This window comes from Pseudomonas sp. ES4 (assembly GCF_050586665.1).
In the GTDB taxonomy this organism is placed as follows: domain Bacteria; phylum Pseudomonadota; class Gammaproteobacteria; order Pseudomonadales; family Pseudomonadaceae; genus Aquipseudomonas; species Aquipseudomonas frederiksbergensis.
This window is the reverse complement of record NZ_JBOBDO010000021.1, coordinates 1-55,174: the sequence shown is the minus strand read 5'-3', so window position 1 is coordinate 55,174 and position 55,174 is coordinate 1. Positions and strand designations below refer to the sequence as shown.

58 protein-coding genes and 1 pseudogene are annotated in these 55,174 nt (G+C 59.9%); 43 read left to right on the top strand and 16 right to left on the bottom strand.

Annotated features, from left to right (window positions below; translation table 11 throughout):
• The first annotated feature begins 142 nt into the window (after nt 1-142).
• The 26 genes from ACQ4OB_RS21315 (at nt 143) to ACQ4OB_RS21190 (ending at nt 24,200) form a co-directional block, all read left to right on the top strand.
• On the top strand, nt 143-442 hold the full coding sequence (locus tag ACQ4OB_RS21315) for an STAS domain-containing protein (RefSeq protein WP_074874554.1): 300 nt from the start codon (nt 143-145) through the stop codon (nt 440-442).
• A gap of 5 nt (nt 443-447) precedes the next feature.
• On the top strand, nt 448-2,154 hold the full coding sequence (locus ACQ4OB_RS21310; protein ID WP_430956389.1) for an ATP-binding SpoIIE family protein phosphatase: 1,707 nt from the start codon (nt 448-450) through the stop codon (nt 2,152-2,154).
• 30 nt (nt 2,155-2,184) lie between these two features.
• The gene (locus ACQ4OB_RS21305) at nt 2,185-2,553 is read left to right on the top strand and encodes an Hpt domain-containing protein (protein WP_074874558.1); all 369 of its coding nucleotides are present in this window, start codon (nt 2,185-2,187) and stop codon (nt 2,551-2,553) included.
• Nucleotides 2,554-2,636: 83 nt separating this feature from the next.
• Nucleotides 2,637-3,992 carry a flagellar hook-length control protein FliK gene (locus ACQ4OB_RS21300; protein WP_430956388.1) on the top strand — a complete coding sequence of 452 codons (1,356 nt, stop codon included), beginning with the start codon at nt 2,637-2,639 and terminating at the stop codon, nt 3,990-3,992.
• 229 nt (nt 3,993-4,221) lie between these two features.
• Nucleotides 4,222-4,722 carry a flagellar basal body-associated protein FliL gene (gene fliL / locus ACQ4OB_RS21295; RefSeq protein ID WP_074874562.1) on the top strand — a complete coding sequence of 167 codons (501 nt, stop codon included), beginning with the start codon at nt 4,222-4,224 and terminating at the stop codon, nt 4,720-4,722.
• 9 nt (nt 4,723-4,731) lie between these two features.
• Nucleotides 4,732-5,700, top strand: coding sequence for a flagellar motor switch protein FliM (gene fliM / locus ACQ4OB_RS21290; RefSeq protein ID WP_008151077.1), 969 nt, complete (start codon nt 4,732-4,734; stop codon nt 5,698-5,700).
• 72 nt (nt 5,701-5,772) lie between these two features.
• Nucleotides 5,773-6,231: a flagellar motor switch protein FliN gene (gene fliN, locus ACQ4OB_RS21285; protein ID WP_074880538.1), complete on the top strand. Its 459-nt coding sequence runs from the start codon at nt 5,773-5,775 to the stop codon at nt 6,229-6,231.
• The gene (gene fliO, locus ACQ4OB_RS21280) at nt 6,232-6,690 is read left to right on the top strand and encodes a flagellar biosynthetic protein FliO (protein WP_074874564.1); all 459 of its coding nucleotides are present in this window, start codon (nt 6,232-6,234) and stop codon (nt 6,688-6,690) included.
• Nucleotides 6,690-7,448 carry a flagellar type III secretion system pore protein FliP gene (gene fliP / locus ACQ4OB_RS21275; RefSeq protein WP_074874566.1) on the top strand — a complete coding sequence of 253 codons (759 nt, stop codon included), beginning with the start codon at nt 6,690-6,692 and terminating at the stop codon, nt 7,446-7,448. The genes fliO and fliP overlap by 1 nt, the downstream gene beginning before the upstream one ends.
• Nucleotides 7,445-7,714, top strand: a complete 270-nt coding sequence (gene fliQ / locus ACQ4OB_RS21270) for a flagellar biosynthesis protein FliQ (protein WP_007948918.1) — start codon at nt 7,445-7,447, stop codon at nt 7,712-7,714. Before fliP ends, fliQ begins: the two co-directional genes overlap by 4 nt.
• A 3-nt stretch (nt 7,715-7,717) precedes the next feature.
• Entirely contained in the window at nt 7,718-8,500 is a 783-nt protein-coding gene (gene fliR, locus ACQ4OB_RS21265) for a flagellar biosynthetic protein FliR (RefSeq protein ID WP_074874568.1), read from the top strand.
• A gap of 3 nt (nt 8,501-8,503) precedes the next feature.
• A complete protein-coding gene (gene flhB / locus ACQ4OB_RS21260) occupies nt 8,504-9,643 on the top strand; it encodes a flagellar biosynthesis protein FlhB (RefSeq protein WP_102615893.1) in 1,140 nt (379 codons plus the stop codon).
• A 266-nt stretch (nt 9,644-9,909) separates the two neighbouring features.
• Nucleotides 9,910-12,039, top strand: a complete 2,130-nt coding sequence (gene flhA / locus ACQ4OB_RS21255) for a flagellar biosynthesis protein FlhA (protein ID WP_074874572.1) — start codon at nt 9,910-9,912, stop codon at nt 12,037-12,039.
• An 11-nt stretch (nt 12,040-12,050) separates the two neighbouring features.
• Nucleotides 12,051-13,379 (top strand): flagellar biosynthesis protein FlhF, encoded by a 1,329-nt coding sequence (flhF, locus tag ACQ4OB_RS21250; RefSeq protein WP_074874574.1) that lies wholly within the window; start codon nt 12,051-12,053, stop codon nt 13,377-13,379.
• 114 nt (nt 13,380-13,493) lie between these two features.
• Nucleotides 13,494-14,324: a flagellar synthesis regulator FleN gene (gene fleN, locus ACQ4OB_RS21245; protein ID WP_008001746.1), complete on the top strand. Its 831-nt coding sequence runs from the start codon at nt 13,494-13,496 to the stop codon at nt 14,322-14,324.
• Nucleotides 14,321-15,061, top strand: coding sequence for an RNA polymerase sigma factor FliA (gene fliA / locus ACQ4OB_RS21240; protein ID WP_074874576.1), 741 nt, complete (start codon nt 14,321-14,323; stop codon nt 15,059-15,061). Before fleN ends, fliA begins: the two co-directional genes overlap by 4 nt.
• A 167-nt stretch (nt 15,062-15,228) precedes the next feature.
• Nucleotides 15,229-15,600: a chemotaxis response regulator CheY gene (locus ACQ4OB_RS21235; protein WP_008072643.1), complete on the top strand. Its 372-nt coding sequence runs from the start codon at nt 15,229-15,231 to the stop codon at nt 15,598-15,600.
• Between the two features lie 22 nt (nt 15,601-15,622).
• Entirely contained in the window at nt 15,623-16,411 is a 789-nt protein-coding gene (locus tag ACQ4OB_RS21230) for a protein phosphatase CheZ (protein ID WP_074874578.1), read from the top strand.
• 14 nt (nt 16,412-16,425) lie between these two features.
• Entirely contained in the window at nt 16,426-18,663 is a 2,238-nt protein-coding gene (locus ACQ4OB_RS21225) for a chemotaxis protein CheA (protein WP_430956387.1), read from the top strand.
• 49 nt (nt 18,664-18,712) lie between these two features.
• A complete protein-coding gene (locus ACQ4OB_RS21220) occupies nt 18,713-19,843 on the top strand; it encodes a protein-glutamate methylesterase/protein-glutamine glutaminase (RefSeq protein ID WP_074874582.1) in 1,131 nt (376 codons plus the stop codon).
• On the top strand, nt 19,843-20,583 hold the full coding sequence (locus tag ACQ4OB_RS21215; protein WP_074874584.1) for a flagellar motor protein: 741 nt from the start codon (nt 19,843-19,845) through the stop codon (nt 20,581-20,583). The genes ACQ4OB_RS21220 and ACQ4OB_RS21215 overlap by 1 nt, the downstream gene beginning before the upstream one ends.
• Nucleotides 20,584-20,598: 15 nt before the next feature.
• Nucleotides 20,599-21,489 (top strand): flagellar motor protein MotD, encoded by an 891-nt coding sequence (gene motD, locus ACQ4OB_RS21210; protein ID WP_074874586.1) that lies wholly within the window; start codon nt 20,599-20,601, stop codon nt 21,487-21,489.
• 42 nt (nt 21,490-21,531) lie between these two features.
• Nucleotides 21,532-22,320, top strand: coding sequence for a ParA family protein (locus tag ACQ4OB_RS21205; protein WP_074874587.1), 789 nt, complete (start codon nt 21,532-21,534; stop codon nt 22,318-22,320).
• A 28-nt stretch (nt 22,321-22,348) separates the two neighbouring features.
• Nucleotides 22,349-23,233 (top strand): CheW domain-containing protein, encoded by an 885-nt coding sequence (locus tag ACQ4OB_RS21200; RefSeq protein WP_430956386.1) that lies wholly within the window; start codon nt 22,349-22,351, stop codon nt 23,231-23,233.
• An 88-nt stretch (nt 23,234-23,321) separates the two neighbouring features.
• Nucleotides 23,322-23,807 carry a chemotaxis protein CheW gene (locus ACQ4OB_RS21195; RefSeq protein WP_008155806.1) on the top strand — a complete coding sequence of 162 codons (486 nt, stop codon included), beginning with the start codon at nt 23,322-23,324 and terminating at the stop codon, nt 23,805-23,807.
• Nucleotides 23,808-24,200: a DUF2802 domain-containing protein gene (locus ACQ4OB_RS21190; RefSeq protein WP_056742068.1), complete on the top strand. Its 393-nt coding sequence runs from the start codon at nt 23,808-23,810 to the stop codon at nt 24,198-24,200.
• 121 nt (nt 24,201-24,321) lie between these two features.
• Here the strand turns inward: ACQ4OB_RS21190 and ACQ4OB_RS21185 are convergent, their stop codons facing one another.
• Nucleotides 24,322-24,651 (bottom strand): EscU/YscU/HrcU family type III secretion system export apparatus switch protein, encoded by a 330-nt coding sequence (locus ACQ4OB_RS21185; protein ID WP_102615889.1) that lies wholly within the window; start codon nt 24,649-24,651, stop codon nt 24,322-24,324.
• Complete coding sequence (locus tag ACQ4OB_RS21180) at nt 24,648-26,222, bottom strand: flagellar hook-length control protein FliK (protein ID WP_430956385.1); 1,575 nt, start codon at nt 26,220-26,222, stop codon at nt 24,648-24,650. The genes ACQ4OB_RS21185 and ACQ4OB_RS21180 overlap by 4 nt, the downstream gene beginning before the upstream one ends.
• A gap of 197 nt (nt 26,223-26,419) precedes the next feature.
• On the opposite strand from ACQ4OB_RS21180, the gene ccmA reads away from it, so the two are divergent.
• The 10 genes from ccmA to ACQ4OB_RS21130 all read left to right on the top strand — a co-directional run bounded on the left by ccmA (nt 26,420) and on the right by ACQ4OB_RS21130 (nt 33,792).
• Nucleotides 26,420-27,055, top strand: coding sequence for a cytochrome c biogenesis heme-transporting ATPase CcmA (gene ccmA / locus ACQ4OB_RS21175; protein ID WP_074874598.1), 636 nt, complete (start codon nt 26,420-26,422; stop codon nt 27,053-27,055).
• Nucleotides 27,052-27,720, top strand: a complete 669-nt coding sequence (gene ccmB / locus ACQ4OB_RS21170) for a heme exporter protein CcmB (RefSeq protein ID WP_008155797.1) — start codon at nt 27,052-27,054, stop codon at nt 27,718-27,720. The genes ccmA and ccmB overlap by 4 nt, the downstream gene beginning before the upstream one ends.
• 82 nt (nt 27,721-27,802) lie before the next feature.
• Nucleotides 27,803-28,558 carry a heme ABC transporter permease gene (locus ACQ4OB_RS21165; protein ID WP_074874599.1) on the top strand — a complete coding sequence of 252 codons (756 nt, stop codon included), beginning with the start codon at nt 27,803-27,805 and terminating at the stop codon, nt 28,556-28,558.
• A complete protein-coding gene (gene ccmD, locus ACQ4OB_RS21160; protein ID WP_007894243.1) occupies nt 28,555-28,731 on the top strand; it encodes a heme exporter protein CcmD in 177 nt (58 codons plus the stop codon). Before ACQ4OB_RS21165 ends, ccmD begins: the two co-directional genes overlap by 4 nt.
• Entirely contained in the window at nt 28,728-29,183 is a 456-nt protein-coding gene (ccmE, locus tag ACQ4OB_RS21155) for a cytochrome c maturation protein CcmE (RefSeq protein ID WP_074874600.1), read from the top strand. The genes ccmD and ccmE overlap by 4 nt, the downstream gene beginning before the upstream one ends.
• A 3-nt stretch (nt 29,184-29,186) precedes the next feature.
• Entirely contained in the window at nt 29,187-31,175 is a 1,989-nt protein-coding gene (locus tag ACQ4OB_RS21150; RefSeq protein ID WP_076030184.1) for a heme lyase CcmF/NrfE family subunit, read from the top strand.
• Nucleotides 31,172-31,708 carry a DsbE family thiol:disulfide interchange protein gene (locus ACQ4OB_RS21145; RefSeq protein WP_074874602.1) on the top strand — a complete coding sequence of 179 codons (537 nt, stop codon included), beginning with the start codon at nt 31,172-31,174 and terminating at the stop codon, nt 31,706-31,708. The genes ACQ4OB_RS21150 and ACQ4OB_RS21145 overlap by 4 nt, the downstream gene beginning before the upstream one ends.
• Nucleotides 31,705-32,178 carry a cytochrome c-type biogenesis protein gene (locus ACQ4OB_RS21140; RefSeq protein WP_076030185.1) on the top strand — a complete coding sequence of 158 codons (474 nt, stop codon included), beginning with the start codon at nt 31,705-31,707 and terminating at the stop codon, nt 32,176-32,178. The genes ACQ4OB_RS21145 and ACQ4OB_RS21140 overlap by 4 nt, the downstream gene beginning before the upstream one ends.
• Nucleotides 32,171-33,373, top strand: a complete 1,203-nt coding sequence (gene ccmI, locus ACQ4OB_RS21135) for a c-type cytochrome biogenesis protein CcmI (RefSeq protein WP_430956384.1) — start codon at nt 32,171-32,173, stop codon at nt 33,371-33,373. The genes ACQ4OB_RS21140 and ccmI overlap by 8 nt, the downstream gene beginning before the upstream one ends.
• 14 nt (nt 33,374-33,387) lie before the next feature.
• Nucleotides 33,388-33,792: a hypothetical protein gene (locus ACQ4OB_RS21130; RefSeq protein ID WP_074874609.1), complete on the top strand. Its 405-nt coding sequence runs from the start codon at nt 33,388-33,390 to the stop codon at nt 33,790-33,792.
• Between the two features lie 47 nt (nt 33,793-33,839).
• On the opposite strand, the pseudogene ACQ4OB_RS21125 reads toward ACQ4OB_RS21130, so the two are convergent.
• Nucleotides 33,840-34,100 (bottom strand): annotated as a pseudogene (locus ACQ4OB_RS21125) (LysR substrate-binding domain-containing protein); the annotation flags it as partial.
• 151 nt (nt 34,101-34,251) lie between these two features.
• Between ACQ4OB_RS21125 and ACQ4OB_RS21120 the strand changes: the two are divergent.
• Nucleotides 34,252-34,464, top strand: a complete 213-nt coding sequence (locus tag ACQ4OB_RS21120; RefSeq protein ID WP_430956383.1) for a type II toxin-antitoxin system HicA family toxin — start codon at nt 34,252-34,254, stop codon at nt 34,462-34,464.
• Nucleotides 34,464-34,868 (top strand): type II toxin-antitoxin system HicB family antitoxin, encoded by a 405-nt coding sequence (locus ACQ4OB_RS21115; RefSeq protein ID WP_056742059.1) that lies wholly within the window; start codon nt 34,464-34,466, stop codon nt 34,866-34,868. Before ACQ4OB_RS21120 ends, ACQ4OB_RS21115 begins: the two co-directional genes overlap by 1 nt.
• A 93-nt stretch (nt 34,869-34,961) precedes the next feature.
• Here ACQ4OB_RS21115 and ACQ4OB_RS21110 read toward each other — a convergent pair whose 3' ends face one another.
• From ACQ4OB_RS21110 to gcl, 9 genes are all read right to left on the bottom strand, one after another.
• Entirely contained in the window at nt 34,962-36,167 is a 1,206-nt protein-coding gene (locus tag ACQ4OB_RS21110; protein ID WP_430956382.1) for an MFS transporter, read from the bottom strand.
• Between the two features lie 328 nt (nt 36,168-36,495).
• Entirely contained in the window at nt 36,496-37,494 is a 999-nt protein-coding gene (locus ACQ4OB_RS21105) for a sulfate ABC transporter substrate-binding protein (RefSeq protein ID WP_430956381.1), read from the bottom strand.
• Between the two features lie 113 nt (nt 37,495-37,607).
• A complete protein-coding gene (locus ACQ4OB_RS21100) occupies nt 37,608-38,432 on the bottom strand; it encodes an ion transporter (protein WP_102614675.1) in 825 nt (274 codons plus the stop codon).
• A 21-nt stretch (nt 38,433-38,453) separates the two neighbouring features.
• Nucleotides 38,454-39,368 carry an urea transporter gene (locus tag ACQ4OB_RS21095; protein ID WP_430956380.1) on the bottom strand — a complete coding sequence of 305 codons (915 nt, stop codon included), beginning with the start codon at nt 39,366-39,368 and terminating at the stop codon, nt 38,454-38,456.
• 147 nt (nt 39,369-39,515) lie between these two features.
• Nucleotides 39,516-40,931 (bottom strand): pyruvate kinase, encoded by a 1,416-nt coding sequence (gene pyk, locus ACQ4OB_RS21090; protein ID WP_074874623.1) that lies wholly within the window; start codon nt 40,929-40,931, stop codon nt 39,516-39,518.
• Nucleotides 40,921-42,201: a glycerate kinase type-2 family protein gene (locus tag ACQ4OB_RS21085; RefSeq protein WP_074874625.1), complete on the bottom strand. Its 1,281-nt coding sequence runs from the start codon at nt 42,199-42,201 to the stop codon at nt 40,921-40,923. The genes pyk and ACQ4OB_RS21085 overlap by 11 nt, the downstream gene beginning before the upstream one ends.
• A 202-nt stretch (nt 42,202-42,403) precedes the next feature.
• Entirely contained in the window at nt 42,404-43,294 is an 891-nt protein-coding gene (locus ACQ4OB_RS21080) for a 2-hydroxy-3-oxopropionate reductase (RefSeq protein ID WP_074874627.1), read from the bottom strand.
• 209 nt (nt 43,295-43,503) lie between these two features.
• On the bottom strand, nt 43,504-44,286 hold the full coding sequence (gene hyi / locus ACQ4OB_RS21075) for a hydroxypyruvate isomerase (RefSeq protein ID WP_430956379.1): 783 nt from the start codon (nt 44,284-44,286) through the stop codon (nt 43,504-43,506).
• 141 nt (nt 44,287-44,427) lie between these two features.
• Nucleotides 44,428-46,203 carry a glyoxylate carboligase gene (gene gcl, locus ACQ4OB_RS21070; RefSeq protein ID WP_074874631.1) on the bottom strand — a complete coding sequence of 592 codons (1,776 nt, stop codon included), beginning with the start codon at nt 46,201-46,203 and terminating at the stop codon, nt 44,428-44,430.
• 267 nt (nt 46,204-46,470) lie between these two features.
• On the opposite strand from gcl, the gene ACQ4OB_RS21065 reads away from it, so the two are divergent.
• Both ACQ4OB_RS21065 and ACQ4OB_RS21060 read left to right on the top strand, forming a co-directional pair.
• Nucleotides 46,471-46,911, top strand: coding sequence for a GlcG/HbpS family heme-binding protein (locus ACQ4OB_RS21065; protein WP_076030200.1), 441 nt, complete (start codon nt 46,471-46,473; stop codon nt 46,909-46,911).
• Nucleotides 46,912-47,121: 210 nt separating this feature from the next.
• Nucleotides 47,122-47,580, top strand: coding sequence for an REP-associated tyrosine transposase (locus tag ACQ4OB_RS21060; protein ID WP_430956378.1), 459 nt, complete (start codon nt 47,122-47,124; stop codon nt 47,578-47,580).
• Nucleotides 47,581-47,718: 138 nt separating this feature from the next.
• Here the strand turns inward: ACQ4OB_RS21060 and ACQ4OB_RS21055 are convergent, their stop codons facing one another.
• Nucleotides 47,719-48,327, bottom strand: a complete 609-nt coding sequence (locus ACQ4OB_RS21055) for a TetR/AcrR family transcriptional regulator (protein WP_074874639.1) — start codon at nt 48,325-48,327, stop codon at nt 47,719-47,721.
• Between the two features lie 135 nt (nt 48,328-48,462).
• Between ACQ4OB_RS21055 and ACQ4OB_RS21050 the strand changes: the two genes are divergently transcribed.
• Nucleotides 48,463-49,377: a DUF808 domain-containing protein gene (locus ACQ4OB_RS21050; RefSeq protein WP_430956377.1), complete on the top strand. Its 915-nt coding sequence runs from the start codon at nt 48,463-48,465 to the stop codon at nt 49,375-49,377.
• Nucleotides 49,378-49,548: 171 nt separating this feature from the next.
• Here the strand turns inward: ACQ4OB_RS21050 and ACQ4OB_RS21045 are convergent, their stop codons facing one another.
• Nucleotides 49,549-50,337: an MlaA family lipoprotein gene (locus tag ACQ4OB_RS21045; protein WP_074874646.1), complete on the bottom strand. Its 789-nt coding sequence runs from the start codon at nt 50,335-50,337 to the stop codon at nt 49,549-49,551.
• On the bottom strand, nt 50,330-51,628 hold the full coding sequence (locus ACQ4OB_RS21040; protein ID WP_074874647.1) for a serine/threonine protein kinase: 1,299 nt from the start codon (nt 51,626-51,628) through the stop codon (nt 50,330-50,332). Before ACQ4OB_RS21040 ends, ACQ4OB_RS21045 begins: the two co-directional genes overlap by 8 nt.
• 224 nt (nt 51,629-51,852) lie before the next feature.
• Here ACQ4OB_RS21040 and ACQ4OB_RS21035 point away from each other — a divergent pair, with 224 nt between their 5' ends.
• On the top strand, nt 51,853-52,221 hold the full coding sequence (locus ACQ4OB_RS21035; protein ID WP_074874648.1) for a hypothetical protein: 369 nt from the start codon (nt 51,853-51,855) through the stop codon (nt 52,219-52,221).
• A gap of 123 nt (nt 52,222-52,344) precedes the next feature.
• On the opposite strand, the gene ACQ4OB_RS21030 is transcribed toward ACQ4OB_RS21035, so the two are convergent.
• The gene (locus ACQ4OB_RS21030) at nt 52,345-53,940 is read right to left on the bottom strand and encodes a beta (1-6) glucans synthase (RefSeq protein WP_430956403.1); all 1,596 of its coding nucleotides are present in this window, start codon (nt 53,938-53,940) and stop codon (nt 52,345-52,347) included.
• Nucleotides 53,941-54,240: 300 nt separating this feature from the next.
• Here ACQ4OB_RS21030 and ACQ4OB_RS21025 point away from each other — a divergent pair, with 300 nt between their 5' ends.
• On the top strand, nt 54,241-55,092 hold the full coding sequence (locus tag ACQ4OB_RS21025; protein WP_074874649.1) for a glycine betaine ABC transporter substrate-binding protein: 852 nt from the start codon (nt 54,241-54,243) through the stop codon (nt 55,090-55,092).
• Nucleotides 55,093-55,174: the final 82 nt, after the last annotated feature.

Here is a 55,174-nt window from a genome sequence, read left to right as displayed (position 1 = left end):
TTTTGCAGCGTGAACAACACCGATCCTGCGCTCGCCCGCGAAGACGTCCTCCAGGATTGCGCCACTTACCAGCCTTGCCCCCATCCCTGCCAAGTGCTAAACCTTGTACACGTACGTTCACCAATGACAAGGAAGCCGTTAAATGTCAGTCGTTACAGAAGTCTCAAAAGATGGGCAAAAGCTGACGATATCGGTCAAGGGACGATTCGATTTCGCCAAGCATCAGGAATTTCGTGAGTCCTATGAGGACAAGAAACTCTCCGCAGTTGTCGTCGACTTGAAAGAAGCGACCTACCTCGACAGTTCGGCGCTGGGCATGTTGCTCTTGCTGCGTGATCACGCTGGTGGCGACAATTCCGATATTCGCGTCGTTAACAGTAGTACCGATGTGAAGAAGATCCTCGCCATCTCCAACTTCGACAAACTGTTCGACATCAGTTGAACGGCATGCAGTCGCCGTTCGAACCGCTGACGATCCTGATCGCCGAAGACAGCGCGGCCGATCGCATGCTGCTGTCGACCATCGTTCGTCGCCAGGGGCATGAGGTGCTGACGGCCGCCAACGGTGCCGAAGCCGTTGAAGCGTTTCGCCAGCAACGACCGCAACTGGTGCTCATGGACGCGATGATGCCGGTGATGGACGGTTTTGAGGCGGCCCGGCAGATCAAGGAGTTGGCCGGGGAAACCCTGGTGCCAATCATCTTCCTCACCTCGCTGACCGAAAGCGAAGCGCTGGCCCGCTGTCTGGAGGCCGGGGGTGACGACTTTCTGGCAAAGCCCTACAACCAGGTGATCCTCGGCGCCAAGATCAAGGCGATGGACCGCTTGCGACGATTGCAGGCCACGGTGTTGCAACAGCGTGACCAGATCGCCAGGCACCACGAGTACCTGCTCAACGAACAGCGCGTGGCCAAGGCCGTGTTCGACAAGGTGGCTCACTCCGGCTGCCTGAGTGCGCCGAATATTCGCTACCTGCAATCGCCTTATGCGTTGTTCAACGGCGATCTGCTGTTGGCCGCGTTCACCCCGGCCGGCGACATGCATGTGCTGCTCGGCGATTTTACCGGTCACGGTTTGCCGGCCGCAGTCGGTGCCATGCCCTTGGCCGAAGTTTTCTATGGCATGACCGCCAAGGGTTACGGCCTGTCCGAAACCCTGCGCGAGATGAATGCCAAGCTCAAACGCATCCTGCCGGTGGACATGTTCTGTTGTGCAACGATGCTGTGCCTGAGTTTTCAGCGCCGCTCGGTGGAGGTCTGGAACGGCGGAATGCCGGACGGTTACCTGCACAGCATCGCCAGCGGCGAGCGAACGCCGCTGGCGGCTCGGCATTTGCCGCTCGGCGTGCTGAGCCCGCATTCCTTCGATGACCGCACCGAGGTGTTTCCGATGGCGGTCGGGGATCGGGTCTTCCTGTTGTCCGACGGAGTGATCGATACCTGCGATGACAACGAACAGCTGTTTGGAGTGGAGCGGTTGCAGCAGGTGTTTGCGGCCAATCGTCAGCCTGATGAGCTGTTCGAAGAGATCGAGCAGGCGTTGCGGGACTTTCGCGGCGAGGCCCGTGATGACGTGAGCATGGTCGAGGTCAGTCTGCTGGAGGCGGCACAACTGAGCCCGCCGGCGCTGGTGTATTCCGACAGTGGTCAGTCCTGCCCGCTGGACTGGTCAGTGAGTTTCGAATTTCGCGCCGCCACGCTCAAACGCTTCAATCCGCTGCCGTTTCTTCTGCAATTGCTGCTCGAGGTCCACGGTCTGCGGGCTCAGAGCGGGGCGCTCTACAGTGTTTTGGCCGAACTGTATTCCAATGCCCTGGAGCATGGGGTGCTGGGGCTGGATTCAAGTCTCAAGCGCGATGCCTCGGGTTTCACCCGCTATTATCAACAACGCAATACACGCCTGGACGCGTTGCAGGACGGCTATGTGCGGGTGCATTTGCAGGTAACACCCAAGGGCGAGGGCGGGTGCCTGATTGTTCGGGTTGAAGACAGTGGCAAGGGTTTCGATGTCGCACGAGTAATGGAACGCCCCGTCGACGGTGTCCGTCTGTCGGGACGTGGCGTCAGTCTTATCCGTCAACTGGGCCACAACGCGAGTTGGTCCGATGATGGCCGAAGTGCCCGCGTGGAGTTTTTCTGGGAGGCTCTGGCATAATCCACGCATTCTTGATCAAGGAGTGAGCAAGTGGCTGACACACATCTGGACCGCGACATACTGAACGCGCTGCAAGAGGTGATGGAGGATGAGTATCCGATGTTGCTGGATACCTTTCTCGCCGACTCCGAAGAGCGTTTACGCATCTTGCGCAAGGCTGAAGATGCCGCGCAACTCATGAATGCCGCCCACAGCTTCAAGGGCAGCAGCAGCAACATGGGCGCTATTCACCTGGCTGAGTTGTGCCATGAGCTGGAGCAGCGCGCCAAGCAAAAAAGCCTCGCCGGCATTGAAAAGCTGGTAGACGAAATTGATGACGAATTTGCGTTTGTCCGGCCGCTCTATGAAGCAGAGCGTCAGCGCTCGATCTCTGGCAATGAGACCGTTCGGCGCTTTTAGCGCCAGTCACTCAAACCTGGCGCGACCTTTGCAATAATCTCCGTCAACTGTACCTACGATCCCAGTGCAGCGGAGACCGTTCCATGCCCGTTACCCCCAATATGCTCCTTCAGGCCGCCGCGCAGGCCAAGACTCAAGCCGCCTCCGCCAAAACACCGGCGCTGGCCGCTGAGCCTGGGGACAAGGCATCCAGCTTCGCTCAGGTCTACGCCAATCAAGCCCGGAACAAACCCTCTGCGGTGGGTGATGGATCGGCCAGGCCGATACACGATAAAGCGCCGGACAGCCCCGATAAAAAGGACGTCAGCAACGACAAGTCTGCCGCCCCGGAACCGGCGGTTGCCGATAGCGGCAAATCCTTGCCCGCCGATAAACCGGCGCAGGCTGACGACAAGGCCGCCAGCGATGACGGGGCGGAGGCTGTGCAAACGCCGGTCGCTGATGCCGCGCCCGTTGACCCGACGCTGGATCCTGCGTTGATGCAGGCCGTACAGCCTGCGGCGCCAACGCCGCTACCGGTCGCTCCGCCCGTTATGGTCACCCCGCCACCGCAGGTCGAGGTGGCTGTGACGGCGGCAACGACTCCGGTCGTTGCAAGCACTGACACCGATTTCGATCCCGAAGCCGATCCCCTCGACGCACTGCCCGCCGTGCGCATGGCCATGGAGCAGGGCGGCCATATTTCGGCGGCGAGTCAGGCCCAGCCAACAGCGGCACCGACCTCGGCCCAGGCTCAGGCCGACGGCGAGTCGACCTCGGCGCAGAACTTCGCCGCCGGCATGGCGAGCATGCTCGATGTGCAAGCCGACAAGGACAGCACCGGCCAGGGCGGCGACAAAGCCTTCAGTGGTCTTATCGATGACGGTCTCAAGGATCTGAAATCCGCCAGTAGCGATACCCGGGTCGACGATTTCGCCAACCGTCTGGCGGCACTGACCCAGGCGGCCACGCCGAAAACCGCCAACGCATTGCCGGTGAACCAGCCGATCGCCATGCATCAGAGCGGCTGGACCGAAGAAGTCGTGAACCGGGTCATGTACCTGTCCAGTGCCAATCTCAAGGCCGCCGACATTCAGTTGCAACCAGCGGAGCTGGGGCGGCTGGACATTCGGGTGAACATGGTTCCGGATCAGCAGACCCAAGTGACATTCATGAGTGCCCATCCAAGCGTCCGTGAAGCGCTGGACGGGCAGATGCATCGCTTGCGCGACATGTTTGCGCAACAGGGCATGGGCCAGGTCGACGTCAACGTGTCCGACCAGTCCCGTGGCTGGCAGGGCCAGGAACAGGCTCAGCAGGGGCAAAGCCAGGGTGGGCGCACCAACGCCAGCGGTGGTCGTCTCGATTCCATGGATGAAGAACCTCCGGCCAGCGTTGCTGAAGTAGCGGCCAGCACCACCAGCGTCATCGGCTCTAGCGCCGTCGACTACTACGCCTGATCAAATCAGGCATCAAACCCTGTGGGAGCGAGCCTGCTCGCGATGAGGCCATAACATTCAACATCGTCGTTGACTGTTACATCGCCATCGCGAGCAGGCTCGCTCCCACAGTGGTTTGTGGTGTGCTTCAGATTGCCGTCACCCATCTCCCTACAGACGCTTCTGGCATAACACTTGCTCTTGCCTTGCCGTGCGACTGTGAAAACCCGAATAGTGACGGATTATTGGCATGGCGAAGAGCGAAGCAGCAGTAAAAGACCCCGCAACCAAAGGCAAACTCAAGCTGATCATTGTGATCGTGGTGGCCCTGCTGCTGGCGATCGGTTTGTCCGTGGGAGCAACCTGGTTCTTCATGCACAGCGCCCAGAGCAAACCTGCCGACGCGGCTGAAACCGCCCCGGTCGGCAAGCAGCCAGCGATTTTCGAGCCCATGGCTCCGGCCTTCGTGGCCAATTACAACCAGAACGGTCGTCAGCGTTACATGCAGGTGAGCATCACCATGCAGGGGCGCAATCAGGCCGATCTGGACGCGCTCAAAGTCCACATGCCCGTCATCCGCAATAACCTGGTCATGCTGTTCTCGGGACAGGATTTCGCCACGCTGGCATCGCCGGTCGGCCAGGAAATGTTGCGTCAGAAAGCCACGGCCAGCGTCCAGGAAGTGGCGCAGAAAGAACTCGGCAAAGTGGTCATCGAACAGTTGCTTTTCACTAATTTCGTACTGCAGTAGGAACACGACATGGCCGTGCAGGACCTGCTGTCCCAGGATGAGATCGATGCGCTGTTGCATGGCGTCGACGATGGTCTGGTACAGACCGATACCGCTGCTGAACCCGGCAGCGTCAAAAGCTACGACCTGACCAGTCAGGATCGCATCGTCCGTGGGCGCATGCCGACCCTGGAAATGATCAACGAACGTTTCGCCCGTTACACCCGCATCAGCATGTTCAACATGCTGCGCCGCTCGGCGGACGTTGCCGTCGGTGGCGTGCAGGTGATGAAGTTCGGCGAATACGTGCACTCGCTGTACGTGCCGACCAGCCTCAACCTGGTCAAGATCAAACCGTTGCGCGGCACTGCGTTGTTCATCCTCGACGCCAAACTGGTGTTCAAACTGGTGGACAACTTCTTCGGCGGCGACGGCCGACACGCGAAGATCGAAGGGCGTGAATTCACCCCCACCGAATTGCGTGTAGTGCGCATGGTGCTGGAACAGGCCTTCGTCGATTTGAAAGAAGCCTGGCAGGCGATCATGGAAGTGAACTTCGAGTACATCAACTCGGAAGTGAACCCGGCCATGGCCAACATCGTCGGCCCGAGCGAAGCGATTGTGGTGTCGACGTTCCACATCGAACTCGATGGCGGTGGCGGCGACCTGCACGTGACCATGCCCTACTCGATGATCGAACCCGTGCGCGAAATGCTCGACGCCGGCTTCCAGTCGGACCTCGACGATCAGGACGAACGCTGGGTCAACGCCTTGCGTCAGGACGTGCTGGACGTTGACGTACCGATCGGTGCCACGGTTGCCCGTCGCCAGTTGCGCCTGCGGGACATTCTGCACATGCAGCCGGGCGACATTATCCCGGTCGAGATGCCGGACGAGATGATCATGCGCGCCAACGGCGTGCCTGCGTTCAAGGTCAAGATGGGGTCGCACAAAGGCAACCTCGCGTTGCAAGTGATCGAGCCGATCGAGCGCCGCTGACCGGCGCTCCCAACCCCCTGTGCTTTTAACTGACGGCTCCTGATTGAAGGGATGCCCGCCGAGGACAAATTGATGGCTAACGATATAAACACCCAGGACGACCAGGCGCTGGCTGATGAATGGGCTGCGGCCCTGGAAGAAACCGGCGACGCCGGGCAGGACGACATCGACGCCTTGCTGGCCGCCGACGCCGCCAGTTCGCCGTCCAACCGTCTGCCGATGGAAGAGTTCGGCAGCGTGCCGAAAAACCACGAACCGGTTACCCTCGACGGTCCGAACCTGGACGTGATTCTCGATATCCCGGTGTCGATTTCCATGGAAGTCGGCAGCACCGATATCAACATCCGCAACCTGCTGCAACTCAACCAGGGGTCGGTGATCGAGCTCGATCGCCTGGCCGGTGAGCCGCTGGACGTGCTGGTCAACGGCACGCTCATCGCCCACGGCGAAGTAGTGGTGGTCAACGAGAAGTTCGGCATCCGCCTGACCGACGTGATCAGCCCAAGCGAACGCATCAAGAAGTTGCGCTGAGTGAAAAAGGTTCTGGGGGGGTTGCCAGGGTTGGCGCTGGCCTTGCCGTTCAGCGTTATGGCTGCCGAGCCGGTGGCGACGGCTGCCAGCGCCGCCGCACCGGCGGTCAGCAGCGGTGTGGCCGGGCAATTGACGCAGTTGGTGTTCGGTTTGCTGCTGGTGCTGGGGTTGATCTTCTTCCTCGCCTGGTTGCTGCGCCGGGTCCAGCAGGCCGGACCGGCCGGCAAAGGGCAGGTGATCGAGCTGATCGGTTCCCGCGCACTCGGCCCGCGTGACCGTCTGATGCTGGTGCAGGTCGGCAACGAGCAGATTCTGCTTGGCTTGAGCCCCGGCACCATCACCGCGTTGCACGTGCTCAAGGAGCCGGTGCAAGTGCCCGGCATTACTGAGAAAGCGACCCCCGAGTTTGCCCAGCGCCTGATGGAGCTGATGGGCAAGGATCATAAGGATAAGAAGTAATGGGTGCGCTACGCATCATCTTGACGCTGGCGCTGATGCTGGCCGCGCCACTGGCGTTCGCCGCCGATCCGTTGTCGATCCCGGCGATTACCCTGGGTACCAATGCCGAGGGTGCTCAGGAGTATTCGGTCAGCCTGCAAATCCTGCTGATCATGACCGCGCTGAGTTTTATCCCGGCATTCGTCATGCTGATGACCAGTTTCACCCGGATCATCATCGTCTTCTCGATCCTGCGTCAGGCCCTGGGCCTGCAACAGACGCCGTCGAACCAGATCCTCACGGGCATGGCGCTGTTCCTGACCCTGTTCATCATGGCGCCGGTATTCGACCGGGTTAATCAGGATGCCTTGCAGCCGTATCTGGCGGAGAAACTCACCGCTCAAGACGCCGTGGCCAAGGCGCAGGTGCCGATCAAGGACTTCATGCTCGCCCAGACTCGCAGCAGCGATCTGGAGTTGTTCATGCGCTTGTCCAAACGCACTGATATCGCGTCGCCGGATCAGGCGCCGCTGACGATTCTGGTTCCGGCGTTTGTCACGTCCGAACTGAAAACCGCGTTCCAGATCGGTTTCATGATCTTCATTCCGTTCCTGATCATCGACCTGGTCGTGGCCAGTGTGCTGATGGCGATGGGTATGATGATGCTCTCGCCGCTGATCATTTCCCTGCCATTCAAGATCATGCTGTTCGTGCTGGTGGATGGCTGGGCATTGATCATCGGCACCCTGGCGAGCAGCTTCGGCGGTGTATCGCCATGACGCCAGAAGTTGCGGTAGACATCTTCCGGGAAGCGCTGTGGCTGACCACCATGATGGTTGCCGTGCTGGTGATTCCGAGTTTGCTTGTGGGCCTGTTGGTGGCGATGTTCCAGGCCGCGACCCAGATCAACGAACAGACCCTGAGCTTCCTGCCGCGTCTGCTGGTGATGCTGGTGACGTTGATCGTCGCCGGTCCGTGGCTGGTGCAGACCTTCATGGAATACATCCTGCAGTTGTACGGCAGTATTCCTCAGGTCATCGGTTAAACCATGTCGCTGCTCCAGCTGACCGATACCCAGATCAGTACCTGGGTGGCGACGTTCATGCTGCCGCTGTTTCGTATCGGCGCCTTGCTGATGGTCATGCCGGTTTTCGGCACGACCCTGGTGCCTACGCGAGTGCGCCTATATTTCGCCTTGGCGATTACATTGGTGATCGCTCCCGGCCTGCCGCCGATGCCGCCGGTCAATGCGCTGGACTTGAGCGGTTTGCTGCTGATTGCCGAGCAGATCCTCGTCGGTGCCGTGCTGGGATTCTCCTTGCAACTGTTCTTCCAGGCCTTTGTGGTCGCCGGGCAGATCGTCTCCATTCAGATGGGTATGGGTTTCGCTTCGATGGTCGATCCCACCAACGGTGTCTCGGTGGCGGTGATCGGGCAGTTCTTCACCATGCTGGTGACGCTGTTGTTCCTGTCCATGAACGGCCACCTGGTGGTGTTCGAAGTCCTTACCGAAAGCTTTACTACGTTGCCGGTCGGTAGCGGGTTGATGGTCAATCATTTCTGGGAACTGGCCGGCAAGCTCGGCTGGGTCCTCGGTGCTGCGCTGTTGCTGGTGTTGCCGGCAATCACCGCGTTGCTGGTGGTCAACATCGCCTTTGGCGTGATGACCCGGGCTGCGCCGCAGTTGAACATCTTTTCTATCGGCTTCCCGCTGACACTGGTGCTCGGGCTGTTCATCGTCTGGGTCGGGCTGGCGGACATTATCAATCAGTATCAACCGCTGGCCTCCGAGGCCTTGCAGTTGTTACGCGAACTGGCACGGGCGCGCTGAGTCATGGCTGAGAGCGAAAGCGGTCAGGACAAAACAGAAGACCCCACCGAGAAACGCAAGAAGGATTCTCGCGAGAAGGGCGAGATCGCGCGTTCGAAAGAACTCAACACCCTTGCGATCATGATTGCCGGATCCGTCGCGCTGCTGATTTTCGGCGGGGCGCTGGCGCAAGAATTGATGGAGCTGATGCGGCAGAATTTCTCCCTGTCCCGTGAAGTCATTCTTGATCAGCGCTCCATGAGCACTTACCTGTTGAATTCAGGGCTGACAGCCTTGCTGGCGATTCAGCCGATCATGATCACCCTGGTGTTGGCAGCGTTGATCGGGCCGATCTCCCTGGGTGGATGGCTATTCGCAGCGGGGTCCCTGGCACCGAAATTCAGTCGGATGAACCCTGCCGCCGGCCTCAAACGAATGTTTTCGTTCAAGGCGGTGGCGGAGCTGCTCAAGGCATTTGCGAAGTTTTTGATCATTCTGGCTGTGGCCCTGCTTGTGTTGAAGTCAGACATCGATGACCTGATACGCATCGCTCACGAGCCGTTGGAGCTGGCCGTCATTCACTGCCTGCAGGTGGTGGGCTGGAGTACCTTGTGGATGTCCTGCGGGCTGATCGTCATCGCTGCAGTGGACGTGCCGGTGCAGCTTTGGGAAAGCCACAAGAAACTGCTGATGACCAAGCAGGAAGTGCGTGACGAGCATAAAGAAGCCGAAGGGCGACCGGAGGTTAAGCAGCGTATTCGCCAGTTGCAGCGCGAAATGTCCCAGCGCCGGATGATGGCGGCGATCCCCGACGCCGATGTGGTCATCACCAACCCGACCCACTACGCCGTAGCGCTCAAGTACGACCCGGACAAGGGTGGGGCGCCGATGCTGATTGCCAAGGGCAGCGACTTCCTGGCTTTGAAAATCCGTGAAATCGCGGTGGCCAACGAAGTGCTGCTGCTTGAGTCGCCGGCACTGGCGCGTTCGATCTACCACTCCACCGAGCTTGATCAGGAAATCCCTGGCGGGCTCTACCTTGCTGTCGCCCAGGTGCTCGCTTACGTCTACCAGATCCGCCAGCACCGCGCCGGCAAGGGTAAGCGCCCGGATCCGCTGAAGGGCGACCTGCCGATTCCGCCCGACCTGCGGCGCGACACCTGAGAGAGGCGCGTGTAGCAGCTGTCGAGCCTGCGAGGCTGCGAGGCTGCGCAGCAGCCGTGAAACTCTGGCGAGGACTTCGTCCTCGGACGCAGCCTCGCAGGCTCGACAGCTGCTACAGGCGTTGAGCGGCCGGACCAGGCACTGCAAATTCCTTGATAAACCCCTCTATTCCCCGCCTCTGCAAAAGTTGGAAGGCTTCTTGCAGTAGCCGCTCTGCGCCCGCTTCAGGCGTCAAAAAGTTTGCTTTAAAGGAACGGGGAAAACCGGTGGATCGCTCTCAGTTATTCAACACTGCACGCACAAACGTTGCCGACCTGAGTCGAGGCAATCTGGGTGTGCCGTTGTTGCTGCTGGTCATGCTGGCGATGATGATGTTGCCGGTGCCGCCGTTCCTGCTGGACGTGTTCTTCACGTTCAACATCGCGTTGTCGATTGTCGTGTTGCTGGTCTGTGTTTACGCGTTGCGGCCGCTGGATTTCGCGGTGTTCCCGACCATCCTGCTGGTGGCGACCCTGTTGCGACTGGCGCTCAACGTGGCCTCCACGCGGGTGGTGATGCTCCACGGTCAGGACGGCCATGCCGCCGCCGGTAAGGTGATCCAGGCCTTCGGCGAGGTGGTGATCGGCGGTAACTACGTGGTCGGTATCGTCGTCTTCGCGATTTTGATGATCATCAACTTCGTCGTGGTGACCAAGGGTGCCGGACGGATTTCCGAGGTGAGCGCGCGTTTCACCCTCGATGCGATGCCTGGTAAACAAATGGCGATCGACGCCGACTTGAACGCCGGTCTGATCGACCAGAACCAGGCCAAGCTGCGCCGGATGGAAGTGGCCCAGGAAGCCGAGTTCTACGGTTCCATGGACGGTGCCAGCAAGTTCGTTCGCGGTGACGCCATTGCCGGCCTGCTGATTCTGTTCATCAACCTGATCGGCGGCATGGCGGTCGGTATCTTCCAGCACGGCATGACCTTCGGCGATGCCGGTCGGGTGTACGCCTTGTTGACCATCGGTGACGGTTTGGTGGCGCAATTGCCATCACTGCTTTTATCGACAGCTGCGGCAATCATGGTGACCCGTGCTTCCGGCTCGGAAGACATGGGCAAGCAGATCAATCGCCAGATGTTCGCCTCGCCCAAAGCGTTGGCGGTGGCGGCGGGTTTGATGGCGGTGATGGGCCTCGTGCCGGGCATGCCGCACTTTTCCTTTCTCAGCATGGCAGCCCTGGCGGCGGGCGGCGCGTACCTGTTCTGGAAGAAGCAGAACGTGGTCAAGGTACAGGCCCTGCAAGAGGTCAAGCGTCAGCAGGAATTGCTGCCATCGCCGGCTCGCGCTCAGGAAACCAAGGAGCTTGGCTGGGATGACGTCACGCCGATCGACATGATCGGCCTGGAAGTCGGCTACCGACTGATTCCCTTGGTGGACCGTAATCAGGGTGGTCAATTGCTGGCGCGAATCAAGGGCGTGCGCAAGAAGCTGTCCCAGGATCTGGGCTTCCTGATGCCGACCGTGCATATCCGTGACAACCTCGACCTGGCGCCAAGTGCCTACCGCCTGACCCTGATGGGGGTGATCCTGGCCGAAGCGGAGATTTACCCGGATCGCGAGTTGGCGATCAACCCGGGCCAGGTCTACGGCACGCTCAACGGCATTACCGCCAAAGATCCGGCTTTCGGCCTGGAGGCGGTCTGGATCGAAATCAGCCAGCGTGCCCAGGCCCAATCCCTCGGTTACACCGTGGTCGATGCCAGTACGGTAGTGGCAACCCACTTGAACCAGATTCTCTACAAGCATTCGAGTGAGTTGATCGGTCACGAAGAAGTGCAGCAACTCATGCAATTGCTGGCCAAAAGCTCGCCAAAACTGGCTGAAGAACTGGTGCCGGGCGTGGTGTCGCTGTCGCAGCTGCTCAAAGTATTGCAGGCGTTGCTGGCCGAACAGGTGCCAGTTCGCGATATCCGCAGCATTGCCGAGGCCATCGCCAACAACGCCAGCAAGAGTCAAGATACTGCCGCGCTGGTGGCCGCGGTGCGCGTCGGCGTATCCCGTGCAATCGTCCAAAGCATTGTAGGCACTGACTCCGAGCTGCCAGTGATCACCCTGGAGCCAAGGTTGGAACAAATATTGCTCAATAGTCTTCAGAAGGCAGGACAAGGCTCGGAAGAGGGTGTTCTGCTGGAGCCAAGCATGGCTGAAAAACTGCAACGTTCGTTGATCGACGCGGCGCAGCGTCAGGAAATGCAAGGTCAACCGGTGATTCTGCTGGTCGCCGGTCCGGTTCGCGCGATGCTGTCGCGATTCGGCCGATTGGCAGTCCCGGGTTTGCATGTGTTGGCTTACCAGGAAATACCTGACAACAAGCAAGTGACCATCGTTGCGACAGTAGGGCCCAACGGCTGAGGTAGTGGTTTATGCAAGTTAAGCGTTTTTTCGCCGCCGATATGCGTCAGGCCATGAAACTGGTTCGTGATGAGCTGGGCGCTGATGCCGCCATCATTGGCAACCGCCGGATCGCCGGTGGTGTCGAGCTGACGGCTGCCCTGGATTACAAGTTGTCGGCGCTGGCCCCGCGCGTTCCGAACATGGAACTCGAAGACGAGCTGCGCAAGACCCAATCGCGGATCGTCACCGCCCAGGCCGAACTGAGCCTGCGCAGCGATGGCGAGAGCGACAAGTCCACCAATCGCCAATTGTTCGCCGGCCTGCCACTGACCGCCGCCGAGCCGCTGATCGAACCGACGTACACCGAACCCCATCGTCCTGCACCGGTTGCGGCACCAGCCTCTGGTGGCGTCGACCCACGGGCCTTCGACTCGATGCGTTTCGAGCTCAACAGCCTGCGCGAACTGATGGAAGTGCAACTCGGCTCCCTGGCCTGGAATCAGCTGCAAGGCAGCCGTCCGGCCCAGGCCAATCTTTGGCGTCGCCTGCAACGCATCGGCCTGTCCGGCCCGTTGTCGCGCGATTTGCTGGCGCTGATTACCGATATTGAAGAACCTCGTCAGGCCTGGCGCATGTTGCTGGCACACCTGGCGCGGATGATCGCCACACCGGAAGTCGAGCCTCTGGAGGAGGGCGGCGTGATTGCCATGGTCGGTCCTGCCGGCATGGGCAAGACCACCACCCTGGCCAAGCTCGCGGCCCGTTACGTGCTCAAGTACGGCGCGCAGAACATCGCGCTGGTCAGCATGGACAGTTTCCGTATTGGTGCTCAGGAACAACTCAAGACGTTGGGCCGGATCCTCAATGTGTCGGTGACTCACGTCGATCCGGGGCAGTCACTGGTACAGGCGCTGGAGCCCTTGCTGCGCAAACGCGTGGTGCTGATCGATACCGCGGGCCTTCAGGCCAGCGATCCGGCACTGCGCATGCAGCTCGAAAGCCTGGCCGGTCGTGGCATCAAATCGAAAAATTATCTGGTTTTGGCAACCACCAGCCAAAAACAGGTTCTAACGGCCGCTTATCACAGTTACAAGCGTTGTGGGCTCGCTGGCTGCATCCTGACTAAACTGGATGAAACGGCAAGTCTGGGCGAGGTGTTGAGCCTGGCCATCAGTCATGAATTGCCGGTGGCCTACCTGACCGATGGCCCGCGGATCCCGGATGATTTGCATCTGCCGCGTCGTCATCAGTTGGTCAGTCGCGCCGTAAGCGTGCAAATGCAAGAAGAACCCAGCGAAGAAGCCATGGCTGACATGTTCGCTGATATTTACCACAGCCCGACCAAGCAGGTGGGCTGAGGTACTAATGACAGTTTTTGTACCTACATCGATGGCCTGCCATGCATTGTTCAGTTAATGAACGCGCAGCCAGTAATGTGGCCTCCGTCTAAGTAAGACAAGGTAAAGAAATTCATGGGCAGCATGCATCCCGTACAGGTGATCGCGGTGACCGGCGGCAAAGGTGGCGTCGGGAAGACTAACGTGTCAGTGAACTTGTCCCTGGCTCTAGCTGAGCTCGGTCGGCGCGTCATGCTGTTGGACGCCGATCTGGGGCTGGCGAACGTCGACGTCCTGCTGGGGCTGACACCCAAACGTACGTTGGCCGACGTGATCGAAGGCCGCTGCGAGCTGCGCGACGTACTGTTGCAGGGCCCTGGCGGCATCCGCATCGTTCCGGCCGCGTCCGGCACACAGAGCATGGTTCATTTGAGCCCGGCCCAGCACGCCGGCCTGATCCAGGCGTTCAGCGATATCGGCGACAACCTCGACGTGCTGGTGATCGACACCGCGGCGGGCATTGGTGACTCGGTCGTCAGTTTCGTCCGCGCAGCGCAAGAAGTCTTGCTGGTGGTCTGCGACGAACCGACCTCGATTACCGATGCTTACGCACTGATCAAACTGCTGAACCGCGATTACGGCATGAACCGCTTCCGCGTTCTGGCCAACATGGCCCAGAGCCCGCAGGAAGGGCGCAACCTGTTCGCCAAGTTGACCAAGGTCACGGATCGCTTCCTTGACGTCGCCTTACAATACGTCGGCGCGGTGCCTTACGACGAAAGCGTGCGCAAGGCTGTGCAGAAGCAGCGCGCCGTCTACGAAGCCTTCCCGCGGTCCAAGTGCTCACTGGCGTTCAAGGCCATTGCCCAGAAGGTCGATACCTGGCCGCTGCCTGCCAACCCGCGTGGGCACCTGGAGTTTTTCGTCGAGCGCCTCGTGCAACAGACCGCAGGACCTGTGCTATGACAGCCGGTGGCTACAACCTTTACAAGAAGTCGGCACGTGACGCGCAGTACGAGCTGATCGAGCGTTACGCGCCACTGGTTAAACGCATTGCCTACCACTTGCTGGCGCGTCTGCCGGCCAGTGTCCAGGTCGAAGACCTGATCCAGGCCGGGATGATCGGCCTGCTTGAAGTGTCGACCAAATACGACGCCAGCAAAGGCGCGAGTTTCGAGACGTACGCGGGCATTCGAATCCGCGGCGCGATGCTCGACGAAGTACGCAAGGGGGACTGGGCGCCACGTTCGGTCCACCGCAATACCCGGATGGTCAGCGACGCCATTCGCTCGATTGAAGCTAAAACCGGCCGTGACGCTAAAGATCACGAAGTTGCGGCCGAACTCCAATTGAGTCTCGACGATTATTACGGGATTTTGAACGACACCCTGGGTAGCCGGTTATTCAGTTTCGACGATCTGTTGCAGGACGGCGAACACGAAGGGCTGCACGAGGATGGCGCGAGTGCACATCTGGAGCCGTCACGCGATCTGGAAGATGAACGCTTCCAGGCGGCGCTGGCGGACGCGATTGCCAATTTGCCGGAGCGTGAGCGACTGGTGTTGGCGCTGTACTACGACGAAGAGCTGAACCTCAAGGAAATCGGTGAGGTCCTGGGGGTCAGCGAATCGCGGGTCAGCCAGTTACATAGCCAGTGCGCGGCCCGTTTGCGGGGGCGTTTGGGGGAGTGGCGAGCGCGCTGAAGGCAGTGTGGGGGCACTGCGAACGCGGCTGGTGGGGTGTTGAACCTTGCCGGTCACGATCTGTTGTGCTCCAGACAGTCATCGAGTGCATTGCCGGATTGATTGAAATGGCGTGTCCAGGTGCTGGGCGCGTTTAAGACTGCTTGGAGGTCGAATTGGACAAGAACATGAAAATCCTCATCGTTGATGACTTCTCAACGATGCGGCGGATCATAAAAAACCTGTTGCGTGACCTTGGGTTCACCAACACGGTCGAGGCTGACGATGGCATCACTGCGATCCCGGTCCTCAACAGCGGCAGCATCGACTTTCTGGTAACGGACTGGAACATGCCTGGCATGACCGGCATCGATCTGCTGCGTCACGTACGCGCGGATGAAAAGCTCAAGCACCTGCCAGTGCTGATGGTCACCGCTGAAGCCAAGCGCGAGCAGATCATCGAAGCGGCCCAGGCCGGTGTTAACGGCTATGTGGTCAAACCCTTCACGGCCCAGGCGTTGAAAGACAAAATCGAAAAGATTTTCGAACGCATCGGTTGATCCACTTCGCCACGGGGGAGCTATGGAGCATAACGAGTCTTCACAGGGCGATTTCGAATCGACCCTGAAAAAACACGCGGTCGAACTGGTCGAAAGCCTTGAAAAAGGCAGGTTCGGCGACGCTGTGCAACTGATCCATGAGCTCAATCAGACCCGTGACCGTGGCCTGTATCAGGAAGTGGGCAAGCTCACTCGCGAGCTGCATAGTGCGATCGTCAATTTCCAGATTGACCCGAACATGCCGCAAGCCGAGGAGGTCTCGCAGATCACGGATGCCACCGAGCGCTTGGGTTATGTGGTCAAGCTGACCGAAGCCGCGGCCAACCGCACCATGGACCTGGTGGAAAACGCCACGCCGCTGGTCAACGGCCTGAGCAACGAAGCCCAGGCCTTGAGCACCGATTGGGGACGGTTCATGCGTCGCGAAGTCGGGGCTGAAGAGTTCCGCGAGCTGGCTCGGCGAGTCGACGGTTTCCTGACACGCAGCAGCGAAGACAATCGCGTTGTGTCGAGCAACCTCAACGACATTCTGCTCGCTCAGGATTACCAGGACCTCACCGGTCAGGTGATCAAGCGCGTGACCCAACTGGTCACCGAAGTTGAAAGCAACCTGCTCAAGCTCGTGCTTATGGCCAGTCAGGTGGACCGCTTTGCGGGCATCGAACATGACCGTGAAGCGATGCTGGCAGAAAAAGATCCGCAAAAACATCTCTCTCAGGGTGAAGGTCCGCAGATTCATGCCGATAAAAGAGAAGACGTTGTGTCCGGTCAGGACGATGTAGACGATTTGCTTTCCAGCCTTGGATTCTAGGAGCACCCCTACACATGAGCTTCGGCGCCGATGAAGAGATCCTTCAGGATTTCCTGGTTGAGGCCGGCGAGATTCTAGAGCAACTGTCCGAACAGCTGGTCGAGCTTGAAAGCCGACCTGATGATGCGGACTTGCTCAATGCAATTTTTCGCGGTTTTCACACTGTAAAAGGAGGCGCCGGCTTCCTCCAGCTCAACGAGCTGGTGGAGTGCTGTCACATCGCCGAGAACGTGTTCGACATCCTGCGCAAGGGTGAGCGTCGCGTCGACTCGGAACTGATGGACGTGGTTCTTGAAGCGCTGGATGCGGTGAACGGCATGTTCACCGAAGTCCGCGAGCGCAGCCCGATCACGGCTGCCACACCAGAATTGCTGGCGGCACTGGCCCGTTTGGCCGAGCCGAAAACCGCCGATGAAACGGCACCGATCGCCGACGTGGTGGAAGAACCTGCCGCCGAGAGCGAGTCGGGTGACATCACCGATAACGAATTCGAACAACTGCTGGACTCGCTGAACGCCGTCAAGGCTCAGGCAGAAGCCCCGGCAGTTGTGCCAGCGCCGAGCAGCAATGCAGCGGGCAGCGACGAAATCACCGATGCCGAGTTCGAGTCGTTGCTCGATCAACTGCACGGTAAAGGCCAGTTCGCCGTCGATGCGGTAGCCTCGGCGCCAGCCGCACCGGTTGCCCCGAAAGCGCCAGGCGACAGCTCCGATATCACCGACGACGAGTTCGAAGCACTGCTCGATCAACTGCACGGCAAGGGCAACTTTGCCGTTGATGCGCTGGAGTCGGCCATTGCTGCGGTCCCGGCCCCGGCTGCGCCTACCGCAAAAGCGGCTGGCGGCGATCTGATCTCCGATCACGAGTTCGAATCGCTGCTCGACGAATTGCACGGCAAAGGCAAGTTCACTGAAGTCGGCACTGGCGCCGCTGTTTCGGCACCTGTCGCCAAGGCTCCTGCCGCTGCAGCGAAACCTGTCGCCAAAGCGCCCGAGCCGAAAGCCGAAGCGCCGAAGCCTGCTGCTACCCCGGCCCCGGCTCGTGCCGCGTCTGCGCCGCCAGCGGAAAAACCGGCCAGCGAAGCCGAGACCACCGTGCGCGTCGATACCGCACGTCTCGACGAAATCATGAACATGGTCGGCGAGTTGGTACTGGTGCGTAACCGTTTGGTCCGTCTGGGCCTCAACAGCGGCGACGAAGCCATGTCCAAGGCCGTGTCGAACCTCGACGTGGTCACGGCCGACCTGCAAACCGCGGTCATGAAGACCCGGATGCAACCGATCAAGAAGGTCTTCGGGCGCTTCCCACGTCTGGTTCGCGACCTGGCGCGCCAGCTCAAGAAAGAGATCAACCTGGAACTGGTCGGCGAAGAAACCGACCTCGACAAGAACCTCGTCGAGGCCCTGGCCGACCCGCTGGTCCACTTGGTGCGCAACTCGGTCGACCACGGCATTGAAGAGCCGGCCGAGCGTGAAGCGATGGGCAAGCCGCGCAGCGGCAAGGTGATCCTGTCCGCTGAACAGGAAGGCGACCACATCCTGCTGTCGATCTCCGATGACGGCAAGGGCATGGACGCCGACGTTCTGCGCGGCATTGCCGTGAAGAAAGGCTTGATGGACAAGGATGCGGCGGATCGCCTCAGCGAATCCGATTGCTTCAACCTGATCTTCGCGCCGGGCTTCTCGACCAAGACTGAAATTTCCGATGTCTCCGGACGCGGCGTGGGCATGGACGTGGTGAAAACCAAAATCGCCCAGCTCAACGGCACCATCAATATCTACTCGACCAAGGGCAAGGGCTCGAAGATCGTCATCAAGGTCCCGTTGACCCTGGCGATCATGCCGACGCTGATGGTCATGCTGGGCAACCAGGCGTTTGCGTTCCCGCTGGTGAACGTCAACGAGATCTTCCACCTCGACCTGTCGCGCACCAACGTGGTGGACGGCCAGGAAGTGGTGATCGTGCGGGACAAGGCGCTGCCATTGTTCTACCTCAAACGCTGGTTGGTCAGTTCCGCCGCTCACGAAGAGCAGCGCGAAGGCCATGTGGTGATCCTTTCGGTGGGCACTCAGCGGATCGGCTTCGTCGTCGATCAACTGGTGGGCCAGGAAGAAGTGGTCATCAAGCCATTGGGCAAAATGCTCCAGGGAACCCCGGGCATGTCCGGCGCCACCATCACCGGTGACGGCCGCATTGCGCTGATTCTCGATGTTCCGAGCATGCTCAAGCGTTACGCCGCACGGCGTATTTGATTCTGGTGGGGCGGGGCGACTGAGCCTCGCTCCGCCTAACGGAGTGTTTATGGCAGTTAAAGTCCTGGTGGTGGACGATTCGGGGTTTTTCCGCCGCCGCGTCTCGGAAATTCTTTCAGCGGATCCGAATATCCAGGTCGTCGGCACGGCGACCAACGGAAAAGAGGCGATTGATCAGGCGCTGGCCCTCAAGCCAGACGTGATCACCATGGACTACGAGATGCCGATGATGGATGGCATCACGGCAGTGCGGCACATCATGCAGCGCTGCCCGACCCCGGTGTTGATGTTCTCCTCGCTGACCCACGAAGGCGCTCGGGTCACCCTCGATGCGCTGGACGCTGGCGCGGTGGATTTCCTGCCGAAGAATTTCGAAGACATCTCCCGCAACCCGGAGAAGGTCAAGCAACTGCTGTGCGAAAAGATTCTCAGCATCTCGCGCAGTAACCGTCGCGCCAACACGTACAGCGCTCCGGCACCTGTAGCCGCACCCGCCCCGACGCCTGCTCCTTCGAGCGTCAGCAGCTACGGCAGCAGCGCGCCTGCGCGTCCGGCACCGGCGCCGATTCCGGCGCGTACCCCTGCGCCAGCCTCGTCGTCGCCAGCGCCGAAACGCAAAGCCTACAAACTGGTCGCCATCGGTACGTCCACTGGCGGCCCGGTTGCCTTGCAGCGGGTGCTGACCCAGTTGCCGGCCAATTTCCCCGCACCGATCGTATTGATCCAGCACATGCCGGCGGCCTTTACCAAGGCTTTCGCCGAGCGTCTGGACAAGCTCTGCCGCATCAGCGTCAAGGAAGCCGAGGATGGCGACATCCTGCGTCCGGGCCTGGCGTTGCTGGCGCCGGGTGGCAAGCAAATGATGATCGACGGCCGTGGCGCGGTGAAAATCCTGCCGGGCGACGAACGCCTGAACTACAAGCCGTGCGTGGACATCACCTTCGGTTCCGCGGCCAAGTCTTACGGTGACAAAGTTCTGGCGGTCGTATTGACCGGCATGGGCGCCGATGGTCGTGAAGGCGCGCGTCTGCTCAAACAGGGCGGCAGTGCAATCTGGGCGCAGGATGAAGCCAGCTGCGTGATCTACGGCATGCCGATGGCCATCGTCAAAGCCGAACTCGCTGACGCGGTGTACAGCCTGGACGATATTGGCAAGCATTTGGTCGAGGCTTGTATCTGATGGATGTTTTAAGCCTCATCGGGATCATCATGGCGTTCGTCGCCATTATTGGCGGCAACTACCTTGAAGGCGGCCACCTCGGCGCCCTGGCCAACGGCCCGGCGGCGTTGATCGTTATCGGCGGAACCGTCGGTGCGGCGCTACTGCAGTCACCGATGAGTGCCTTCAAGCGCGCCATGCAGATTCTGGCCTGGATCCTGTTTCCACCTCGCGTAGACCTCGCCGGTGGCGTCGATCGCGTCGTCAACTGGAGCCTGACCGCACGCAAGGAAGGCCTGCTGGGTCTGGAAGGGGTGGCCGACGCGGAACCTGACAACTACTCGCGCAAAGGCCTGCAACTGCTGGTGGACGGCGCCGAGCCGGAAGCGATTCGCAGCATTCTGGAAGTGGATTTCTACACCCAGGAAAGCCGCGATATCGAAGCCGCCAAAGTCTTCGAAAGCATGGGCGGCTACGCGCCGACCATCGGCATCATCGGTGCGGTGATGGGCCTGATCCACGTGATGGGCAACCTGGCCGATCCCTCGCAACTGGGTAGCGGCATTGCCGTGGCCTTCGTCGCGACCATCTATGGCGTGGCCAGTGCCAACCTGGTGCTGCTGCCGATTGCCGCCAAACTCAAGGCTGTTGCTTTGCGGCAGTCGCGTTATCGCGAAATGTTGTTGGAAGGCATTCTGTCGATCGCCGAAGGTGAAAACCCTCGCTCTATTGAGTTGAAGCTTCAAGGCTTCATGGATTGATGGGGGTAATGGACTATGGCTCGTCGTCGGCAACCTGAAGAACATGTAAACCATGAACGCTGGCTGGTTTCATACGCCGACTTCATTACGTTGCTGTTCGCTTTCTTCGTGGTGATGTACTCGATCTCTTCGATCAACGAAGGCAAGTACAAGGTTATTTCCGAAGCGTTGATCGGGGTCTTTACCGACTCCGACCGCGCCCTCAAGCCGATCCCGATCGGTGACGAGCGACCGCAGACCGTGACCCCGGCCAAGCCGCTGGTTAAAGACGCCGAGCAGGTCGACGCCGGAATCGCGGGTGCCAGCGATCCGCTCAAAAGCATCGCCGATGACATCAGCGCGGCGTTCGGCGACCTGATCAGCTCCAACCAGATGACCATTCGCGGCAACGAGTTGTGGGTCGAGATCGAACTCAATTCCAGCCTGTTGTTCGGCAGCGGTGACGCCATGCCCAGCGACATCGCGTTCAACATCATCGACAAGGTTGCGGCGATTCTGAAACCGTTCGACAACCCGATTCACGTCGAAGGGTTCACTGACGATCAACCGATCCGCACCGCGCAATACCCGACCAACTGGGAGCTGTCCTCGGCCCGTTCGGCGAGCATCGTGCGCATGCTGGCGATGCAGGGTGTGAACCCCGGTCGCCTGGCGTCGGTGGGTTACGGCGAGTTCCAGCCAGTAGCCAACAACGCCACTGCCGAGGGGCGGGCGCGTAACCGTCGCGTGGTGCTGGTGGTGTCACGAAATCTTGATGTGCGCCGCAGCCTCACGGGTACCGGAACGGCCAATGCGAAACCGGATGCCGCGTTGAAGCGTGCTGGCACACAAACTGCACCGACCCCGGTCAAGTCGCCGGGACGAGAGAGTGCCGTCAATTCTCCGTCACCCGCATTAATACGTTGAGCTATTTCTCGGTCGGCATTTCGACCGGGAGGAACAATCCGAATGAGAGTCTGGGCCGTTGCCAATCAAAAGGGTGGTGTTGGTAAAACCACTTCCTCTATCGCTTTAGCCGGTTTACTGGCCGAGGCGGGCAAGCGCGTGGTCGTGGTCGATCTCGACCCCCACGGCTCCATGACCAGCTACTTCGGTTACGACCCCGACAGTCTGGAACACAGCAGCTACGACCTGTTCCTGCACAAGGGCAGTGTGCCGCAAGGTTTGCCCGGTCAGTTGCTGTTGCCCACCAGCCACGAAAGTATTTCCCTGCTGCCATCAAGCACCGCACTCGCTACCCTCGAGCGCCAGTCGCCGGGACAGAGCGGCTTGGGCCTGGTGATTGCCAAGAGCCTGGCGCAACTTTGGCAGGACTTCGATTACGCCGTGATCGACAGCCCGCCGTTGCTTGGCGTGCTGATGGTCAATGCCTTGGCGGCGAGCCAGCAATTGGTCATTCCGGTGCAGACTGAACACCTGGCGGTCAAAGGCCTGGAACGCATGGTCAATACCCTGGCGATGATCAACCGTTCGCGTAAACAGGCGCTGCCGTTCAGCATCGTGCCGACCCTGTTCGACCGCCGCACGCAGGCTTCTCTCAGCACGCTGCGAGTATTGCGCGACAAGTACCCGGAAGAAATCTGGCAGGGCTACATCCCGGTCGATACCCGCTTGCGCGACGCCAGCCGTGCCGGCGTGACGCCTTCGCAGTTCGACGGCAAGAGCCGTGGGGTGCTGGCTTATCGCGCGTTGCTCAAGCATTTGCTGGCCGCACAACTTGTCCCGACGGTGGCCTGATGAACACAGCTCCTACGGTGGTGCGCGCATGAACCGGCCCGTGAAGGTCACCTCGCGCCCGCAACTGGCTCTCCAGTCTTATCTGGACAGCTTGCTGATGGGGGCGACTGAAGAGTTGCCGCTGGAAGTCGAAGCACTGGTTGAAGTCATTGAAGTTGTCGAAGCGGTCGAAGTTGAAGCGGCGCTGGACGAGTTCCAGGCAGCGGTTCTTGAAGAGCAGGCTCGCGATGCGCAGAACCCCGCCGTGGTTGCCGCACCGGTAGCGGCGCCCGTGGCGAAGGCCCCAGTGGCGCTGGTCGAAGCACCTGCACCGATGCTGGCGCCGGTATCGACCATCGCACCGTTGCTGCAAGCGCTTGTGCCGCCGGTTGTAGAAGTCCACCGGCCACCGAGCAATACGCCGCCACCCGTGGAAACCGATGGTCGCCCGTCCTGGGCTGCCGAGCCGTTCGAATGCCTGTTGTTCGACGTCGCCGGGCTGACCCTCGCGGTGCCGCTGGTGTGTCTGGGTTCGATTTATTCGTTGGCCGGCCACGAGCTGACACCGCTGTTCGGTCAGCCGGAGTGGTTCCTCGGGATCCTGCCGAGCCAGGCCGGCAACCTGAAAGTGTTGGACACCGCGCGTTGGGTCATGCCCGACCGTTACCGCGACGATTTCCGCCAAGGCCTGCAATACGTTATTTCGGTTCAGGGCTACGAATGGGGGCTGGCGGTGCATCAGGTCAGCCGCTCGTTGCGCCTGGACCCGAACGAAATCAAATGGAGAAGTCACCGAGGTCAGCGGCCATGGCTCGCCGGCACGGTGATTGAGCACATGTGTGCGCTGCTGGACGTTTCCGCCCTGGCCGAGTTGATCGCCAGCGGCGGGGCAAAGCACATGAGCGGCAGCAAGCCGCTACACAAACCGACATAGCTGCCGACATAACAAGTATGCGACGGCATTGTTGAATGCCGCCTACAGAACACACACCGCCAGAAGCGGTTTTTCGAGGGGTCAGGGTATGAGTAATCAAGCGACGAATGCAAAAGGTTCTGAAGATCCGATCCTGCAATGGGTAACCTTCAAACTGGACAATGAAACCTACGGCATCAACGTGATGCGCGTTCAGGAAGTCCTGCGTTACACCGAGATCGCCCCGGTCCCGGGTGCCCCGAGCTACGTGCTGGGCATCATCAACCTGCGCGGCAACGTGGTCACCGTGATCGACACCCGCCAGCGCTTCGGCCTGATGAATGCCGAGATCAGCGACAACACCCGAATCGTCATCATCGAAGCCGACAAGCAAGTCGTCGGGATCATGGTCGACAGCGTGGCCGAAGTGGTTTACCTGCGTCAGTCGGAAATCGAGACCGCGCCGAACGTCGGTAACGAAGAATCCGCCAAGTTCATTCAAGGCGTGTGCAACAAGAACAACGAACTGCTGATCCTGGTCGAGCTGGACAAGATGATGAGCGAAGAAGAATGGTCGGACCTGGAGAACATCTGATTGATTCTTGAGGTAGCGGTCATTGTCCTGTTCCTCTTTTGGGCAGGCACGCTGGCGATGTTTCTGGCGTACATACGAGGCCAACGACTGATCGCCGCGCAACAGGCCCAGGGCGATGCGTTGCGTGATCAGCGCATCAAGGACCTGGCCAAGCGCGTCGAGGACTACCAAAGCGGCAACGTGCGCATGGGCGAAGACCTGCACGAACTGCGTGCGGTGGTTGGTCCGTTGCCGGACAAACTGGCTCAGCTGGAACAGCGCGATCCGTCGAGCCTGTCGTTTGCCCAGGCGGCAAAACTGGTCGGTATGGGTGCGAGCGTCGATGAACTGACTCAGTCCTGCGGCTTGACCCAGGCTGAGGCGGAGTTGATGAGCAAGTTGCACAAGAACTGATGCCTACCCAAGATCGTTCCCATGCTCTGCGTGGGAATGCCTCTTGGGACGCTCCGCGTTCCGCTGTTGAATGTGACGCGGAGCGTCACCGGCTGCATTCCCACGCAGAGCGTGGGAACGATCAATAGTCGTCGCCGCGATCGGTTATGTCCTTCTCCACCATCGGCGCATTCGGATCCTGCCCCTCGGGAAACTTACCCTTCAAATTCCACGCAAACGCAATGATCTCGGCAATCGTCCGATACAACTCCTCCGGAATACTCTCTCCCAGTTCCATCCGCGCCAGCAGTTTCACCAACTCGGGGTTCTCGTAGATCGGGACGTCGCACTCGCGGGCAATCTTCAGGATGGCTTCGGCCAGTGCTTCGTCACCTTTGGCCGTGAGGGTAGGGGCGTGGCTGCCGTCGTACTTGAGGGCGACGGCCTGGCGCGGGGTGTTGGGGTTTTTCATGCGGTTTCGTCGACCCAGCGTTGTTCGAGGCGGGTTTGAGGGCCTTGTGGCGGTGTGCCGAGGTGGCAATCGAGATCGCCGACTTTCAGGCCGGACGCCAGCAGTCGTTGGCGCAGTTCGGCCAGATGACTTTCGATCAGGCTGGCGGTGTACGGGCGTTCGGCCCAGAGCTGGCTGGACAGGCTGCCTTTGATCAGTTGTGCCTGAATCTGCAATGGGCCCAAGGGCTCCATGTCGAACGCCAGGTCCACTCGCCACAATTGTTGTTTGGGTTCGCGCTCGTCGCGGCGTTCGTTTTGTTGTTCTTTCTCGGGTGCTTCTTCGCGCTGGAACTTGACCTGCAACGGCACGATGTCCTGCAGATTGCGCATCGGGATTTCCAGTTGCCACGTGCTCATCAACCGACCGTCGTCAGTGACGCCGGTCTGTTCCAGGCTCGACAGTTGATGGCTTTGCAGGCGTGAAACCGCCGCGGCTGCCAAACGCAGCAAGTGCTCGAGGTCGCCTTCGCCGTCCAAGCTTTTGAGCAGGCGCTCGGGCAGCGGGAAGCTGGTTGGCTGCGGTTTGGCGCTGACCTGACCGAGCATGCCGAGGGCACTGCGCACGAAGTTCGGCATGGCCTGGGCCAGGGTGTTGGCGGCAATGATCGCGTTGAGATTGGTGTTGGCCGGCAGGCTTGGGGTCAATTGTGCGATCAGCTTGAGCAGATCACCTTTCATGTCCGCGGCCAGCGCCGGGTTCTGACCGCTGAGCAATTTGGCTTCAAGGAACAGCCCACTATTGGCCAGTGCCTGGGCCAGCCCCTTTGGCGTGCTGAGTTGTTGAACATCGGGCAGGCCGGCGAGTAGCTTATCGACGGCGGCACGCAGGTCACTGGACGTCTGGTTCGAGGACGGCAGGTTTTGCAGGAGTTTGAGCAGGCCATCCAGCGAGCCTTGGCGACTCTGTTGGCTGACCAGTTGTTGGCTCACCGCCAATTGTTCCTGGCGGCTGCTCAGCGGCACGAACTTCAATGTCTGGGTGTCCTGCACCAGCGCACTCAGCAAAGTGCCGATGCGCAGGGGCGTGGGGCTGTCGATGTTCAGGGTGCTGCCGCTCAACGCGGTGTTGAGCAAACTCACCATCGAGCGAAACACCGTCGGCTGGCCCGGCACCTGTGGCAACACCTGGGAGGTCAGCACTTTGCCTTGCAGCAGGGTGCCGACGGGCAGTTGTGTCGTGTCGATACGAGTGAGCGTGGCGACGCTGGAGGCGATGGCCTGTTGCACGGTAACGGCCAGATTACTCGCCGACGGCTGAGTGATCGCCAGGCTGGTGCCCTGAGGCAGTGGTTGGCTGCTGGTGGCCTGGACCGTAGTCTGACGGCCGCTGTCGAGGGTGACCTTGAGCAACAGTTGAAAGGTCTGATCCGCCTGCTTGAGCGACAGCACTTCGGCCTTGGCGGTCTGACCGGCAGTGATCAGGCCCTCCATCGGTGTCAGTAACTTCAGCAGGTCGCCACTCACCACCAGCGGTCGCGAAGTCGCGGGCGTGGTTTGCGGGAGCGGAAGGATGTTCATTTCGCCTGTCATACGCGGTCACAACCTGAGGAAATTGCCCTCTTTAGAGTAGGGCATGGCATGTATAATGCCGCCCCGTTGTATCCGGGGCGCTGAAAACATTTCAAATACTTGATCCAGCTCCTTAGAACGGGCCGCCAATGCATTTATCCTGCATATCTTTAACGGCTGCTCCACTGCCGACTTGAACCCAAAAGGCCCGTGATCTCTTGACCAGTCCTGTCCTGCAAACCGTTGCCCTCGCCTGTGAGCGAGACCTTCGGCTGCTCTTCGAAAATCTCGAATTGAGACTGGCCAGTGGCGAAATGTTGCAAATCAGCGGCCCCAACGGCAGCGGCAAGACCAGCCTTTTACGCCTGCTTTGCGGGCTGATGCAGCCGACTGCCGGCCAGGTGCTGCTCAACGGCCAGCCATTGAACGAGCAACGCTTTGAGCTGGCGCGCAACCTGCTGTGGATCGGCCATGCCGCCGGGATCAAGGATTTGCTGACGCCGGAAGAAAACCTGAGCTGGCTGTGCGCCTTGCATCAACCTGCCTCCCAGGAGGCGATCTGGCAAGCGCTGGCGGCTGTGGGACTGCGGGGGTTCGAGGATGTTCCTTGCCATACGCTGTCTGCCGGGCAGCAACGCCGGGTCGCGTTGGCGCGGTTGTACCTGGAAAGCCCGCCGCTATGGATCCTCGATGAGCCATTCACCGCGCTCGACAAACAAGGCGTGGCGCAACTCGAAGAACATCTGGCCGCACACTGCGAGCGCGGCGGCATGGTGGTCTTGACCACTCACCACACGCTGACCCGGATGCCGGCCGGCTATCGCGACATTGACTTGGGGAATTGGGCCGTATGAGTGTTTTCGGCCTGTTGGTCGCCCGTGAAGCCCGATTGTTGTTCCGCCGTCCGGCGGAGTTGGCCAATCCGCTCGTATTCTTCGCGATCGTCGTTTCCCTGTTCCCGCTGGCGGTCGGCCCCGAGTCTCAATTGTTGCAAACCTTGTCTCCGGGACTGGTCTGGGTAGCAGCGCTTTTATCGGTTTTGCTCTCGCTGGACGGGCTTTTCCGCAGTGATTTCGAAGACGGATCGCTTGAACAGTGGGTCCTTTCGTCGCACCCCCTGCCTCTTCTGGTTTTGGCCAAGGTACTGGCACACTGGTCCTTCTCCGGCCTGGCACTGGTTTTGCTCGCGCCATTACTGGCATTGATGCTTGGTTTGCCAACCGCCTGTCTGCCGGTGTTGCTGCTTTCCTTGTTGCTGGGTACACCGGTGCTGAGCCTGCTCGGTGCGGTGGGCGCGGCCCTGACGGTGGGATTGAAGCGCGGTGGCCTGTTGCTGGCGCTGCTGATTCTGCCGTTGTACATCCCGGTGTTGATTCTCGGCAGTGGCGCCTTGCAGGCGGCATTGCAGGGCATGCCGGCGACAGGTTATCTCTTGTGGCTTGGTAGCCTGACCGCCCTGGCGATAACCCTGACACCTTTTGCAATCGCTGCTGGCCTGAAGATCAGCGTCGGCGAATAATGAGGTCTGGTTATTTTTTGACCAGTAAAGACCCTTTTTGGCTGCTTCGTGATGGCGAGCAGCAACCGTGATGGAAACAGTAATGAACTGGACCTGGTTTCATAAGCTTGGCTCGCCCAAATGGTTTTACGGCATCAGCGGCAAACTGCTGCCGTGGCTGAGTGTCGCGGCGTTGCTGCTGATCAGCGTTGGTGTCGTGTGGGGCCTGGCTTTTGCGCCGCCGGATTACCAGCAAGGCAACAGCTTTCGCATCATTTATATCCACGTTCCGGCCGCCATCCTGGCCCAGTCCATCTACGTGATGCTGGCGATCTGTGGCATCGTCGGGCTGGTGTGGAAGATGAAACTGGCCGACGTCGCCCTGCAATGCGCCGCGCCCATCGGCGCCTGGATGACCGCCGTGGCGCTGGTTACCGGCGCGATCTGGGGCAAACCGACCTGGGGTTCGTGGTGGGTCTGGGATGCACGACTTACGTCCATGCTTATTCTGCTGTTTCTGTACTTCGGTCTTATTGCGCTGGGCAACGCGATCAGCAATCGTGACAGTGCCGCCAAGGCCTGCGCGGTATTGGCGATTGTCGGCGTGATCAACATCCCGATCATCAAATACTCGGTGGAGTGGTGGAACACGCTGCACCAGGGCGCGACGTTCACCCTCACCGAAAAACCGGCAATGCCCGTCGAGATGTGGCTGCCACTGCTGCTGACGGCGCTGGGGTTCTACTGTTTCTTCGGCGCGGTGTTGCTGCTGCGCATGCGCCTTGAAGTGCTCAAGCGCGAAGCCCGGGCGAGCTGGGTGAAGGCCGAAGTGCAGAACAGTCTGGAGGTCGCTCGATGAGTTTCGCTTCATTCGGCGACTTTCTCGCCATGGGCCATCACGGCCTGTATGTCTGGTCCGCCTATGGCATCAGCCTGGCGGTGCTGGCCCTCAACGTGGCGGCGCCAATCCTGGCCCGCAAGCGGTATCTGCAACAAGAGGCGCGTCGTCTGCGCCGGGAGAACGGCAAGTGAATCCGCTGCGCAAAAAGCGTCTTATCATCATTCTCGCGATCCTGGTCGGTGTCGGCGCTGCCGTCGGCCTGGCCCTGAGCGCCCTCCAGCAAAACATCAATCTGTTTTACACCCCGACCCAGATCGCCAACGGCGAAGCCCCACAAGACACGCGCATCCGCGCTGGCGGCATGGTCGAAAAAGGTTCGCTGCAACGTTCCGGCGATTCGCTGGACGTGAAATTCGTCGTCACTGACTTCAGTAAATCCGTGACCATCACTTATCGCGGCATCCTGCCGGACCTGTTCCGTGAAGGGCAGGGCATCGTTGCCCTGGGCAAGCTCAACGCCGACGGCGTGGTGGTGGCCGACGAAGTGCTGGCCAAGCACGATGAAAAGTACATGCCGCCGGAAGTGACCAAGGCTTTGAAAGACAGTGGTCAATCTGCTCCAACGCCCGCGAAGGAGGGTTGATCGATGATGTCCGGACTGTTTATTCCTGAACTCGGCCACCTGGCCATGATTCTGGCGCTGTGTTTCGCGCTGGTTCAGGCCGTGGTGCCGTTGTTCGGTGCCTGGCGTGGTGATCGCTTGTGGATGAGCCTGGCCCAGCCGGCCGCCTGGGGGCAATTCGCGTTTCTGTTGTTCGCCTTCGGCTGCCTGACCTACGCCTTCATGGCCGACGATTTCTCCGTCGCCTACGTTGCCAGCAACTCCAACAGTGCCTTGCCGTGGTACTACAAGTTCAGCGCTGTGTGGGGCGCGCACGAAGGATCGTTGCTGCTGTGGGCGTTGATCCTCGGCGGCTGGACCTTCGCGGTGTCGGTGTTTTCCCGGCAGTTGCCGCAAGTGATGCTGGCGCGCGTGCTGGCGGTGATGGGCATGATCAGCACCGGTTTCCTGCTGTTCCTGATCCTCACCTCGAACCCTTTCGCCCGCATCCTGCCGCAGATTCCCACGGACGGTCGTGATCTCAACCCACTGCTGCAAGACATCGGCCTGATCGTTCACCCGCCGATGCTGTACATGGGTTATGTCGGTTTCTCCGTGGCCTTCGCTTTCGCCATCGCTGCACTGCTGGGCGGTCGGCTTGATGCGGCATGGGCTCGCTGGTCCCGTCCGTGGACCATCGTCGCCTGGGCCTTCCTCGGTATCGGTATCACTCTCGGTTCATGGTGGGCGTACTACGAACTCGGCTGGGGCGGCTGGTGGTTCTGGGACCCGGTGGAAAACGCCTCCTTCATGCCATGGCTGGTGGGTACGGCGCTGATTCACTCGTTGGCGGTCACGGAAAAACGTGGCGTGTTCAAGAGCTGGACCGTGTTGCTGGCCATCGCTGCCTTCTCGTTGAGCCTGCTGGGGACCTTCCTGGTGCGTTCCGGCGTGCTGACCTCGGTTCACGCCTTTGCGTCCGACCCCGAGCGCGGCGTGTTCATCCTGATCTTCCTGCTGTTTGTGGTCGGTGGTTCGCTGACGTTGTTCGCCCTGCGCGCTCCCGTGGTGAAGAGCCACGTTGGCTTCAACCTCTGGTCCCGGGAAACCCTGCTGCTGGGTAACAACCTGGTGCTGGTGGTGGCAGCCTCGATGATTCTGCTGGGCACGTTGTATCCGCTGATCCTCGATGCAATGACGGGCGCCAAGCTGTCGGTCGGCCCGCCGTACTTCAACGCACTGTTCATTCCGTTGATGGCCTTGCTGATGATGGTGATGGCGGTGGGCATGTTGGTGCGCTGGAAAGACACCCCGGTCAAATGGCTGATGAGTATGCTGACCCCGGTGTTGCTCGGCAGCGCCGCGCTGGCCGTGGTAGCCGGTGTCGCTTATGGCGATTTCAACTGGGCGGTGATTGCGACCTTCATGCTCGCTGCCTGGGTATTGCTGGCCGGTGTGCGTGACATCTTCGACAAGACTCGCCACAAAGGCCTGATCAAAGGCTTGCCGACCTTGACCCGCAGTTATTGGGGCATGCAGGTCGCCCACATCGGCATCGCCGTGTGCGCCCTCGGCGTCGTGCTGTCGAGCCAGAACAGTGCCGAGCGCGACCTGCGTCTGGCGCCGGGTGAGTCCATGGACCTGGGCGGTTACCAGTTCGTATTCGAAGGCGCCAAGCATTTCGAAGGCCCGAACTTCACCTCCGACAAAGGCACCGTTCGGGTGATCCGCAACGGCAAGGAAATCAGCGTGCTACACCCGGAAAAACGCCTCTACACCGTGCAGAACTCGGTGATGACCGAAGCCGGGATCGACGCCGGTTTCACCCGCGACCTCTACGTTGCACTCGGCGAGCCGTTGGGCGATGGCGCCTGGGCTGTGCGCGTTCACGTCAAACCGTTCGTGCGCTGGATCTGGTTCGGTGGTTTGCTCACCGGTTTGGGCGGGTTGCTCGCGGCATTGGATCGCCGTTACCGGGTCAAGGTGAATAGCCGTGTGCGTGAAGCGCTGGGCATGACGGGAGCCACGGCATGAGACGTTGGTTGATGCTGTTGCCCCTGGCGATTTTCCTGCTGGTGGCGGTTTTCCTTTATCGCGGTCTGTTCCTGAACCCGGCCGAGTTGCCCTCGGCGATGATCAACAAGCCGTTCCCGGAGTTTTCCCTGCCGGCGGTGCAGGGCGACAAAACCCTGACCCGGGACGATATTCTGGGTAAACCAGCGTTGGTTAACGTCTGGGGCACCTGGTGCATTTCCTGCCGGGTCGAGCATCCGGTGCTGAACAAACTGGCCGAGAAAGGCGTGGTGATCTACGGCATCAACTACAAGGACATCAACGCTGACGCCTTGAAGTGGCTGGCGGAATTCCACAATCCGTACCAGTTGGACATCCGTGACGACGAAGGCACTTTGGGTTTGAACCTCGGCGTTTATGGCGCTCCGGAAACTTTCTTCATCGACGCCAAGGGCATCATCCGCGACAAGTTCGTTGGCGTGATCGACGAACAGGTCTGGCGTGAAAAACTGGCGGCCAAGTATCAGGCGCTGGTTGATGAGGCCAAGCCATGAAGCGCTGGATAGCCGCCGCGGTATTGGGTTTGAGCATGGCCGGCGTGGCGCACGCGGCCATCGACACCTACGAGTTTGCCAAAGAAGGTGATCGCGAGCGTTTTCGCGAGCTGACCAAAGAGCTGCGTTGCCCCAAGTGCCAGAATCAGGACATTGCCGATTCCAACGCACCGATCGCCGCCGACCTGCGCAAAGAGATCTTTCGCATGCTCGGCGAGGGCAAGGACAACCAGCAGATCATCGACTTCATGGTCGACCGCTACGGTGATTTCGTCCGTTACAAGCCTGCTCTGAACGCCAAGACTGCTGTGCTCTGGTTCGGCCCTGCCGGCCTGCTGCTGGGCGGTTTTGTGATCATCGCCGTGATCGTCCGGCGTCGTCGCGTGCAACGCGTTGACACCAAGGATGAGCTCTCTGCCGAGGAGCGTGAGCGCCTCGACCACCTGTTGGATAAAACCAAGAATGATTGATTTCTGGCTCGCTGCAGGTCTGCTGCTTCTGGTTGCCCTGAGTTTTCTGCTGATTCCCGTTCTGCGTGGTCGTCGCGCCCAGCTTGAAGAGGACCGTACGGCGCTGAACGTCGCGCTGTATCAGGAACGCGTGGCTGAGTTGCAGACTCAGCAGGAAGAGGGCGTTCTCGACGCCACGCAAATGGACACCGGTCGCGCCGAAGCCGCCCGTGAATTGCTCGCCGACACTGAAGGCGTCGAGGCGCCTCGCGTGTCCCGCCTGGGCAAACCGTGGCCCTTGCTGGCGGCGATTCTGGTGCCGGTGCTGGGTCTTGGCCTCTATCTGCATTTTGGGGCGAGCGACAAGGTCGAACTGACCCGTGAATTCTCCCAGGCGCCGCAGTCGATGGAAGAGATGACCCGTCGCCTGGAACGTGCGGTCGCGGCTCAGCCGGATTCGGCTGAAGGCCTGTATTTCCTCGGTCGCACGTACATGGCGCAGGATCGCCCTGGCGATGCGGCGAAGATCTTCGAACGCACGGTGAGCCTGGCCGGTCGTCAGCCGGAGCTGTTGGGTCAATGGGCTCAGGCCCAGTACTTCGCCGACGGCAAGAAGTGGTCGGACAAGGTCCAGGCCCTGACCGACGAAGCGCTCAAAGCCGATCCGAAAGAAGTCACCAGCCTTGGCTTGCTCGGTATCGCTGCCTTTGAAAGCCAGCGTTATCAGGACGCCATCGACTATTGGAATCGCCTGTTGGTGCAACTGCCGCCGGAAGACGGTTCCCGCGCCGCGCTGCAAGGCGGCATCACTCGGGCCACAGAGAAACTTGAAGCCAGCAGCGGCAAGGTGGCCCAGGCGCCGGCTGCCAAGGTGGCGGCAGTGCTCAAGGTGCGAGTGGACCTGGCACCCGAGCTGAAAGCCAAGGTTCAGCCGGGCGACAGCGTCTTCATCTTCGCCCGCGCCACCGCAGGGCCTCCTGCGCCATTGGCCGCCAAGCGTCTGACCGTGGCCGACTTGCCGGCGACCGTCGAGCTGGGCGACGCCGATGCAATGATGCCGCAGTTGAAACTGTCGAACTTCCCTGAAGTCCAACTGGTTGCGCGCATCTCCCGCGCCGGCAAACCCACTGCCGGCGAATGGATCGGTCGCAGCCAGCCTCTGGCCAGCAGCACCACAGCGCAGCAAACACTGACCATCGACAGCCCGGACAAATGACAGGAATCGCCACTATGACCACCATCGCTCGTATCACCCTGCTCAGTATGGTTTTGGGGTTAAGCGCTTGCGTGGTCCAGCCGCAGCAGCCTGAACGGCTGCCACCGATCCCGCCGTCGCAGCCGCGCCCGACGCCGTCCCCGACACCGACTCCGAGCAAACCGAACATTCCGGCCAAGCCCGCCAAACCGCTGCCACGCACCTCCGCCAGCTTCGCGCCGCCACCGGGTGGCAACAGCCATTGGGACGCCAAGCTCGGCGTGTACGTTCTCGATGATCAGACCAACACCTTCTACCGCCAGCGCACGTATTACCGCTGGAATAACGGCTGGAGCCGGTCGATCAGCCCGAACGGGCCATGGGAAGAGACCGACATCCAGGGCGTGCCGGGCGGGTTGGGACGACAATTCGGGCAGTAAACAGAAACGGCGATCCTTGGATCGCCGTTTTGTTTTTTGTGCATTTTTCAGACCTCCTTTGTCAGCAACCCCTGCACATACTCCACAAACGCCCGAGCCTTTGCGCTGGCCATTCTGCCCGTGGGAAACACCGCCCAAAGGTCCTGATTCGGCAACGTCCAATCCTTCATTACCTCCCTGACCGCGCCGTTGGCCAGTTCCGGGGCAAACATCCATTCGGACGCCATGGTCAGCCCTTGATGGGCGAGCACGGCTGCGCGCAGACCTTCGGCGGCGTTGACGCTGACTCGGCCGTTGATGATCACTTCTAGCTGAGTGAAAGTGTTCATTCTTGGAAAGTATGCCGCCGTCCGCAATCACACCCTGTAAAACAACCAAGCGTCGCGTTGCGGATTTTTGTGCTTGAGTAAAGATAACTCTAGGGTTACTTTTGTTTGGGCCTGAGCAAGGAGGCTATTGGTGCAGAGCAGGCTATTGATCAAGGAGTTGGAGGAGGCCGGCTGGATACTGGATCGGATTACCGGCAGTCATCACCTCTTCAAACACCTATATAACCCGTACACGATACCCGTCCCTCATCCGAAAAAGGATTTGCCGATCGGGACGGTCAAGAGCATCAGGAGGCGAGCCGGGTTGTATTGCCCGGGAGCCAGTCATGCAGGAGATCCATAATGCAATATCCAATCTGTATCGAGTGGGGCGACGAGAACACCGCCATCGGTATTCAGATCCCCGATATTCCAGGCGCCGTAACGGCCGGGGATACGTTTGAAGACGCCTACAACGCGGCGGTCGAGATTGCCCACATCATGCTTCAGGAGATTGCGGCTGACGGGGAGTCGATTCCCATGCCTACTTCTGCTGCTGCCCACCGTGGCAATCCGGACTTCGCCGACATGGGCTGGGGCATGCTGGAGCTGGACATCGCGCCGTACATGGGCAAAACCGAGAAGGTCAATGTGACGCTGCCCGGCTATGTGATTCAGCGTATCGATCGTTATGTGCGCGAGCACAATGTCAAAAGCCGCTCTTCATTTCTGGCAGATGCGGCGATGGAGAAGTTGGTTCGGCACTGAGTGATGTCGGTCACACAGCCATCGCAGGCAACCTCGGTCCCCTAGGCGCGAGACGGTGCGGCGATCCGATTCGCCCGCGATGCTTTTAAAGCTTCACGCCGTCGCCAGCGAACGCTTTTGCGAAACACTCAAAAACCGCAGCAATGCCAACAAAGGAAATGCGCTACCCACAATCACAATCCACAACCAGCCGCCGTGTTCATACACCGCACTGGCCACCGAGGAGCCAAATGCGCCACCGATGAATATGCTGGTCATGTACAGCGCATTCAGGCGGCTGCGGCTTTTGGCGTCGAGGGCGTAGACCGCGCGTTGACCGAGCACCATGTTCATCTGCACACAGAAATCAAGCACCACGCCGGTGACCGCGAGGCCAATGACGCTGTAGACCGGATGGATGAAGGCGGGCAGAAAACTCAGGCTGGCGAACAGCAGGGCCAGCAACGAGGCGATGCGGGTGTGGCCGGCATCAGCCAGTCGACCGGCAATGGGGGCGGCGATGGCGCCGATAGCCCCGACCAGGGCGAAGATCGCGATCTGGGTTTGCGACAAGCCATGATTGCGCGCCAGTTCCAGTGGCACAGCGGTCCAGAACAGGCTGAAGCTGGCGAACATGCAACCCTGGTAAAACGCCCGCTGACGCAACACCGGTTGTTGACGCAACAGGGTCCACAGCGAGCCCAGCAGTTGACCATAGGAAGCACTGTGATCAGGCTGGCGCTTGGGAATCGTCAGCGCCAACACCATGCTGATTGCCGCCATCAATACCGCTGCAATCACAAACATCGCACGCCAGCCAAAATGGTCAGCCACCACGCTCGACACCGGTCGCGCCAACAGAATCCCCAACAGCAAACCGCCCATGATCCCGCCGACCACACGGCCCCGAGACTCTTCCGGCGCCAAATGTGCAGCCAGTGGAATCAGGATCTGCACCGACACCGAACTGAACCCCACCAGCAGCGAGATCAGCAAAAACACGTTGGGCTGATCGGTGAACGCCGCGCCCAGCAGGCTGGCAATCGCCACCACGGTGGTGATGATCATCAATCGGCGGTTTTCCAGCAAATCACCCAGCGGCACCAGGAAGAACAGACCCAATGCGTAACCGATCTGAGTCAACGAAACGATCAGGCTGGCCATGGTGCTGGTCAAGCCGATGTCCGGCGCGATCAGGCCGATGATCGGTTGGGCGTAGTAGATGTTGGCAACGATGGCGCCGCAGCAGAAGGCAAACAGCAGCACCATGCCTCGGGTCATTGTCGCGGTGCCCTGGGGCACTGGGTTCGCTGGGTTCATAACGGGTCTCGCTGAGCAAAAGAGAATGCGCGCAGGCTAAAGGGCTGACGCGTACGGCGGAAGAGGGTTTGGAGTGATAGCAATTATTCCGTTGCGGAATGAGCGACAGAGGATGTGCTGCAAGATCCTGACGTTTGTCGCTGATGTAACTGCTTGGCGCAAATCCTGTGGGAGTGAGCCTGCTCGCGATAGCGGCGTGTCAGGCAACCCATTTATCGAATGGATAAATGTCATCGCGAGCAGGCTCACTCCCACAGGGGATCTTCAGCGAACACGAGCGACAAAAAAGGCGCCCTTCCCAGGACGCCTTTTTCATTGGCTTCAGCAATTACTGGCCGCTGTAGATCTGATCAAAGACCCCGCCATCATTGAAGTGAGTCTTCTGCACCGTTCGCCAGTCACCAAAGGTCTTCTCCACCGACAGGAACTCCACTTTCGGGAAACGATCGGTGTACTTGGCCAGCACCGCCGGATCACGCGGACGCAGGTAGTTCGCCGCCGCAATCTCCTGACCTTGCGGCGACCACAGGTACTTCAGATATTCCTCGGCAACCGCACGGGTGCCTTTCTTGTCGACGGTTCTGTCGACCACCGACACGGGCGGCTCGGCTTCGGCGGAGACGCTTGGGTAAATGACTTCGAACTGATCACGACCAAATTCACGGGCAATCATTTCCGCTTCGTTTTCGAAGGTCACCAGCACATCACCCAGCTGGTTGGTCATGAAGGTCGTCGTGGCGGCGCGGCCACCGGTGTCGAGCACTGGTGCTTGTTTGAACAGCTTGCCGACGAAGTCTTTGGCTTTGCTTTCGTCACCACCGTTTTTCAGCACATAACCCCAGGCCGAGAGGTAGGTGTAGCGGCCGTTACCCGAAGTTTTCGGGTTTGGCACGATCACCTGCACGCCGTCCTTGAGTAGGTCAGGCCAGTCTTTCAGGGCTTTCGGGTTGCCTTTGCGGACGATGAACACGGTGGCCGAGGTGAATGGCGCGCTGTTGTTCGGCAGGCGTGTGACCCAGTTATCCGGGACCAGTTTGCCGTTGTCCGCCAGGGCGTTGATGTCGGTGGCCATGTTCATGGTGATGACGTCAGCCGGCAGGCCATCGATCACTGAACGCGCCTGTTTGCTGGAGCCGCCGAAGGACATCTGCAGGGTGATGTTTTCGTTGTGCTCGGCTTGCCAGTGTTTCTGGAAGGCCGTGTTGTAGTCCTTGTAGAAGTCGCGCATTACGTCGTAGGAAACGTTAAGCAGGGTCGGAGCGGCCTGGGCCACGCTGGACAAAGCCAGGCCAGCAGCGAGAAGTGAGGCGCCAAAGAGTTTTTTCACTGCGCAGTCCTTGTTTTATAAAGAGTGTTCTAAGGTTTTTATTTAAAAGAGGCAATTTGCCAGCGACTATAACGGGGCTCGCATAGTCCTTTAAAGATTAAAAAGTGCTTTGCTTATTCCGTTTTCTTAAACAACGCATTCCCGCATCGGGAGCAGAACGCCGCCCCATGTTCGTGGTTGTTTTTCTTGCACACCGGACAATCATGTTGCAGTTGTTCGCCGCGCATCGCGTTGGCCAGTTCGGCGGTGAAAATTCCCGTCGGCACGGCGATGATCGAGTAACCGGTGATCATCACCAGCGACGAAATCACCTGACCCAGCGGCGTTTTCGGCACGATGTCGCCGAAGCCCACGGTGGTCAGCGTGACGATAGCCCAATAGATGCCTTTGGGAATGCTGGTGAAACCGTGCTCCGGGCCTTCGATCACGTACATCAGCGTACCGAACACTGTCACGAGGGTGCAGACGCTGACGAGAAACACCACGATCTTCTGCTTGCTGCCGCGCAATGCGGACATCAGATAGTTGGCTTGCTTGAGGTACGGGCTCAGCTTGAGCACGCGGAAAATCCGCAGCATCCGAATGATCCGGATAATCAGCAGGTACTGCGCATCGGCGTAATACAGCGCAAGAATGCCGGGCACGATCGCCAGCAAATCCACCAGTCCATAGAAGCTGAACGCGTAGCGTAACGGCTTGGGCGAACAGTACAGTCGCAGGCCGTATTCGATGGCGAAGATGACCGTGAAGCCCCACTCGATGTACGCCAGCAGGTCGGCGTAGTTCTGGTGAACCGCGTCGATGCTGTCGAGCATCACGATCACAATGCTGGCGAGAATGATCAACAGCAGGATGCCGTCGAAGCGCCGCCCAGCCACTGTGTCGCTCTGGAAAATCATGACGTAAAGCTCTTCACGCCAGTTTCTGTTGCTGTCCATGGATACCGCCTGAACCGATGATCAGCGAAGCCTAGGTTGATTCTCCTCCAGAGTGCAAGGCGCACGGGTGACAGGGGGCTTGCCGAGCATTTGAACCACCGTGCGGATCAGCCAGCAGGAAAGGATGAACGGCGCGGTCAGCGTTGGCAGACCGATGGCGGCAAACACCGGCGTCAGCAACAGCGCTGATGCAATACCGATGAGCGGCAGCCAAGGCTTCTGGCGCTGCGAGCTGAAGGCGAGGGCGGCGAGTACGGCGTTATAGCCACCGAGGCCGATCAATGCGGTGTAGAAGTCGTGATTCAGCATGCTCCAGCCCATGCCTGCGACAGACGCCAACAACGCCCAGCAGAATGCGCGGCGATCAGCGATCAGCAAACCCGTGGCAATCATCGCACCGGCCAGTGGATGACCGAGGAACATCACCTGGCCGAGGCCTTTGAGTGGTGCGGCGAGCATGTTCAGCGTATTGATTTCGATCACGTGCGCATTTGTCGAGGGCGTGGCGAAGCACAGCAACAACCAGCCCAATCCCACGAAAGGTGCCGTATAGGCAGGCAGGTATTGGCTGATCCGCACGCGCTTGAGCCATTGCTGAGTGACCATCGCACTCAGGCCGCCGACAGCGATGATCAGCGGCGGTAACAGCGCGGACCAGGGGAAGTAGAGGCTCAGCAGTAAACCGAGCAAGACACCGTTGTAGCTGAAGAGCCCGGCCTGTCGATCGGCCTTGGCATAGCCACGTCGTTGCGCGGTGAGCAACCCGGCGACACCGCCCAGCAATGCACCGCCGAGCAGGGTGGGCGCGGTGAACAGAATGGCCAACAGGCACAGCAGACCGCACAGCGGATGGCGCTGGAGGAAGATCTGACTGAAACCGTTGAGCAGGGCAGTCGCCCAATCGGGGCAGTGGGTGTTGAAGTGGTTGGCAGGCATGGCAGTTCTGAAAGACAGTGAAACCGAGTCGCCCGCATCGCCAGCAGGCTGGCTCCCACACTGAATCTCAGTTCAGTATTGATTCCGTGATCGGCACAAAACCAATGTGGGAGCCAGCCTGCTGGCGATGAGGCCGGTATGGGCGCTCTAGATCAACGTCTCGATACGCAAGGAGTTAGTCGACCCCGGCTGCCCAAACGGCACACCCGCGGTGATCAACAAGGTGTCGCCACGCTTGGCCATGCCTTGCGCCTGGGCAATCTCCAGCGCCGTCGAGCACACCTCATCCACCTGCCGCAGCCGATCATTGACCACCGAATGCACGCCCCAGGCCACCGTCAACCGGCGAGCGGTTTGCAGGTTGGGCGTCAGGTTGAGGATCGGCACCGTTGGCCGCTCCCGCGCCGCCCGCAAACTCGAGGTGCCGGATTCGCTGTAATTCACCAGTACCGCCACCGGCAGCACATTGCTGATGCGGCGAATCGCGCAGCTGATCGCATCGGAAACCGTCGCCTCAGCCTTGGGCCGGCTGACGTCCAGTTGCGCCTGATAGTCCGGACCATTTTCTACCTGACGAATGATCTTGCTCATCATCTGCACGGCTTCCAGCGGGTACTCACCGGACGCGGTTTCCGCCGACAGCATCACCGCATCCGCACCTTCGGCCACGGCGTTGGCAACATCGGTCACCTCGGCACGGGTCGGGGCAGGGGAGAAGCGCATCGACTCGAGCATCTGCGTCGCCACCACCACCGGTTTGCCGAGCTGACGGCAGATGCTGATGATGTTTTTCTGAATCTGCGGCACGCTTTCGGCCGGCACTTCCACGCCCAGGTCACCGCGAGCAACCATGATCGCATCGCTCAATTCGGCGATCTCGCGCAGTTGCGTCACGGCCGAAGGCTTCTCGATCTTGGCCATCAAAAACGCTTTGTCGCCGATCAGTTCGCGCGCCTCGCGGATGTCTTGCGGGCGCTGCACAAACGACAGCGCCACCCAGTCCACACCCAGCTCCAGGCCGAAGCTCAGATCGCGACGGTCCTTGGCGGTCAGCGGGCTCAGGTCCAGCACCGCTTGCGGCACGTTCACGCCTTTGCGATCCGACAGCTCGCCGCCATTCAGCACCGTGGTGTCGATGGCGTCGGAGTACTTGGTCACCACGCGAAGACGCAGCTTGCCGTCGTCCAGCAGCAGGTCCATGCCCGGTTCGAGCGCCGCGATGATTTCCGGGTGAGGCAAGTTGACCCGGCGCTCATCCCCCGGCGTCGGGTCCAGGTCCAGACGCAGCGCCTGACCGCGATGCAATTGCACCTTGCCCTCGGCGAATTTGCCAACCCGCAGTTTCGGACCTTGCAGGTCCATCAGAATGCCCAGCGGATAATTCAGCTGGCGCTCGACTTCACGAATCCACTGATAGCGCTGAGCGTGGTCGGCGTGATCGCCGTGGCTGAAGTTCAGGCGAAAGATGTTGACCCCGGCCTGCACCAGCTCACGGATGTCGTCGATCCCGTGAGTGGCAGGACCGAGGGTGGCGAGGATTTTAACCTTCTTGTCAGGCGTCATTTTTAGGGCTCTCGAGAATCAGGATGGCACGGAAGTCGTTGACGTTGGTGCGGGTCGGTTCAGTGACGATCAGCGCTTCCAGCGCCTCGAAATAGCCGTAGCCATTGTTGTTGTCCAACTCGTCGCTGGCGCTCAGGCCGAGGGCGGCGGCGCGGGCGTAGCTGTCCGGGGTCATGATTGCGCCGGCGTTGTCTTCGGAGCCATCGATGCCATCGGTGTCGCCGGCCAGCGCGTAGACGCCGGGCAGGCCTTTGAGGCTGTCGGTCAGGCTGAGCAGGAATTCGGCGTTGCGTCCGCCACGGCCATTGCCGCGTACGGTGACCGTGGTTTCACCGCCCGAGAGGATCACGCAGGGCGCCGCCAATGGCTGACCGTGCAGCACAACCTGACGGGCGATGCCGGCGTGAACCTTGGCCACTTCGCGGGATTCGCCTTCCAGGTCGCCGAGTATCAGCGGGCTGAAACCGGCCTGCCGTGCTTTCACCGCAGCGGCTTCAAGCGACTGCTGCGGACGGGCGATCAGTTGGAAGTGACTGCGCGCCAGGCTCGGGTCGCCGGGTTTGACCGTCTCTGACTCCGGGCTCTGCAGCCAGTTGCGCACCGAGGCCGGGACTTCAATGGCGTAACGCTTGAGGATCGCCAGGGCTTCGCCGGAAGTGCTCGGATCGGCCACGGTGGGGCCGGAGGCGATGACCGTGGCGAGGTCGCCCGGTACATCGGAAATCGCATAGGTATAAACAGTGGCAGGCCAGCAGGCTTTACCGAGGCGGCCGCCCTTGATCGCCGAGAGGTGCTTGCGCACGCAATTCATCTCGCCGATGGTGGCGCCGGATTTGAGCAGGGCTTTGTTGATCGACTGCTTGTCGGCGAGGGTGATACCGGCTGCGGGCAACGCCAGCAGGGCAGAGCCGCCGCCCGAGAGCAGGAAGATCACACGGTCGTCTTCAGTCAGGTTGCTGACCAGTTCCAACACGCGTTTGGCCACCGCCAGACCGGCAGCGTCAGGCACCGGGTGAGCGGCTTCGACCACTTCGATTTTTTCACACGGAGCGCCGTGACCGTAACGCGTCACCACTAGACCCGATACTTCACCCTGCCAGCAACGCTCCACCACTTGAGCCATGGCCGCGGCGGCTTTGCCAGCGCCGATGACGATCACCCGACCGCTGCGGTCTTTGGGCAAATGGGCTTCGAGGACTTGCTGCGGATGGGCCGCGTCGATGGCTGTGGCAAACAGCTCGCGCAGGAATTGTTGCGGATTGACCGACATGGCGGGCTCCCGGATTTCTTGTTATTTGGAGGGCGACTCGGTTCCCTGTGGGAGCGGACCTGTGGCGAGGGGGCTTGCCCCCGTTGGGTTGCGAAGCAGCCCCATAATCTCTGATGCACCAAAGATCTTGTGAGTGCTACGCACTCAAACGGGGGCAAGCCCCCTCGCCACAGGCCTGCTCCCACAGGGTTTCGTGCAGGTTTTACTTATCGCGAATCGAGAAATTCGCCATGTGTTCCAGGCCCTTGATCAGCGCCGAGTGGTCCCAGTTGCTGCCACCGATGGCCGCGCAGGTGCTGAACACTTGTTGGGTGTTGGCGGTGTTCGGCAGGTTGATGCCCAGTTCGCGTGCGCCGGCCAGGGCCAGGTTCAGGTCCTTCTGGTGCAGGCTGATGCGGAAGCCTGGGTCGAAAGTGCCTTTGATCATGCGCTCGCCGTGCACTTCAAGAATCTTCGAGGAGGCGAAGCCGCCCATCAGCGCTTCACGGACCTTGGCTGGATCAGCACCGTTTTTCGATGCAAACAGCAGCGCTTCGGCCACGGCCTGGATGTTCAGCGCCACGATGATCTGGTTCGCCACTTTGGCGGTTTGACCGTCACCGTTGCCGCCGACCAGGGTGATGTTCTTGCCCATCGCCTGGAACAGTGGCAGAACGCGTTCGAAGGCATCGGCCTCACCGCCGACCATGATGCTCAGCGTCGCGGCCTTGGCGCCGACTTCACCGCCGGACACCGGCGCGTCGAGGTACTGAGCGCCTTTTTCATTGATTTTGGCGGCGAAGGCTTTGGTGGCCGTCGGCGAGATCGAGCTCATGTCGATCACGACCTTGCCCTTGCCAACACCGGCCGCAACACCGTCGGCGCGGAACAGCACGTCATCGACCTGCGGGGTATCCGGCACCATGACGATGATGAATTCGGCTTCTTGCGCGACTTCTTTCGGGTTCGCCAGGGCGACGGCGCCACCGGCAATCAGGTCAGCTGGTGCAGCGTCGTGGTGCGCCGACAGGAACAGGCTGTGACCGGCTTTCTGCAGGTTCAATGCCATTGGGTGGCCCATGATGCCGGTGCCGATAAATCCGATTTTAGCCATGAGAAAGTCCTCTTGTTTTTGTGTAGCTAAATAATGTGCGCGTGGCTGAGGTAGACACATCCTGTGGCGAGGGAGCTTGCTCCCGCTGGGTTGCGAAGCGACCACAAAACAGCCACTGCGGTGTGTCAGGTAGAACTGCTCGCGGGTTTACGACTGCTTCGCAGCCGAGCGGGAGCAAGCTCCCTCGCCACAATGGTTCTGTTTCAACTTCAAATCGCGTTATGGGTTTTCAACCAGCCCAGACCCGCTTCAGTGGTGGTCAGCGGCTTATATTCGCAGCCAACCCAACCCTGATAACCGATGCGGTCCAGGTGTTCGAACAGGAAGCGGTAGTTGATCTCACCGGTGCCCGGTTCGTTGCGCCCTGGGTTATCGGCCAACTGGATGTGGTTGATCTCGCCCAGGTGCGCAGCCATGGTGCGGGCCAGGTCGCCCTCCATGATTTGCATGTGGTAGATGTCGTATTGCAGAAACAGGTTGGCGCTGCCGACCTGTTCGCGAATCGACAGGGCTTGCGCCGTGTTGTTGAGGTAGAAACCCGGGATGTCGCGCGTGTTGATCGCCTCCATCACCAGTTTGATGCCCGCCGCTTGCAGCTTGTCGGCGGCGTACTTGAGGTTGGCGACGAAAGTTTTTTCCACGATGGCATCGTCGACGCCTTGTGGACGAATACCGGCCAGGCAGTTGACCTGGGTGTTGCCCAACACTTTCGCGTAGGCAATCGCCAGATCGACACCAGCGCGGAACTCTTCAACCCGGTCCGGCAGGCACGCGATACCGCGTTCGCCCTTGGCCCAGTCACCGGCCGGCAGGTTGAACAGCACCTGGGTCAAGCCATTGGCATCGAGCTTGGCTTTGATCTCGGCGGAGCTGAAATCGTAAGGGAACAGGTATTCGACACCATTGAAGCCGGCCTTGGCGGCAGCTTCAAAACGGGCAAGAAAATCCTGCTCGGTGAACAGCATGGACAAGTTGGCTGCGAAACGCGGCATGGTGGTCTCCCGTAAAAATAGGTGCCTGTAGCAGCTGCCGAGGTACGAGGCTGCGTTGGGCTGCGAAGCGGCCCCCGAGCGGTCCTGCGGACACGCAACGCAGCCTCGTACCTCGGCAGCTGCTACAGGTATCAGGTCAACTTAATCAAGCAACGAAATCGCCGTTGGCGCATCGTTGCCGACCAGCGCCAGGTCTTCGAATTCGTTGACGGCGTTGATCTCGGTGCCCATGGAAATGTTGGTCACACGTTCCAGAATAATCTCAACGATCACCGGCACCTTGAACTCTTCGATCAGCTCCTGAGCCCTGCGCAGGGCAGGCTGGATCTGGCTCGGTTCGAATACACGCAGCGCCTTGCAGCCCAGGCCTTCGGCGACCGCGACGTGGTCGACACCGTAACCGTTGAGTTCCGGAGCGTTCAAGTTGTCGAAAGACAGCTGCACGCAGTAGTCCATGTCGAAACCGCGCTGAGCCTGACGAATCAGCCCCAGGTACGAGTTGTTCACCACCACGTGGATGTACGGCAGTTTGAACTGCGCGCCCACCGCCAGTTCTTCGATCATGAACTGGAAGTCATAGTCGCCCGACAGCGCCACAACTTTACGGGTCGGATCGGCCTTGACCACACCCAGCGCTGCCGGAATGGTCCAGCCCAACGGACCGGCCTGACCACAGTTGATCCAGTGACGCGGTTTGTAAACGTGCAGGAACTGAGCGCCGGCAATCTGCGACAGACCGATGGTGCTGACGTAGCACGTGTCCTTGCCGAACACCTGGTTCATCTCTTCGTAAACGCGTTGCGGCTTGACCGGCACGTTGTCGAAGTGAGTCTTGCGCTGCAGGCTGGACTTGCGCTGCTGGCAGTCTTGCAGCCAGCCACTGCGGTTTTTCAGTTTGCCGGCGGCTTGCCATTCGCGAGCGACTTCGATGAACACGGTCAGGGCGGCAGCGGCATCGGAAACGATGCCCAGGTCCGGGGTGAACACGCGGCCGATCTGGGTCGGTTCGATGTCAACGTGGATGAACTTGCGGCCTTCGGTGTAAACGTCGATCGAACCGGTGTGACGGTTGGCCCAGCGGTTACCGACACCCAGTACCAGGTCGGATTTGAGCATCGTCGCGTTGCCGTAGCGGTGCGAGGTTTGCAGGCCGACCATGCCGACCATCAACGGGTGATCGTCTGGAATGGTGCCCCAGCCCATCAGGGTCGGAACCACCGGAATACCGGTCAGCTCGGCAAATTCCACCAGCAATTCGCTGGCGTCGGCGTTGATGATGCCGCCGCCGGCCACCAGCAACGGACGCTCGGCCTGATCGAGCATGGCCAGGGCCTTCTCGATTTGCACGCGGTTAGCGGTTGGCTTGGCCAGCGGCAGTGGTTCATAGGCGTCGATGTCGAATTCGATTTCAGCCATCTGCACGTCGAACGGCAGATCGATCAGCACCGGGCCTGGACGGCCGGAGCGCATTTCGTAGAAGGCTTTCTGGAACGCGTAAGGCACCTGGCCCGGTTCCATGACGGTGGTTGCCCATTTGGTCACTGGCTTGACGATCGAGGTAATGTCGACGGCCTGGAAGTCTTCCTTGTGCATCCGAGCGCGGGGAGCCTGGCCGGTAATGCAAAGAATCGGGATCGAGTCGGCCGAGGCACTGTAGAGCCCGGTGACCATGTCGGTACCGGCAGGTCCCGAAGTGCCGATGCACACGCCGATGTTGCCGGCCTTGGTGCGGGTGTAGCCCTCGGCCATGTGCGAGGCGCCTTCAACGTGGCGAGCGAGGACGTGATCGATGCCACCGACCTTCTGCAAGGCGGAGTACAGCGGGTTGATCGCGGCGCCCGGGATGCCAAAAGCGGTATCAACCCCTTCACGGCGCATCACCAGAACGGCGGCTTCGATTGCTCTCATTTTGCTCATGGTTTTGGTGCCTCTTACGTTTTGTAATTGTATACAAGTGGCTTTGCGCAGAGTGTATTCACGGCGGACGGCGCAGGTCAATCCATTTTCTCAAGCGGCCGTTTCATTCGTCGGAAGCCCAATCTACTGTGGCTTTTCGTCGCATGTGGCGTTTTTCGAGAATTATTGTATACAAAAAAATAACTCATTGTGTTCTATTTGTTGCATCGGACTGTCGAACAAAACGCAGTCCAGCAGCTTTCCCTATAACAAAATGAGGACGGCACCATGAGCGCTTTAACCTTGAAAGTCGCAGTCAACCTGGCCAATCAGGCTATTTCCGCAGGGCGTGCAATCTCGGCGGCTCCATTGACCATCGCGGTACTGGATGCGGGTGGACACTTGGTCACCCTGCAGCGTGAAGACGGCGCCAGCCTGCTGCGCCCGCAGATCGCCATCGGCAAAGCCTGGGGCGCCATTGCCCTGGGTAAAGGCTCACGCCTGCTGGCACTGGACGCACAACAACGCCCGGCGTTTATCGCCGCTTTGAACAGTCTGGGGCAGGGCAGTGTGGTGCCGGCACCGGGTGGGGTGTTGATTCGGGATCAGGACGGGAACGTGCTGGGGGCTGTCGGTATCAGCGGGGATCTTTCGGATGTTGATGAGCAATGTGCGATCACTGCGATCGAGGCGGCGGGGTTGCGGGCGGATGCGGGGGTGACTGCTTGATTTTGTAGTGCCTGACCCATTGCTATCGCGGGCAAGCCCGCTCCCACAAGGATCGACGGCGTTCACATATTTTGTGTACACCAACAGCCCTGTGGGAGCGGGCTTGCCCGCGATAGCTATCTACCAGACACATCCAGCTAAAAGTCTGCATCACCACCCGGCATTTCCAGGTCTAGCCTTTCATGAACCAATCATGAGAGAGGTAATGGAATGCCTGATTTACCCGCTTCACATCGCTTACGAACGGGCCGCTATGCCGAGCCCAATCGAGTTTATTTGCTGACCACCAATACACTTGATCGTGAACCGGTTTTTAAGGATTTTGCTTTGGGCAGACTGGTCGTTCATCAATTTCGCCAAGCACAACATCTGGGGTTAGTGAATTCACTGGCTTGGGTAGTTATGCCTGATCACTTCCACTGGCTGGTCGAATTGGAAAAATGTTCGCTCAGCAAACTGATGCGCCAAACCAAGTCATTGAGTACTCGAGAGGTGAACCTTTCCAGTAATAGAAATGGGCCACTCTGGCAGCAGGGCTATCACGATCGGGCATTGAGGCGAGAGGAAGACATGGTGAAGATGGCACGGTACGTTGTAGCCAACCCATTGCGGGCAGGGCTCGTAGAACACCTGGGCGACTATCCGCTGTGGGATGCTATTTGGCTTTGATCAAACTCCGAGTCGCCGCCATCGCGGGCAAGTCGGATCGCCGCACCGCCGCTCCCACAGGTTTCGAGAGGGCTCACACCTTTTGTGTCACCACAGATCGTGTGGGAGTGGGCTTGCTCGCGAAGGGTGCGCCGCGGTCTACCGGTCCGGCTCACACCCCTTGAGCACCAACCGGATAATCGTCTGCGCCGCCGCCTCGTAATCCGCCTCATCCAGCTTCGCTTTACCGGTCACTGCGGAAATCTGCCAATCAAAATCGGCATAGGTCTGGGTAGCGGCCCAGATGCTGAACATCAGGTGGTTGGGGTCGATCGGGGCAATCTGGCCGCGGTCGATCCAGGTCTGGATGCAGTCGATGTTGTGCTTGGCCTGGCCGTTGAGCCGTTCAACCAGATCAGCGCTCAGGTGCGGGGCACCGTGCATGATTTCGCTGGCGAACACCTTGGAGGCGAAGGGCAGGTCGCGGGAGATGCGGATTTTCGAACGGATGTAGCCGCTCAGCACTTCGCTGGGCACGCCGTCGGCGTTGAACGGTGTCGAGGCCTGCAGAATCGGTTCGATGATGCTTTGAAGGACCTCGCGGTAGAGGTTTTCCTTGGATTTGAAGTAGTAGTAGACGTTTGGCTTGGGCAATCCCGCCTTGGCTGCGATGTCACTGGTTTTGGTCGCAGCGAAGCCCTTGTCGGCAAATTCTTCACTGGCGGCACGCAGGATCAGTTCTTTGTTGCGCTCGCGGATAGTGCTCATAAACCAGGTGGTTCCTTGCCTGTGCTGGCGGTTGCGCATGGTAGCACCGGCCTCGCGCGGCGCTCAAGAATGCCCCGCAGCACGTTCGGCCGCGCTATGCTGCGCAGCATTCACTATTCGAAGGAAACCTGATTCATGGCAGGAAGCAGTTTGCTGTTGCTGATCGACGACATTGCCGCGGTACTCGACGACGTGGCATTGATGACCAAAATGGCCGCCAAGAAGACTGCCGGCGTGCTCGGTGACGATCTGGCGCTCAATGCCCAGCAGGTTTCCGGCGTGCGCGCCGAGCGGGAAATCCCGGTGGTATGGGCGGTGGCCAAGGGCTCGTTTCTGAACAAGCTGATCCTGGTGCCCTCGGCCTTGGCCATCAGTGCGTTCATTCCGTGGCTGGTCACGCCGCTGTTGATGGTCGGTGGCGCCTACCTGTGTTTCGAAGGTTTCGAAAAACTGGCGCACAAATTCCTGCACAGCAAGGCTGAAGATCAGGCCGAACATGCTGAGCTGGTCGAAGCCGTGGCTGATCCGGCGGTCGATCTGGTGGCGTTCGAGAAAGACAAGATCAAGGGGGCCATCCGTACGGACTTCATTCTGTCGGCGGAAATCATCGCGATCACTCTGGGTACCGTGGCGGATGCTTCGCTGACCCAGCAAGTCATCGTGCTGTCGGGCATCGCCATCGTCATGACCATCGGCGTGTATGGCCTGGTGGCGGGCATCGTCAAACTCGACGACCTCGGTTTGTGGCTGACCCAGAAGCCTGGTCAGATGGCCAAAAGCATCGGCGCCGGGATTCTGCGTGCTGCGCCATACATGATGAAAAGCCTGTCGGTGATCGGCACGGCGGCGATGTTCCTGGTGGGTGGCGGGATTCTCACCCACGGCGTGCCGGTGGTTCATCACTGGATTGAGAGCGTCAGCGCAGGGGCGGGCGGTGCCGGGTTTATCGTGCCGACATTGCTGAATGCGGTGGCGGGGATTGTGGCGGGGGCGGTGGTGTTGGTGGGCGTCATGGCCGCGAGCAAAATCTGGAAAGCAGTGAAAGGCTAAACCTGTGGGTGTTTGATTGTTCCCACGCTCTGCGTGGGAATGCCTCAATTGGACGCTCTGCGTCCGCTTCCAGGTGTGACGCAGAGCGTCACGGGCTGCATTCCCACGCAGAGCGTGGGAACGATCAGGCCATTCGATTCGCATCGAATGGCCTTTTTTGTTGCCGATGAATTACTCGGCGATCTGCAACTTGCGCGACTCGGTGTACACGTAGCGCACTTTCTCGTACTCGAACGGCGAGTTCAGTTGGCCATAGCGGAAGCCGGTCTGATAGCGCTTGTCGATGGAACGCAAGATCAAGACTTCAGGATGGTTGGAGCTGACCTCGGCGACGTTCAGGAAGTTGATTGCCGATTCTGCGCTGAAGTCCGCCACCAGGCCGCCAGTGTCGCGGATGTTCGATGGGCCGAGGATTGGCAACACGAAGTAGGCGCCGCCCGGTACACCGTAGAAGCCCAGCGTCTGGCCGAAGTCTTCGTTCTGGCGCGGCAGCCCCATGGCCGTGGCCGGGTCCCACAGGCCGGCGATGCCGACGGTGGTGTTGAGCAGCAGGCGCGCGGTGGTTTCCATCGAACGCTGCCCCTTGAACTGCAGCAAGCTGTTCAACAGGTTCGGCACGTCACCAATGTTATTGAAGAAGTTGCTCACGCCAGTGCGCAGGAAACTCGGCGTGATGTAGCGATAGCCGTCGACCACTGGCAGGAACACCCATTGGTCGAAGCGGTAGTTGAAGTGGTAGACGCGGCGGTTCCACTCTTCCAACGGGTCGTAGACGTTCAGTGCGTTAAGCGTGGAGCGTTCGAACTCGCGTTGATCCAGTCCCGGGTTGAATTTGAGTTTGCTCAGCGGCTCCTTGAAGCCATCACTGTCAATCACAACCGGTGCGTTGGCTTTGCTGTTGTCGGCATTGGCGACGCCTGCGCAGAGTAGCGCTGCGATAAGCAGGAGGTATTTAGCCACGGAAAAACTCCAGCATGGCGTCGCTGTTGACGCGGTAATTAAGGTTGCCGCAATGGCCGCCCAGTGGGTAAACGGTCAAGCGATCACCAAAGGTCTTGCGCAGGAAACCCAGGTCGCCAGGGCCGAGAATCACGTCGTCGGCGTTGTGCATGACGGCGATTTTCGGGCTGTCGCGCAGGTAATCCTTGAGTGCATACAAACTGACCTGATCGATCAATTGCAGCAGGCTCCCGCCGTCGGTACGGGCGCGCCACATAGGGATGACTTGCTCGGTGATGTAGCAATCGAAGTCGCACTGCAGCGCGCGCTTGAGGAACGGCGTGAGGGTAGTGCCTTCGGTGATCGGGAATTTCTGTGGAATGATCAGGCCGCGACGGTTGATCAGGTCCGAGGTGAAGGCAATGTCGGCTGCCGAGAAGCGGAACGAAGTGCCGATCAGCATGGCCATCTGTTCGTTGCTCAGGTGCTGCTTGGACTGCTGGAAGTCGTAGAGCAGCGCATCGTTGAGGTCGATGTAGCCTTTCTGCTGGAAGTAGCGGGTCAGTTTGTCCAACACCAGCTCATAGAACGTGGTGCTGTTGTTGATGCCCTTGACCTCGGTCTGGACCAGCTTGTCCAGGTTGGTGATCGAGGTGTAGAGGTTGACCGGCGGGTTGAGCAGCAAGACTTTCTTGAAGTTGAAGCTGCGACGGGTTTCATCCAGATGCGCGACGAACGCTGCGTCCAGTGCGCCCAGGCTGTAGCCGGTCAGGTAGTAATCGGTAACGTCGACATTCGGGTTTTGTGCCCGCACGGCCTGCATCACCCGATACATGTCTTCGGCATCTTCCTTGGTGATACCGGGTGTGGCAAAGCGTGAGGCGGCGCTCATGAAGTCGAAGCTGGTGGGCGACGACAGTTGCACCACGTGGTAGCCGGCCTTGTAGTAGAGCTTCTTCAGGTATTCGTTATGGGTGCTGTCATAGCGCGCGCCGGTGCCGGCGATCAGGAAAATCAGCGGAGCGGCTTTATCCTGGGTGGCGATGCGGTAGGTGAGTTTCTTCACTGGCCAGAAGTTGTCCGGCAAATCGAATTCACGCTCCGGGCGCAACCTGACGCTACGGGTTTGCTGATCGATGTCGTCGTCCAGCGGCAACTCCGGACGAAGGTCCGGCGGTGTCGTTGCGATGGTCGCCTCGAACGGGTTGGTCAAGGGGTAGCCATAACTGGCGGCGTCGATGTCCACCGCCAGTGCGGACGCACTCAAAATAAGGCCGCCAAACAAGGCGGCGAAGCGCAAGGAACGGAGCATGACTAGATCCCTTAGAGAAAGGTGCCGAATGAAGTTCGCAGGCTATGACCACGGGGTTTGCGCCAAAGTGCCATGAGTCGGCACCAATCAGGCCTAATTTCGGGGTAATAGTAGCTGGACGATACACTTTGCAGTGATTCCGTGACCAATTATCTGTCACATGCGCTTGCTTAGCGCTGGCGGGAGATTAAGCTGGCCGCCGATTTCGTTGATTGGAGTGCTTCATGTCCCGCCGTCTGCCTGTGATTCTGCTGCTCGTTCTCCTGCCGTTATGGCTGGCCGCCAGTTATGGCGCGCGGTATGGCTTCATGGAGGATGCTCAATGGGTCGGCATCTGCGTGGACGAAGCGAGCCGCTGGGAATGCCAGGTTCGTTCGAGCCTGGGCTTGATGATTCACTTCAAGGTATTGGGCTTCGCGGCATTGGCGGCAGCCGTTATCGGGTTTGTGCTGCCGGGCCGGGCAGGGTGGTGGTTGGCGGTGCTGGCGCTGGTGTTCGGGTTGCCGGCGTTGGCGTTGTACAACACGACGTTGGCTGTTTTTGCGGTGGTGCTTGCTGGATTGCGTCTGGTCCGGGCTTCCCGCAGCGTCTGACAGTCAGCCATCGCGAGCAAGCTCGCTCCCACAGGGATCTTTGTCGTACACAAATTCTGTATTCGCTGAAGAACCCTGTGGGAGCGAGCTTGCTCGCGATGAGGCCAGTAGCTGCGCAGAGGATTACCCCTTGCGAACCCGCAAACTGCGCCACAACGCTGCAACCATCAATACACTCACCAGCGCCCAACCCCAGGCCTGCTGGTTCTGCAAGCCTTCACGGTAAAGCTGCGGCGCAATGCCGGCACCGATGATGAAGGTCAGCAGGGCAATCTCACGACGCGGCACACTGACCGGGCGGCACAGATAAACCAGCGCCGGCAGGATGAACGCGACGCTCGGGAAGCTGCGATAGCGCGGATCGAACACCAGCTCCAGCATGGTCACTGCAGCGGCAAACCCGGCCACCGCGAGCAACCAGCCCGCCCGACGTTCCAGCGCATTGAACGTCCGTCCGCGCCAACCGGCCCGAGGGCTCAGGGTCAGGGCCGCATGGGCCAGCACCAACACATTCAACGCCGTCAGCAAAGCGACCCACAACCATTCACTGGTAAACCGCGTGGTGATACGGGCCAGGTCACCCCAGGCGCCAATCGAGCAAGCGGCCAGCGCACCGAGCAGCGGTAGAACCAGCGCGGCGCGAGTGCTGCGTACACGGCCGCCGAGGATCAACGTGCCAAGGAAAATCAAACCACCCACCGCCAGCCACTGCGACCAGTAAGGTACGTTCGACACCGGACCGGCAAGCACGCCCTTGTCCTGGCGATCGGCATCGAACAGCCCCCAGTAACCACCGACCGCACCTTCGCTGGCGCGTTTCCATGGCTGGTCGAAGGCTTCGATCAGGTTGTAATGCCAGCCTTGCTGCTCCGCCATGATGACAAAAGCACGAATGAACCTGGCTTCATTGACCCGGCTCGGCAGGGCGGTTTCACGCTGACGGCCTTCGCTGGGCCAGCCGGTTTCACCAATCATCACGTCCTTGGGGGCGAACTTGTTGCCAAACACCTGACGTACTTCGGCCACATGCTGCAGGGCCGCGTCGATATTCGAAGGGGCATCTTCCCAGTACGGCAACAAATGGATAGTCAGGAAATCCACCGCCGGGGCGATTTCCGGGTGCTTGAGCCAGAACTCCCAGACGTCCGCGTAAGTGACGGGTTGCTTGACCTGGCTTTTGACTTTACTGATGAGCTTGACCAGTTGCGCGCCCGTGACTTCCTTGCGCAACAGGGTTTCATTGCCGACGATCACCGAGGTCACCACGTCCGCGTTGGCGTTGGCCGAGGCGATCAGCAGGTCGACTTCCTTGGCGGTGTCCACCGCGTTGCTGTTGACCCAGGCGCCGATCATCAGCTTCAGCCCGTGCTTGCGCGCCAGGTCGGGCAGGGCCTCGAGGCCGGTCATGGAATAAGTGCGGATGCACTCGAAGCTTTTGGCCAGCAGTGCGAGGTCGGCGTCCATGCGCTCGGGGCGCAGCTTGAACGGTTGATCGAACGGCGATTGGTCCTTGTCGAACGGGGTGTAGGAGGCGCATTGCAGCTTGTGCGTCGCACTGGCCACGTCTGGCAGCACCACCGGTTTACCGAGGCCATACCAGAAACCACCCAGGGCAAAAAGCCCCAGCAGGCAGGCGAATAGATAAGCAAAAAAAGGAAAGCGGGATGTCGCGGGCATGGTCAGGCCGTCTGGGAGCAAAGCCGCGCATGTTACCTTCATTTGCGGCATGGCTGGTGGCCTGCATACTTTTGACATGCAAAGTTTGGGCGGATTGGCGGGCGGACTTTCGGTGGTCTAGATTAATGGCGTTCTGATGTCGTTTCTCGATGCCTTGAGGTCGCTGGCAGAGAAGGTCGTCATTGTCCTGAGGTTGATTATCGACGCGTCAGTGCTCTCATAGATAAATCGCGCTGATGTTCGGATGAGTTTGCGGTGGGCGTGATGGGCGCGCTGTGCACTATAACAATACGTTGACGCGACTCGGCATCCGTCGAGCGCAGCACTTTCGGGGAAGTAACGATGAAGATGCGACGACTCTTGGGCGCAGGTGCCGCTTTGGTGCTGGCGATCAGCTCTACTTTGGCCAGCGCCGAAGGCAAGGCAGTGACTATCGGTTATGTCGACGGCTGGTCGGACAGTGTTGCCACGACCAACGTGGCTGCTGAAGTGATCCGGCAGAAACTTGGTTATGACGTGAAACTGCAAGCAGTTGCCACCGGGATCATGTGGCAGGGTGTAGCCACTGGCAAACTCGATGCCATGATGTCTGCGTGGCTGCCTGTGACTCATGGTGAATACTGGACCAAGAACAAGGACCAGGTCGTCGATTACGGTCCGAACTTCAAGGACGCAAGAATTGGCCTGATCGTGCCGGAGTACGTCAAAGCCAAAAGTATTGCCGATCTGAAAACCGACGACAGCTTCAAAAATCGCATCGTCGGCATCGACGCCGGTTCGGGCGTAATGATCAAGTCCGAACAGGCCATCAAGGACTACGATCTCACCGGTTACCAACTCAAGGCCAGTTCCGGCGCCGGCATGATTGCCGAGCTGACCCGTGCCGAGAAGAAAAACGAATCCATTGCTGTCACCGGTTGGGTGCCGCACTGGATGTTCGCCAAGTGGAAACTGCGCTTCCTGGACGACCCGAAAGGCGTTTATGGCGCGGCAGAAACTGTAAACAACATCGGCAGCAAAGAACTGGCAACCAAGGCTCCGGAAGTTGCCAAGTTCCTGAAGAACTTCCAGTGGGCGTCGAAAGACGAAATCGGCGAAGTCATGTTGGCCATTCAGGATGGTGCCAAACCTGAAGCCGCCGCCAAGGATTGGGTCGCCAAGCACCCGGAACGCGTTGCAGATTGGACTAAATGATTTGAGCTGACGCGTCTGGTCAGCACTTCTCAAGGCCGCTTGGCATAACCGCCAAGCGGCCTTTTGCTTTCCTTTGTGGGAG

Bases quoted from the DNA above. Each gene is read 5' to 3' on its own strand.
- ACQ4OB_RS21315 (WP_074874554.1), top strand. From the start codon at position 143: ATGTCAGTCGTTACAGAAGTCTCAAAAGATGGGCAAAAGCTGACGATA.
- ACQ4OB_RS21310 (WP_430956389.1), top strand. From the start codon at position 448: ATGCAGTCGCCGTTCGAACCGCTGACGATCCTGATCGCCGAAGACAGC.
- ACQ4OB_RS21300 (WP_430956388.1), top strand. From the start codon at position 2,637: ATGCCCGTTACCCCCAATATGCTCCTTCAGGCCGCCGCGCAGGCCAAG.
- fliL (WP_074874562.1), top strand. From the start codon at position 4,222: ATGGCGAAGAGCGAAGCAGCAGTAAAAGACCCCGCAACCAAAGGCAAA.
- fliM (WP_008151077.1), top strand. From the start codon at position 4,732: ATGGCCGTGCAGGACCTGCTGTCCCAGGATGAGATCGATGCGCTGTTG.
- fliN (WP_074880538.1), top strand. From the start codon at position 5,773: ATGGCTAACGATATAAACACCCAGGACGACCAGGCGCTGGCTGATGAA.
- fliP (WP_074874566.1), top strand. From the start codon at position 6,690: ATGGGTGCGCTACGCATCATCTTGACGCTGGCGCTGATGCTGGCCGCG.
- fliQ (WP_007948918.1), top strand. From the start codon at position 7,445: ATGACGCCAGAAGTTGCGGTAGACATCTTCCGGGAAGCGCTGTGGCTG.
- fliR (WP_074874568.1), top strand. From the start codon at position 7,718: ATGTCGCTGCTCCAGCTGACCGATACCCAGATCAGTACCTGGGTGGCG.
- flhB (WP_102615893.1), top strand. From the start codon at position 8,504: ATGGCTGAGAGCGAAAGCGGTCAGGACAAAACAGAAGACCCCACCGAG.
- flhF (WP_074874574.1), top strand. From the start codon at position 12,051: ATGCAAGTTAAGCGTTTTTTCGCCGCCGATATGCGTCAGGCCATGAAA.
- fleN (WP_008001746.1), top strand. From the start codon at position 13,494: ATGGGCAGCATGCATCCCGTACAGGTGATCGCGGTGACCGGCGGCAAA.
- fliA (WP_074874576.1), top strand. From the start codon at position 14,321: ATGACAGCCGGTGGCTACAACCTTTACAAGAAGTCGGCACGTGACGCG.
- ACQ4OB_RS21235 (WP_008072643.1), top strand. From the start codon at position 15,229: ATGAAAATCCTCATCGTTGATGACTTCTCAACGATGCGGCGGATCATA.
- ACQ4OB_RS21230 (WP_074874578.1), top strand. From the start codon at position 15,623: ATGGAGCATAACGAGTCTTCACAGGGCGATTTCGAATCGACCCTGAAA.
- ACQ4OB_RS21225 (WP_430956387.1), top strand. From the start codon at position 16,426: ATGAGCTTCGGCGCCGATGAAGAGATCCTTCAGGATTTCCTGGTTGAG.
- ACQ4OB_RS21220 (WP_074874582.1), top strand. From the start codon at position 18,713: ATGGCAGTTAAAGTCCTGGTGGTGGACGATTCGGGGTTTTTCCGCCGC.
- ACQ4OB_RS21215 (WP_074874584.1), top strand. From the start codon at position 19,843: ATGGATGTTTTAAGCCTCATCGGGATCATCATGGCGTTCGTCGCCATT.
- motD (WP_074874586.1), top strand. From the start codon at position 20,599: ATGGCTCGTCGTCGGCAACCTGAAGAACATGTAAACCATGAACGCTGG.
- ACQ4OB_RS21205 (WP_074874587.1), top strand. From the start codon at position 21,532: ATGAGAGTCTGGGCCGTTGCCAATCAAAAGGGTGGTGTTGGTAAAACC.
- ACQ4OB_RS21200 (WP_430956386.1), top strand. From the start codon at position 22,349: ATGAACCGGCCCGTGAAGGTCACCTCGCGCCCGCAACTGGCTCTCCAG.
- ACQ4OB_RS21195 (WP_008155806.1), top strand. From the start codon at position 23,322: ATGAGTAATCAAGCGACGAATGCAAAAGGTTCTGAAGATCCGATCCTG.
- ACQ4OB_RS21185 (WP_102615889.1), bottom strand. From the start codon at position 24,651: ATGAAAAACCCCAACACCCCGCGCCAGGCCGTCGCCCTCAAGTACGAC.
- ACQ4OB_RS21180 (WP_430956385.1), bottom strand. From the start codon at position 26,222: ATGACAGGCGAAATGAACATCCTTCCGCTCCCGCAAACCACGCCCGCG.
- ccmB (WP_008155797.1), top strand. From the start codon at position 27,052: ATGAGTGTTTTCGGCCTGTTGGTCGCCCGTGAAGCCCGATTGTTGTTC.
- ACQ4OB_RS21165 (WP_074874599.1), top strand. From the start codon at position 27,803: ATGAACTGGACCTGGTTTCATAAGCTTGGCTCGCCCAAATGGTTTTAC.
- ccmD (WP_007894243.1), top strand. From the start codon at position 28,555: ATGAGTTTCGCTTCATTCGGCGACTTTCTCGCCATGGGCCATCACGGC.
- ACQ4OB_RS21150 (WP_076030184.1), top strand. From the start codon at position 29,187: ATGATGTCCGGACTGTTTATTCCTGAACTCGGCCACCTGGCCATGATT.
- ACQ4OB_RS21145 (WP_074874602.1), top strand. From the start codon at position 31,172: ATGAGACGTTGGTTGATGCTGTTGCCCCTGGCGATTTTCCTGCTGGTG.
- ACQ4OB_RS21140 (WP_076030185.1), top strand. From the start codon at position 31,705: ATGAAGCGCTGGATAGCCGCCGCGGTATTGGGTTTGAGCATGGCCGGC.
- ccmI (WP_430956384.1), top strand. From the start codon at position 32,171: ATGATTGATTTCTGGCTCGCTGCAGGTCTGCTGCTTCTGGTTGCCCTG.
- ACQ4OB_RS21130 (WP_074874609.1), top strand. From the start codon at position 33,388: ATGACCACCATCGCTCGTATCACCCTGCTCAGTATGGTTTTGGGGTTA.
- ACQ4OB_RS21115 (WP_056742059.1), top strand. From the start codon at position 34,464: ATGCAATATCCAATCTGTATCGAGTGGGGCGACGAGAACACCGCCATC.
- ACQ4OB_RS21110 (WP_430956382.1), bottom strand. From the start codon at position 36,167: ATGAACCCAGCGAACCCAGTGCCCCAGGGCACCGCGACAATGACCCGA.
- ACQ4OB_RS21100 (WP_102614675.1), bottom strand. From the start codon at position 38,432: ATGGACAGCAACAGAAACTGGCGTGAAGAGCTTTACGTCATGATTTTC.
- ACQ4OB_RS21095 (WP_430956380.1), bottom strand. From the start codon at position 39,368: ATGCCTGCCAACCACTTCAACACCCACTGCCCCGATTGGGCGACTGCC.
- pyk (WP_074874623.1), bottom strand. From the start codon at position 40,931: ATGACGCCTGACAAGAAGGTTAAAATCCTCGCCACCCTCGGTCCTGCC.
- ACQ4OB_RS21085 (WP_074874625.1), bottom strand. From the start codon at position 42,201: ATGTCGGTCAATCCGCAACAATTCCTGCGCGAGCTGTTTGCCACAGCC.
- ACQ4OB_RS21080 (WP_074874627.1), bottom strand. From the start codon at position 43,294: ATGGCTAAAATCGGATTTATCGGCACCGGCATCATGGGCCACCCAATG.
- hyi (WP_430956379.1), bottom strand. From the start codon at position 44,286: ATGCCGCGTTTCGCAGCCAACTTGTCCATGCTGTTCACCGAGCAGGAT.
- gcl (WP_074874631.1), bottom strand. From the start codon at position 46,203: ATGAGCAAAATGAGAGCAATCGAAGCCGCCGTTCTGGTGATGCGCCGT.
- ACQ4OB_RS21065 (WP_076030200.1), top strand. From the start codon at position 46,471: ATGAGCGCTTTAACCTTGAAAGTCGCAGTCAACCTGGCCAATCAGGCT.
- ACQ4OB_RS21060 (WP_430956378.1), top strand. From the start codon at position 47,122: ATGCCTGATTTACCCGCTTCACATCGCTTACGAACGGGCCGCTATGCC.
- ACQ4OB_RS21055 (WP_074874639.1), bottom strand. From the start codon at position 48,327: ATGAGCACTATCCGCGAGCGCAACAAAGAACTGATCCTGCGTGCCGCC.
- ACQ4OB_RS21050 (WP_430956377.1), top strand. From the start codon at position 48,463: ATGGCAGGAAGCAGTTTGCTGTTGCTGATCGACGACATTGCCGCGGTA.
- ACQ4OB_RS21040 (WP_074874647.1), bottom strand. From the start codon at position 51,628: ATGCTCCGTTCCTTGCGCTTCGCCGCCTTGTTTGGCGGCCTTATTTTG.
- ACQ4OB_RS21035 (WP_074874648.1), top strand. From the start codon at position 51,853: ATGTCCCGCCGTCTGCCTGTGATTCTGCTGCTCGTTCTCCTGCCGTTA.
- ACQ4OB_RS21030 (WP_430956403.1), bottom strand. From the start codon at position 53,940: ATGAAGGTAACATGCGCGGCTTTGCTCCCAGACGGCCTGACCATGCCC.
- ACQ4OB_RS21025 (WP_074874649.1), top strand. From the start codon at position 54,241: ATGAAGATGCGACGACTCTTGGGCGCAGGTGCCGCTTTGGTGCTGGCG.